Here is a 53,960-nt window from a genome sequence, read left to right on the forward strand (position 1 = left end):
AGCGCACGTTCGGCTTGTCCGGACAGAGTGAGAAGGGCAAGCCTTTCACCGTCGCAAGGCGGCGTCGGGCGGCCTGATTTGTAGGCCGATGCGGAATTACCAAGACATTTCCGCAAGAACCGCACCGCCAGCGTAAATAGATAAACGGAATGAGTAACTTACCCGCGATTTCAGGGTCGCGGCGAACCGCTCGCGCCCGGGGCAGAATAAAAACCCAAGAGGCCGCGAAGGCGGTTCTGGCCACCCGGGCGGTGGCCTACCTCCGGGTCTCCACCGACGAGCAGGCCGCGCACGGTTTCGGGCTGGAGACGCAGGAGCGCGCCCTTCGCGCCTTCGCCGAGAGCCAGGCCTACGAGCTGGTGGCGGTCATCACTGATGCGGGCGTGTCCGGGGCGACTCGGCCCGCCGATCGCGCCGGCTTCGGGGAGGTCCTGCAGCTCGCGGCCGACGGGCGGTTCTCGGTGCTCCTGGTCTACCGGTTCGATCGGCTCGCCCGCGAGATCCGGTACGCCGTGACTACGGTCGCTGATCTGGCCGAGACACACGGGGTCGGCATCCGGTCCGTCACCGAGCCGATCGACACGGCGACGCCGATGGGGCGCACCGTGTTCGCGATCCTCGCCGGCATGGCGGAATCGGAGCGCTTCACGATCCGGGACCGGACTGCTGGTGGCAAGCTCGCCAAGGCCGGCCGCGGCGGCTTTGCCGGGGGGCGGGTTCCCTACGGCTACGCAACCGACCGGGCCGGCGGCCTCGTCATCGTGCCGGAGCAGGCGGCGGTCGTCCGGCGCATATTTCGGGAGCGGGGCCGCGGCAAGCGCCCGCGGGCGACCCTCCAGGCGATCGCCGAGGGGCTGAACCGCGACGGCATCCTGTCTCCGACCGGCCGCCAGTGGAGGCACGACACGATCGGCTACGTCCTCGACAACCCGAAGTACCGCGGGGCGGTCGAGTACCTGTTCACCTGGACCGGCGCCGAGCAGCACGTGCTCCAGCCGGGCGCCCACAAGGCGATCATCTTTTGACCGCACGCCCCGACTTCACCCCGGCCGACGCGGACCGAGCGCTTCGCCATGCGCAGCGCCTCCAGCGCGACCCGGCGGCCCAGGCCTACGGCGACCACCTCCGCCGGCAGGGCTGCATCGGGAAGCCGGCCGCCACACCGCTTCCGGTCGAGACCCCGTTCGACGAGGCCCGGGCCGGCGAGTTCGAGGTCCGGCGCTCCATGGCGATGAGGAACGCGCGGCCATGTTGAAGCGCCTCGTCCTCCGCTGGCTGCTCCGCGGCGAGCCGGCTGCGCCCGCACCGGTCGTCCACCGCGGCGAGCGCGAGCTGTGCGCCGGCCCCGACCTCGGCGCGCCGGCCGGCCCGATCCCGAAGCTGTCCTACGACGAGGCGCTGCGGTGCTTCGGCGTCCACCAGGGGAGATGACGATGCCGGCTGTGGATCAGGAGACCCTGCTGCGGATCGTGGTCATCGTCTGCGTGACGGTCATATTCGTCGCGAACGCTTTCGCGCGAGGGCGGCGCTGATGCCCCGCCTCTGCGCCGCCATCCTGCTCGCCGGCATCGCCGCGGCGGCCCTGCGCCCGCGTCGCCCGGCCGCCTTCGTGACGGTCCGGCCCGCGCTGCCCGACGACGTGCGCGTAGCGGCCGAGCGCCTGACGCTCCTGTTCGGCGACATGCCGTCCCGGGCCAAGCACTGACGGCGGGCTGAAGTGTGATGGCCGCCACAGAGATACGTCTCAGCGTCTGCGCTGATGTGCTGGTCATGGAGATCGCGACCGATGCTTGAGATCGCCCGCAGCATTCTCGGTGTCCGGCAGCTGGCCGGCATTTTCCTGATCCTGATGTTCGGCTGGGCCTGGGTCTGGGTGTTTGACCAGCCGGCACACGCGGAGTCTCCGGGCTACATGGCCGGCGCACTCGCCTGCCCGCCCGGGGTCGAAGGGCCTGACTGCACGAGCGATACAGCCCTCGACGTGCTCACGCAGCCGGTGGCGCTCGTCACCGAATGCCCGATGGTCGGCACGCTGCTGACCACGCATCTGAGCCTGCCGGCCGGTGGCACACACAAGACGTTCTGCCAGCGGCGGCGCTCCTGAGATCAGACACGAAACAGGCTCATGAGCCAGTTCCAGCCCGGCCAGTCCGGCAACCCTGGCGGCCGCCCGAAAGCCTCGGCCAAGGTCCGTGACCTCGCCCGCGAGCACACCGAGACAGCCCTCGCCGTGCTGGTGGAGATCGCCATGGCCGGCGAGTGTGAGGCGGCCCGCGTCGCGGCGGCCAACGCCATCCTGGATCGCGGCTACGGCAAGCCGACCCAGTCCATCGACGGCGATGGTGAGGGCGGCGCGATCCCGACAGGCATGACGGTCACATTCATCCGGCCCGGGCGCCCGCCCGATGCAGGTTGAGTTCCCGGAGAAGCTCGACTTCCTCTTCGAGCCGGCCCGCTACAAGGTCGCCTATGGCGGCCGGGGCGGCGCGAAGTCGTGGGGGTTCGGCAGGGTGCTCCTCATCATGGGGGCGCAGCGGCCGCTCCGGGTGCTCTGCGCCCGCGAGTTCCAGAACAGCATCGCGGAATCGGCGCACGCGCTGTTTGCGCAGCAGATCGACCTCCTCGGGCTCGATGGCCTGTACGAGGTCCAGGAGAAGCGGATCCTCGGCCGGAACGGGACCGAGTTCATCTTCAAGGGGCTCCGGCACAACGTCGCCTCGGTGAAGTCGACCGAGGGCGTGGACGTGTGCTGGGTCGAGGAGGCCCGCACGGTCTCGAAGACGTCCTGGGACGTGCTGATCCCGACCATCCGCAAGGAAGGCTCGGAGATCTGGATCAGCTTCAACACCGAGCTGGCGGAGGACGAGACCTATAATCGTTTCGTGGCGAAGCCGCCGACCGGCGCGCGAGTCGTGAAGATCGGCTGGGAGGACAATCCCTGGTTCCCCGACGTGCTCCGGCAGGAGGCGTTGGATCTGAAGGCGCGCGACCCCGTCGCCTATGAGACGGTCTGGGGCGGCAACTGCAAGGCCGTGCTCGACGGCGCGATCTACGCGAACGAGATCCTGGCCGCGACGTCCGCCAAGCGGTTCACGAAGGTCCCATACGACCCGACGAAGACGGTTCACACCTTCTGGGACCTGGGCCGGGCCGACAAGACGAGCATCTGGTTCGCCCAGATCGTCGGGTTCGAGTTCCGGCTGATCGACTTCTACGAGAACCGTGGGCACGCGCTCGGCCACTACCTCGACCTGTTGAAGGAGCGGGCGCTCCCGGTCGAGCAGGGCGGGAAGGGCTACGTCTACGGCGAGAACTGGCTCCCGCACGACGCCCGGAATGAGCTGCTCGCCTCCGAGCGGACGATCGAGCAGCAGATGTGGGCGGCCGGGCATCGCGTCCGGATCACGCCGCGCCTGACCGTGGCCGCCGGCATTGACGCGGCCCGGAAAATCTTCGCGCGGTGCTGGTTCGACGATGAGGCCTGCGCCGACGGGCTCCATGCGCTCCGAAACTACCGGTACGACGTCGACGAGAAGACGCAGGCCTTCTCGAAGAACCCGCTGCACGACTGGGCGAGCCACGCGGCCGACGCCTTCCGGTACTTCGCCATCGGCATCGCCGAGCCCCGTGAGGACGATCCGCCGGTGGATGGTCGGAACAACGTCTACGCGCGTCGACGCCGCCGCGAGGCGGACGACAGCACATCAGGATCAGGTTGGGCGGCATGACGGACACGGACGCGCCCGCCCTCGACGGCGAGGCAGTGGATCAGGCTGGGCTCGACCGCGAGGCGCTGCTGCGCCGCCTGCGCGGCTGGTACCGCACCGATCGGCAGGCCTCCGCGAAGTGGCGCGAGGACGCCCGCGAGGACTACGACTTCGTTGCCGGGCGCCAGTGGAGCACCGAAGACGAGGCTGTGCTGCGCCAGCAGGGCCGGCCGCCGGTGACGTTCAACCGGATCCTGCCCGTTATCAAGGCGGTCGCCGGCTCCGAGGTGAACAGCCGGCAGGACATCCAGTACCTGCCCCGCGAGATCGGCGACGCGGCCAAGAACGAGTTGCTCACAGAGGCCTCGCGGTACCTCGCGGACGAGGCGCAGGCAGAGGATGAGGAATCCGACGCCTTCGTGGACTGCGCGATCTGCGGCATGGGCTGGGTCGAGATGCGTCTCGACTACGAGACCAACCCGGACGGCGCCTATGTCGAGGACCGGGTCAACTCCCTGAAGATGATCTGGGACGCGTCCGCGCGGAAGCGGAACCTCATGGACGCGCGTCGCCTTTTTCGCGCGAAGACGATGGACCGGGCCGAGGCGGAGGCGCTCTTCCCCGACATCGACCCCGCGCTCCTCGATGCCGCCTGGGCCGAGGACCGCGACGGCGAGGGCGAGCATCACGAGATCCAGCCTGGAGAGCGCCGCATTGACCGGCTGGGCCAGGATGACGACGCCTCGTCCTCGCGCGTGACGATCGTCGAGTGCCAGTGGTGGGAGCGCGCCCGCGTCGCGGTGGTGATCGATCCCACGACCGGCGAGCCGCAGGAGATGGATCCGAAGCAGGCGGCCGTCCTCGCCCGCCGCGCCGAGATGCTCGGCATGCCAGTGAAGTTGTTCCACCGGATGAAGCGGGTCTACCGCCGCGCCTTCCTCGGCGCCGTCGTGCTGGAGGAAGGGCCGGCCCCGGCCGGCGACCTGTTCTCCTACGCCTGCCTGACCGGCGACCGCGACCACAACAAGGGCACGTGGTTTGGGATCGTGCGCCCGATGCGCGACCCGCAGCGCTTCGCCAACAAGTGGCTGTCGCAGACCCTCGACATGCTCAACCGCCAGTCCAAGGGCGGCTGGATCATGGAGAAGGGCGCGGTTCCGGACCAGCGCGCCTTCGAGGCGAGCATCGCCAAGCCCGGCGCCGTGTCGTGGGTCTCGGACGGCGCCCTCATGTCGGCCCGCATGAAGGAGAAGCCGCTCCCGGTCCTGCCGTCGGGGCATTGGCAGCTCATGGAGTTCGCGATCGGCTCCATCCGCGACACGTCGGGCGTGAACCTGGAGCTTCTCGGCCAGAAACAGAACGACCAGGCCGGCGTGCTGGAGTACCAGCGCAAGCAGGCCGCCATGACGATCCTGGCGACGCTGTTCGACTCGCTGCGCCGGGCTCGGAAGCACATCGGCCGGGTGCGCCTGTTCTTCATCCAGACGTACCTCTCCGACAGGCGCCTGATCCGGATCGTGGGCGACGAGGGCGCCAAGGTCGTTCCGCTGATGCGGGACCGGACGATGGGCGATTTCGACGTGGTGATCGACGACGCCCCGGCCTCGCCGAACCAGCAGCAGATCGTCTGGCAGACCTTCACCAGCGTCCTGCCGATCATCAAGGACATGATCACCCCGCAGGTCCTGCTCGAGATCCTGCCCTACTCGCCGTTCCCGGCCTCGTTCGTGGCCAAGATGCGCGACCTGCTCGCTCAGAGCGCCGACACGCCGGAGCAAGAGCAGCAGAAACAGATCGCCGTACAGACGGCGGTCGCCCGGATCCAGGACATGACGGCTGGCGCGAACCTTAAGAACGCCAAGGCCGGGCGCGAGCAGGCGCTGACCCACCACGACCACGCTTCGGCCGCCGTGCAGCTCGCCCAGTTGCTGACCGCCCCCGAGGCCGCAGCCCAGGCCGCGGAAGCGGCGGCCTGACCCCCTACGCCCGCCGGCGGCGCACGCCGGCTTTCGTCCCCTTCACGTCACGAGGACCACATGACCGATACCGACCTCGCCATCGGCGACAGCGAAGACGCCTTCACGCCCGAGGAGCAGGCTGCCTTCGAGGCCTACGAGCGCGGCGAGGAGACGCCCGCCTCCGATGGTCTGACGCCGCCCGCCGCCGAGCCCGCCCCGGCCGCCGCCGAGCCTCCTGTGGCCGAGCCCGAGGCCGGAGAGGAAGGCGCAAAGCTCGAGGGCGCGCCCGAGAACCAGCCGCGCGACGAGAAGGGCAAGTTCGTCCCGCACGGCGCCCTGCACGAGGAGCGCGAGCGCCGGAAGGCGGTCGAGAAGGAGCGCGACGAACTGCGCGAGCGGTTCGCTCGCGGCGACGAGCGCCTGCGCATCCTGTCAGAGGCGATGCAGCGTCCGGCCGCCCCAATAACGCCTACGGCCGCGCCCGAGCCCGTCAAGGTCCCGGACCCGGCCGAGGACATCTTCGGCTATGCGAAGCACCTCGAGCAGCAGATCGAGGCGCTGCGGACCGGCCAGACCCAGCTCACCGAGAGCCAGAAGAAGGCCGAGGAGGATCGCCGCGTCGAGGCCGAGCGCGGCGAGATCATCGGGTTCTACCAGCAGGACCTCCGCGCCGCGATCGCATCCGATGCGACGGTCTCGGACGCCTACGAGCACCTGTTCTCGGGGCGGGTGGCCGAGTTGACGCTGTTCGGCATGGACCAGAAGGCCGCGATCGAAGCGGTGCGCGAGGAGGAGTTCAACCTCGCTCAGACGGCCCGTCAGCGCGGCCAGTCGCCGGCCGCCATGATCGCGCAGCTCGCCAAGAGCCGTGGGTTCGCGCCGAAGGCTCCGGAGCCCGCGCCCGCCGCCGCCCCGGCCGAGAACGCCGCCGATAAGGCTGCGCGCGTCGCCGCCGGACAGGCAGGCCCAGGCCGCTCGCTCTCGGCCGCCGGTGGCCAGCCCGCGAGTGAAATCACGATCGAGACGCTGTCCAGCATGTCCGAGGCGGACTTCGAGAAGCTTCTCGCCTCGAACCCGGCCCGCGTCCGCGCACTGATGGGAGGCTGACACAGGAGGGCTGTGTCAGTCAGCTCAATCTGACGGTTGGCAGCTCTGCCCCGGGGCAGCTCATGACCTGTCGCGCGCGCGACAGGTCCGGAATGGGTGGTCTCGCGACCGTCCGCTTCCATATGGCAGCTGCAACAAAGCGGACGTCGCCGCCCAGCCAGATACCGGCCCTTCTCAGGCGTTTGAAAAGTACGCGTGCCTGCAGCCTAAACCTCACAGAGCAGCGGGGTTCAGAACCGAGCTATGATCTGCGCCCTTATAGTCCGTGGAGCGCCCGGCGTGATGTTGTTGTTGTTGTCCGCCGTGGAGATGTATTGCCGGTCGAACAGGTTCTCGATGTTGATCTGAGCGCGGACCGACTCGCTGATCTGGTAAAACAGTCCCAGGTCGATCCGGGTATATCCCGGCAGGCGGACCGTATCGTCCGAGGCTGCGAACGTGTGCGAGTAGTTCAGGATGCCGACCCCAACGGAGAACTCGCGCGTCACGTCGAACTTGTTCCAAAGCGTGAAGGCGTTGAACGGCACCAGCCCGACCGTGTTGCCAGCCACAATTACGGCTGAGGTGGCGCTGGCGATGCGCGCATCGGTGAAGGCGTAGCCGCCAGCGATCTGCCACCAATCGGTGACGTAACCGTTGGCACCGATCTCAAAGCCCTGCGTGTTGGTTTTACCCGACAGGATAAAAAAGCCGGGGTTGTTGGGATCGGCAAGACGCTGGTTGTACCTGTCCAGGTTGTAGGCCGCGGCCGTGAGCTGGAAGCGCGGATTGACGTCGTACTTGATGCCGACTTCTGTGTTCTCGAACTGCTCCGGCTTAGCGATGACCAAGCCGGGGGTGAAGGCACCGATCTGGTCACCCGAGGAAGGTAGATAGGAGACGCTGTAGCTCGTGTAGAGGGCGAGGTTCGGCAGCGGCTTCAGCACGAGACCGGCGCGGGGGGAGATCGGATCGTCTATGCGGTTGTTGGTCAGCATCGTGCGGCGGTCGGTGGACGCGAAGTCGAAATGATCGTAACGCAGGCCGCCGACGAGCTGCAGCCAGTCGGTGATATCGATTTGGTCTTGGGCGTAGACTGCTGCAACACCGAGGTTGTAGCGTGAATTGGCATCCGTCGTGCCGTTGTTGCGCAGGGTCGTGGGCGCGAAAGTCAGCGGGCGAAGCGGATTGACCACGACGCTGCTCGCAAGGCTGTTCCCGAAAAACAGGGACTGCCTGTAGGCCAGCCCCTCTTGATAGCCGAGTTCGAACCCACCCAGCAGCGTGTGCTTAATATCGCCGGTCAGGAATTTGTAGGTGAAGTCGTTCTGGCTGAAGTAGTTCGTCCGCGGCGTGTCGTTGCGGTACCCGGTGATTGTCACGGCGTTTCCGGCCGCGTTCACGGCGCTACCGGGAAGCGTGTTGACGTAGTACCGGTCATAATCCGCAAAACGTAGCTGGCTGTGCATCTCGACGCCCGAGTTGAACTGGTGATCGAGCTGCACGGTGGCGATGTTGGCATCGACATTTGTGAAGTTGACGTTCGGATTGCCGAAGAAGGTCCGGATGTTATCACGGTACCGGTAAGGGCGGCCGAACTGCGAGGGGATACCCCGGTCGGGGAAGCGTTGATCGTGGAAGTATTCGTAAGAGAGCTTCAGCGTCGTCTGCGGGTCGATGAGGAAGGTGGCGGTCGGATTGACGCCGTAGCGGGTCAGGTCGCCGAACTGGCGGTAGGTCCCCGAGTCCTCGAACACGCCGTTCAGGCGGAAGAAGACGCTGTCGCTGATCCGATCGCCGACATCGACGGCGACGCGCTTGTCCCCAAACTGCCCGCCGCCGGCCACGATCTCCCGCACGCGGTAGCCGTCCGCCTCCTTGAGAACGCGGTTGATTACGCCACCGCCACCACCGCGGCCGAAGATGAGGGAGTCCGGTCCCTTTAGAACTTCGATGCGTTGGATGTTGTATAAGTCACGAAAGTACTGAACGTCGTCGCGGATACCGTTGATGTAGAAGTCCGCGCTGGTGTTCTGGCCGCGGATGAGCACTTGGTCGCGGTTGCTCTCACCCTGCGCGGGGATCAAGCCCGGCACGAAGCGCAGCTGCTCGGTCAGGTTCTGATAATTCTGATCCAAAAATTGCTCCCGCGGGATGATAGTGATCGATTGCGGGATGTCGATGACCGGCGTGTTCGTCTTAGTCGCACTGCGCGTTTGCTTGGTCAGATACCCGACAGTGACGCCACCCTGCGGCTCCGGGCGCTCGCCTGAACTCTCGACTGTGAGTTGGTCCAGCGTTACGGCCTCGGCTAGTTCGACTGGAGCTACATCTCTTTGTGCATGCGCGGCCGTTGCAGATAAAGTGCTAGTCAGCACAAGCCCGAGAAAATGAAACCTGAAAGTCCTGCCCATCATTCACTCCGCGGCTTCGCACGAAAGCCGGCACGCCCCGAAATCTGCTCGAATTCGGACGAGGAGTTACGAGAGAGACACAACGCGGATCAAGACTTAATCCCACGCCAAAGGAGCGATGTTTCTGTGACTAATTTTAGAATTATTCTGATATTTAAGGCATCTCACTGAAAGGCATCACTATCGCGTTTTGATATTAAGTTAGATCAGTTAAGATCTGGAAATATCCGGTGCCGGACGTTGCGGATCGGCAACATGCCGGATGTGAACGGTTGCACCCTTGGGATCCGCTACAGTTCCGCGCTTGGTCAAACTGCCCTGGTAATACCGAGCTTCCCCATCCATTACCGGAACGCGAGTACCGCCCTGGCGCACCTGAACGGGCGCGTGGATACGATACGAGTAAATTGCGAGGGTCCAGTTCCGGAAGGCCAGAGTTGAATTCCACTCCCGAGCGGCAGTGGAGTGTTGGCTACCGATGGCTGCCTTCAGGAAGCGCTGACAGCCGCCTGCTCGTCTGACATAGGTCGAGAACGGGACGGACGCTTCGTTCCGGCCAATGACTGGGCATTCTAACCTGGACCGCATCGGCGTCGGTTGAGAGGTGATCCGGTCCCAAGCGTTCGAGGATCTGTTAGCAGGTCCTCTTCCTGCTCGACTCGATTTCTTGGTTGACCCGACGGGCGAACCCGCTCAAAGGACTATCCGTCGCGAGACGTGCGGGCATTGCTCCGTTTCAGCGCTTCCCCGAGTTCCGTCCGGTCCCCTGCCGCTCCCTGCCGCCAGGCTGGGCGTTCGCGCGTGTCCGGTCGTTCGACTGATCCCCGCATAGGATCCGCCCGGCCGCGTCAGTGCCTTCGTCCGCGCCACGCACGGCGCCCGTCCGACTCCGTCCCCAACGGTCATCTGGGGTCCGGCTTCCGTCCGCGCGCCGACGTACGGCCCGCACGAACCCTCCCCACGGAATCCAGCCTCCAGAGGCAACCCCCATGTCCTACACCGCATTCGGGCAGAACGACCCGATGGCCGTGAAGCTGTGGAGCAAAAAGCTCGCGGCCGAGGCCAACAAGTCCATCGACATCGATCCCCTGGTCGGCACCGGCGACGACGCCGTGATCCAGGAAAAGACGGAGACCAAGAAGGGCAACGGCGATCAGGTCACCTTCGGCCTGCGCATGCAGCTTCGCGGCCCGGGCTGCTCCTCGTCCGATGTGGCAGAGGGCAACGGCGAGCAGATCGGCATCAACTCCGACAAGGTCACCATCGACGAACTCGGCGAGGTCGTCGGCGTGAAGTCGGAGAACACAATCGACCAGCAGCGCGTGCCGTTCAACCTGCGCGAGACCGCCCGCGCCGGCATCGCCGACTGGTTCCAGACCCGCCGCACGGTCTGCTTCTTCAACCACGTCTGCGGCTTCACCCCGGCCAACCAGCTCACCGGGGCCAAGAAGTTCACCGCCAACAACGCCGTCACTCCGGCGACCGCGGGCCGCATCTTCCGCCCGAACGCCCGCGCCAACGATGCCGCGCTGACCTCGGCCGACATCTTCACCCTAGACCTGATCGACAAGGCGGTCGAGCTGGCCAAGACCGGCGGCGTGAACCGCAAGGTCATGATCCGTCCGGTCGTGGTCAACGGGCGCAAGCTCTACGTGATGAACCTGGCCAGCGAGCAGATCACGTCGATCCGCACCAATACCAGCGTCGGCCAGTGGCTCGACATCCAGAAGGCCGCGATGGCCGGCATGCAGTCGAGCAAGAGCCCGATCTACACGGGTGCCCTGGGCGAATATAACGGCGTCGTGCTCCGTGAGGCGCAGGACGTTACGCAGGGCGTCTCGGCCGACGGAACGACCGCTGTGCCGCTCACCCGCCGCGCGGTGCTGCTCGGCGCCCAGGCGGCGACCATCGCCTACGGCAAGGCCGGTGGCGACACCCGGTACCGCTGGAACGAGGAGTTGCTCGACCACAAGCGGAACCTCGAGGTCTCGGCCTGGGCGATCTGGGGCCTGAAGAAGACGACCTTCAACGGCGACGACTTCGGCACGATCGTCATCCCGACCTACGCCAAGCCCGCCGACGCCTGATCGGCTGCCGCTTCAGCCTGATGGCTGACCCGGGCCGGGGCCTCGCGCTCCGGCCCGCCGCTCCTCCCTGCCTGTCCCGAACCCGGAGGCCACCGTGCCCACCAACGTCATCCCGGTGCAGCCGCCCGCGCGCGAGCTGCGCGAGCAGGTCTCGCACACCATCCGAAAGACCGTGAACTTCGCCAACGGCGCCTTCGTCATGCCGGCGTCCCTCCCGGCCGGGCCTGGATGATCCCAACGGCGTTCGGGCTGTGCATGCTGCACTTCGGCGCGATCGTCCTCGACAGCACCTTCCGGTTCAACTGGCAGGTCGCGAAGCTGCCGGCGCCGTACGACGCGATGGAGAACGCCATCGTGCTCTCGGTGATCGGCGTCGCTGGTATCGCGCCAACGGTACGGCGGTTCTTCGGCCGATAGCCCCTCATCCACTGAACGCAACTCTGCTTGTCTCTCACCAGAGGCCGGTTCGCTTAAAACAACGCCCTCTCTCGTTCGGAAGAGGGTGCCTGGGGCCAGCCGCCATGTCCGACGAGAAGCCCCGCCGCCGCCGTCGGCCGGCCTTGCCGCGCAAGAGCCTCGACCTGATCGCGGAGGGTGTCGCTGTGCGCGTGCCTCCTCCAACCCCTCCTAGCCTGGGCGAAGGCCTCCTCGTTCGCGCTCGCACCCCAAGGACAGCCTTTGCCATGCCTCCCGGTCACGACGGCGCAGACAACAACCCCGAAATGCGCATCCTGATCGCCCTCGCGCGCATCGAGGAGCGGCAGACCTCACTCGTCGAGGCCAACAAGTCGGCCCAGACCGCAGCGGAGGCCCGGCACACCAGCATCATGCAGGCGATCGCGACCTTCGTCCCCCGCTCGGAGATCGAGAAGGACAACCGGGCGATTCATGAGCGCATCGACGCCGTCGAGGAGCGGTTCGAAAAGCGGTTCGACACGATGGACAAGCGGGTCTGGAGCGCTCTCGCTGGGGCCGTCGGTGCGTTCGGGACCGTGATCCTCACCAAGGTCGGCCTGATGCACTGATCGATTGCGGTTGACCTAAGAGTCCACGGCCCGGGCGCCCAGGCTTCAGCTGGGGCGCCATTCGTCGTGTCAGGCGGCCGGAACCCCGCGTCCTCCCGCGCGTAGACCAATCCCCCAGGCACGACCCTCTTAAACCGCCCGGATCCGGCCGCGGCGGTTTTTTCGTGCTTGGCTAGTCTTCGGCCTCGGCCAGATCGTTGTCGGTGATCACGCCACCGGCCCCGCCAGCCTCTTCGTTCTTGCGGTTCTGGAGGGCTTGGAGAGTTTCCGAGGGCAGGTAAGCCGCCTGCCGAGCCCCGCGCTCAGTTGCATAGAACCCTGGCAGCCAGCCGCGTTGATCGGCCACGACGAAGCCGCCGTCACGCTGATGGACCTTGATCATCTGCCGTTCTCCAGCCCCGCCGCGCGGAGCTATTCGTTAATAGTCGCCCGTTATGCGAGCTGCGGGTTCGGCCTGTCCCCTCAAAGCGCCGAGCCCGAGAAGCCCGTCCGGCCCAGCGCCGCGGTGGGCTTTCTTCTGCGCTCAACGGCAGCCCCTGCCAGCCTGACGACCTCGAAGGTATCCGCGCGCATCCGCCAATCGGCGATACTAGCGGCCTCGCAGAACAGCAATTTGGCAGTATCGGCCGCGGCTTCTCCCGAGCAGGCGGACACGACGGCCTGCTGCTGCACGGCGCGGTGATCATGGCCGCGACAATCGAGAACGAGCTTGTGGAAGGTCACGAGGAAGGTGCGCATGTCTCAGCTCCTCTCTCGAGTTGCCGCCGACCTTAGGCCGTAGCGGCGGTGGAGCGACGGCGGGGGCGGAAGGCCGCGCGTTGAGCACTCAAACGGGCCGCCCACCGCAGCAGGACAGCCTGTAGTGACGCAAGGAATGTGCCGAACTCCTCTGTTCCGGCCAGATAAGCAGTTAACCTGGTTGAATACACCCTTTTCCGTCCGTATTCGTAAAAAAACATGGCGAAATGATATTCTGTGCTGCTGTCGAATACAGCTTTGCCGTTAGCTAAGCTGCGATCAGCTCTGCCGTATCGAGTTTATTCATAACCCAAGTCAAATGGATGATGCATAACAGACGAAATGATTATAGTTTTCCGCCCTTGATTCGCATGGGAGGTGCATATGTGTGATCTTTCTCGCGTCGATATATATTGCAATGAAGCTAGGAATATTGTTACGCATGCCGAGGAAATCGTTCAAAATCTGAGCAGTACCGGTGCCTGCGAAGGCCACAATTTAATGGCGGCTCAATATATCGCTGCGCTTGAGCGCCTAGCCCGAATTCTTGAAAGGCATCGCAGGCACGCTGCTTTCGATCCGCCTCCCTACAGCGTGGATCGGCCTGCTTCCGTCAAACGCAACCGGTGGTTCGCTATCTCGCTGCGCCCAGGAGGCAGAGCTCGCGCCCTTGAGGCGTCTGCCTGACCGTTTGAGAACTGTCTCTGAGTCTGGATGATGCCCCACTGCCTGATAGGATGTGCTTGTGTGACGCCGAGCACATTCTGTCGTGCGGCACTGGGATAAGAATACTCCATGCCGTAAAATACGTTGCAGTCCTGAAGGACATTCGCCATGCCCCGGATGAGGCACATAGCTGAGGCTGCGACCTTCGCAGTAGGCGCCGCTGCGGCAGCTGCGGCCGGCCAAATTCTGCTGCTGCCTCAGGTTCACGCGTGGGAGGCCGAGCTCATCGTGGTGATAATGCGCGAGCTGCCGCGGTTGTGAGTTGTCCTACAAAGCACCCGCCCGGTCCGCCGGCGCGGGCTTTTTCGCTCACGCCGGCGCCTCAGCCGGCTCCTACCGTTGCGGTAGAAGGTGTGACTTGAGGGCGAAGCGGACCGCCTGGCGATAATTGAGCCCCGCAATCAACTCCTGCTCGCCGAAATAGATAGCAAACGTGCCATCATGGACTTCCAGCAGTCGCAGCATTTGGGTCTCCTGTAAGTTCAATACAGGATAAATGAGGGCGCCGAAAACTGGTTCCAGGGCGATCGACGCGCACCCGAATGGACCGCCGCCACCGCCCTGTAATCGCGCTGACCATCTTGCCAGCGAGCCAAGTTGCGTATCGCCTCGGCTCGGCTCACACGCTGGTGAGATCGGACGATCCCCCGCCCCGTGAGCAGATCGGGGCGGGGGCGAGGGTGTAGAACCACGGGCCGCCGATGGGGAAGGCGGATTGGATCGCGTCTCCTCTACGGTGGAGGCAAACCATGGGCGGGCGCAAAATTGCGCATCTGGCCATCCACTACGCTGCGATGCGCTGAGATCCGGGCCATCTCAGCCTCCAGTTCCGCGAGCGACACCTCTACACCGTTGGCAGCCAGATCGGCTTGGACGCGCTCCAGCAGCGCAGCTGGCTTCAATCCTTCAATCCTTGCGGCAATCAGTGCCTGGGCATAGGCCTCTGATGTCAATCCATCCAGGCCAAGCATGCGTATGGCCAAGTCAGCGACGGCTCGGATGGCGGCGATGTGGTTCGTAAACCTCATCTCTTCGCCATGCATATAGATAAGCTCGGCCGCGCGCTCGCGTTCCTCGAATGACCTCAGCATGGCTAGGCCCTCATTGAGCTACAACCAACACTCATACGCTCATTTTTCCGCTCCGCAATATTGGCAAATATTCTCAATTGCGGTCAAAACAGGGCAGGAGTGAGCGGATCTTCGGAGGCTGCCGGCCGGTTTAATACGCAAGACAGGCTCAATCAGAGGAGGGGTACCATGAATATACGCCAGCCGCCGATACTGAAGGCTATCTCTGAAGGGGCTCGCGCTCGCGCAATCGGCCGCCCGAAGGATGCATGCCCGTACCCGGCCAATTCACCTGAGCGGAAGGCGTGGCTGGAAGGCTATGACGGCAAACCGAACGAAGACGGGCCTGACCTACCGATGGCTGACGCCTGACCAACGCGCGACACTCGGCGCTGTACCTACCTCGCCAACATTCAAGACCTCCCGCCCGCCTTCACCTCCCAGATCGAGCTCCTGTCCGAGCACGCCTCGCCGTGCCGGGGTCTTGCGGCAGATCAAGGACGAGCAGCACGAAATCCGTCACGGCAAAAGGCTAGCTGGAACGGGGTAGGCGCCGCTCAACCTCCTCACGATGCGCCTTGGGCCAATCCACGTAAGCTGCCGCCCCCGCGAAAACCGGCGGCGGGCTGGCTGACAGGACGTTCAGACGCTTGGCGCTGCCGCGCTACGCCAGCGGCGGCCGGGTCCGCGCGCTCCAGTCCTTGGCCCGCGCCCATTCTCGACCAACACCTCAATCACCGCGTCGGGATCGGGCGCCTCAACCATGGGCCGGGTGCGATCCCGCCCGGCACGCCGTCGGCCCAACCGCCGCCCGGATTGCGCGCGTCCTCAGCGTTGCGCACCATCCGCACGACGTGCCGCTTGCCCGAGCGCATCTCGATCACGACCTCGGCCGCGCTCAGGATCATGCTGACGCCGTGATCGTAGGCCCAGAGCCAATAGGGGGTCTGCCGCTTCTTGTCCCGGCCGGCCAAGTCGACGGCCTCGCGCAGGACGAGCCGGAGGCGGTGCTTCCCGTCGAGCTGATCCTGGAGCAGCTTGTGCACCACGCGGCCGGCGGTGATGTAGGCCGAGCCGCCCAGGCTGTCCTCGTGGATTCGCGGGTGGTAGTCGTCCGGCGTTACCTCTCGCCAGGGCGGCGGGGCGGCCGTCACTTCCTGGTCGTGCTCGACCAGTCCGCGGCTCGCGGCGAGGCGCCACAGGTCGTCATCCGAGAAGATCAGGTTGCCGATCTGCCAGTGCTCCCACTCGTCGCCGATCGGAACGACGGGGATCTTGGCAGCCACCAGCGCGTCGACGGCCTCCATGATCGGATCGGCTTCCTGCCAACGAATCGGGTGATGGCCATCCCTCATGGGGCGAGGCTACTGCGACCGGTTGTAGAGCGTCTACGCCGACGCTGCCGCCAGCAGGCAGTTGCGCGCCGTTTCCAGTCTTTCGTCATCCGACCGCTCTGGCATGTCGGCAGCAATCCTCGCGACGATCTCCCGCGTGGCGGCCTCGTCCAGGCCGAGCCCGCGTGCGAATCCGTCCATGCGCCGCATCATGTGCTGGATCGCGGCCCGCGCGTGCTGGGTCTCAGGCGAGTCGCTCATGGCTCTTCCTGCCACCGCCGTGCCGCTTCGGCCGCTTCCTCATCAACTTGTGCAGCCATGGTCTCGATCACAGCGGCCAAAGCCTTGGCCGCTTCGCCATGCTGCTGCGCGCCAGTCCCGACAGTTCGGCAGAAGCGGGCGGCGTGCCTGAGCCCTTCAGCGTGCGCGGTGTCGAGTGCCATCAGCACGGCGTTGACCACGCTGTCCCGCTCGGCTTTGTCACCCTTCAGGTGGGGCAAGAGCAACGCCACGAGCTGGACCTTCCACTCCGCCCGCGCCTCTGGAGTGTTGGTGCTCATCCCTTGACCGGGTGCGCCAGCAGGATCGCGGTCCGGACCATGTTCCGCTTCCAGGCCGACTTGTTGGTAGTCAGCGCCTCGGCCGCGCGTTCGTTCGTCCGTAGCGTCTCGACGAGGTCGAGGGTCCAGCCTTTCGCGAGCGGGCACGATTCGGTGGCGAGATCCGTGAGCACCGCGTCGACCTCCTGGTCGCTGACCTCGGCGGCCTTGCGCAGCTCGGAGACGGTCGGGTTTGACGCCATGATGCACCGCAGCGAAACCGCGTTAGCATCCCGATAAACGTCCCGGCGCGGTGTACCGGTCGTTCAGGGGCGGTGCTAAGTCTCGGGAAAGATTGGTCGGAGTGGCAGGATTTGAACCTGCGACCCCCACGTCCCGAACGTGGTGCGCTACCAGACTGCGCTACACTCCGAAGGCTGGGCGGCATGTCTGCCAAGCCCGGCGAGCGGGTGTATAGCCGCGCCTTTCCCCCACCGCAAGCGCGGTGTTGAGCCTTTCAGCGGAGTTGATCGGGCCAGTCATCGGGAAGCCTCCGCAGAGCGATCGCCGCCTCGGCGGATCGGACCGCCACCGTGGCGGCATGGTCGGCGCCGCAGTCGACATCCGCCAAGCTCCAGGAACCGTCCAGCGTCTGGGGATCGCCTCCCGGCATCCGCAGCAGGCGCGGGCGTGCCGGTGGAACGCTGACGCTAAAGCGATCGAGGGGGAGCGACAGCCCGCTGCCGAGCGCCTTCACCACGGCTTCCTTGCGAGTCCACAAACCGAAGAAGACCCGTTCGACGGCGCTCCGCGGCGTGTCAGCCAGCGCGGAGACCTCATCGGCGGAAAAATGCGCCCGTGCGATCCGCAGTGCGTCCGGCATCGTTCGCACGGCCTCGACGTCGACGCCGATGGGCCTCCCTTGCGCGAGCCCGATCAGCGCCCGCGCTCCCGAATGCGACAGGTTGAAGGTGACACCGCCCCGCGCCGCCCCCGCGAGATCCGGCTTACCGGCGGGTCCCGTGTCGAATTGCAATCCCGCCGGCGCAAGACCGAGGGCTTCACCGAGAATGAGACGGAGCGCCGCGTGGCTGGCGACGAACCGCGCCCGATCCGCCGATCTCACAAAGCGGTCGGCACGCCTGCATTCGGCACTGTCGAGGAGGGTCGAACACCGGTCGAGCCTACCGGGTGAGAGGTCGAGGTCGACGATCCAGACCTGAGCCGCGCTCATGCGACACCTCGCGAGGACGAGAAGCCGGGTCTAACCTCGGGCAGGTGGTGCGGCACGCGAGCGGATCCGATCGGAACGGCATGGGTAGCATCGAGGTTCGGCGCACTGGCGGCAAGGATTGCGCGGCTTGACGACACCGAATGCCGAGAGTCTGCGCATCGGCGTCTCCGGCAGGCTCAGTCTCGCCACGCGGCCTGCCCGTTACGCCGTCTTCTTCGCCACGTATGTCTATCAAGGTCTCATCGCAGGGTTTTCGCTGACCGCGCTGGCGAACCACCTGGCCGCACGGGGCGCCTCGTCGGCTGAGGTCGGGTTTCATTTCGCCCTGGCGGGACTGCCCTGGACTCTGCAGCCCCTGATCTGGGGGCCGTGGGTGGACCGATCCCGCGACACGCGGATGGGTCGGCGCCGACCCTTCGCGGTGGCGGCGCTCCTCGGCTGTCACCTGATGCTCGCGCTGCTCCTGGTCGTCGGACCCGGCGAGATCGGGATGCTGGGGTTGATCTTCCTGCTCCACAGCCTGTTCGCGGCGCTCCTCGACACGGTCTGCGATCGTATGATCATGGATCACGTCCCGGCCCATGAACTCGGCCGGGTCAGTGCGTGCACCCGAGCCGGCTTCGTCTCCGGCACCAGCCTCAGCGCGGCACTCTTCGGCTGGACGCTCGCGACCTACGGATTCGGCGCGAGCGTGCGCTGGCTGCTCGTCGCAGCAGCGATCGCGGGTCTGCCGATGCTGCTGATCCGCGAGGCCCCGGCGGATGCCCTCCTGTCCTTCCGCCGCCGCGGTCCGGACACGCGACGCATCCCTCTCGGGCGCTTCCTGCGACGGCTCGTCATCGCCCTGCGGCGACCGGGAGCGCTGCGGCTGCTTGTCCTGTGCTTCACGCTGGACGGGGCGCTCGGCCTGTTCGAATTGCCCTTCTCAATCGACCTCCTCCAGCGCCAGGGCTGGGAGTCCGCAGACCTGTCGCGCCTCCAAGCCATTCTGACGCTGGCAAGCGGTACGGTCGGCGCCGTCGCGGTCGGCCKCTGGTCGGACCGCGACGGCGCCGTCTCGCCCCTGCGCGCCCTTCTCCTGTGGAGCGGCGTCGCCTTCGCTCTGGCGGGAGGGCTGATCGGCGCGGACTGGGTCGGAGCCGCGGGGCCGGTGATCCTGGCGCTGACCAGCGTGCTGCCCGGCCTGCTCATCGTGGCCCTGATGCCAGCCCTGCTCCAGGCGAGCGGCGGCCGCGCCGGCGCGGCCACGCAGTTCGAGGTGTACATGGCCGCCATGAATCTCGGCTCGGTCGCAGGCACCGCGATCGCCGGCTGGCTCGCTCCGGTGCTGCCGCTTCACGGAATCGCGGTCCTTGTCGCCGCAGTGTTCGTCGCCGCCTTCAGGGTGGCCGGACGCGGCGATCTGCTCAGCGGAAGGGCTGAGGTAAGCGGGGACTGCGCGCTACCGCCTGCTCCCGCGCGGCCCCCGATGCGCTAGAACCCCCGCATGGCCGCCACGAAATCCGACCCGTTCGAACTCGACCTCAGCGCCGAGCAAGCGCGTAGCGAGCACGCGCGCGTGTCGGAGGCGATCCTGGAAGCCGACCGGCTCTACTATCAGGAGGACGCCCCCGAGATCTCGGATGCGGAATACGACCGCCTCCGTCGCCGACTGGAGGATCTCGAAACCCGCTTCCCCGACCTCGCCGGAACCGTCGCGGCCAGCACCGCGGTCGGAGCCAAGCCTTCGGAAAAATTCGCGAAGGTGCGGCACGCCGTGCCGATGCTCTCGCTCGGCAACGCCTTCGACGACGCCGAGGTGGCCGAGTTCGTCGCCCGCGTGCGCCGCTTCCTCGGCTGGCCGGAGGATGCGGCACTGGCCTTCACGGCCGAACCGAAGATCGACGGCCTGTCCCTGTCGCTGCGCTACGTCAACGGACGGCTCGACACCGCCGCCACCCGCGGCGACGGCGAGGTCGGCGAGAACGTCACCGCCAACGCCCGTACCGTGCAGGACATCCCCGCGAGGCTCGCGGGCTCAGGATGGCCGGAGATCTGCGAGGTGCGCGGCGAGGTCTACCTGTCGCACGCCGATTTCGCCGCCATCAACGCCCGGCAGGACGCGGCCGGCAAGCCGGTCTTCGCGAACCCGCGCAACGCGGCCGCGGGCAGCCTGCGCCAGCTCGATCCCGCGATCACGGCGTCCCGGCCGCTGAAGTTCTTCGCCTATGCCTGGGGTGAGCTGTCGGCGTCGATCGCGGAGACCCAGACCGGCGTCCTCCAGCGCTTCGCCTCCTGGGGCCTTCCGGTGAACCCGCGCACCGAGACCTTCACCGACACGGAGGCGATGCTCTCCCATTACCGCCGGATCGAGGCCGACCGGGCCGGGCTCGGCTACGACATCGACGGTGTCGTCTACAAGGTCGATGATCTCGGGTTGCAGAAGCGGCTCGGCTTCGTCTCGCGCTCGCCCCGCTGGGCGCTCGCCCACAAGTTCGCCGCCCAGGAGGCGACGACGATCTTGGAGGACATCGTCATCAATGTCGGCCGCACCGGCTCGCTGAACCCGCTCGCCAAGCTGCGGCCGGTGACGGTCGGCGGCGTGGTGGTGTCCAACGCGACCCTGCACAACGAGGGCTACGTGAAGGGCGTCAGTGCCGATGGCGAGTTCATTCGTGAGCCCATATCCGAGAGGATCAGCGCCGATGGTGAGCCGGTCCGCAAACCCCGCGACATCCGCGTCGGCGATACGGTCACGGTGGTCCGAGCCGGCGACGTCATCCCCAAGGTCATGGATGTCGACCTGTCGAAGCGGCCGGTCAACTCGAAGCCCTACGCGTTCCCCGAGACATGCCCGGCCTGCGGTAGCCGCGCCGTGCGCGCCGTCAACCCGCGCACCGGACGCCCCGACGCGGTGCGCCGCTGTACCGGCGGCCTGATCTGTCCGGCACAGGGCGTGGAGCGGCTCAAGCACTTCGTGTCGCGCAACGGCTTCGACATCGAGGGTTTCGGCGAGACCTACATCGAAGTCCTGTTCGAGGCCGGTCTCGTGCACCAGCCCGCCGATCTGTTCCGCCTCGACTTCGACCGTCTGAAAACCGCCGTCGTGGCGCGACGCGAGGCACTGTCGGCCGAGCGGCGTGCGGAATCCGGAGCGTCGGAGCCTTCCAGGAAGACGGCCAAGAAGAAGGGCGAGGAGGACGACAAGGCGATCAAGAATTTGCTCGCCGGCGTCGAGGCGCGCCGCACCGTGCCGATGAATCGGCTGCTCTTCGCCCTCGGTATCCCGCAGATCGGCGAGGCCACCGCCAAGGCGCTGGCGAAGCGCTTTCCCGACATGCCGGCGCTCGTCGCGGCCGTCCGGGAGGCTTCCGCCGTGCAGCCGGGTTCCGACTGGATCGAGCTGACCGCCGTTCCGCGGGTTGGCGGCACCACCCGGGATCGCCTGCTCGATCTCGGCTTCCCGGCAGACGAGGCGACGCCGCCCAAGGAACGCGCGCGGCTCAGCGGGATCCAGCGCGAGAACCTGCTCGCCCATTATGGCGATGCCGATGCCGTGCGCGCCGCGATCGCGCGGGCCGCCGGACAACGGCCCGGAGATGCCTACCGGATCTTCTCCGACGACGGGGAGATCGGCCCAGTGGCGACCGACGCCCTGATCCTGTTCTTTTCCGAACCGCATAACGCCGACGCCGTCGCCGCGCTGCTCGACGAGGTCACGGTCGAGCCGATGGAGCAGGCTGCGGCCTCTTCGGCCTTCGCGGGCAAGACGGTCGTCTTCACTGGGTCCCTCGAGAAGATGACGCGCAACGAGGCGAAGGCGGTGGCCGAGCGCCTCGGCGCCAAGGTTTCGGGATCCGTCTCGGCCAAGACGGATCTCGTCGTGGCCGGTCCGGGAGCGGGCTCGAAGTTGAAGGACGCGGAGAAGCACGGCGTCCGTGTCGTGTCGGAGGACGACTGGCTCGGGATGGTGGCGCAGGGTTGAAGCCCGAGTCCCGGCGGCTTAGACCTGCGGGAGAACGCCCCGAGAACTCACACCCGGCAGGGTTGATCCGCGATGACGGTCCTGGCCCTCGACTTCGAGACGGCCAACGAGCGGCGTGACAGCGCCTGCGCGGTCGGTCTCGCCTGGATCGCGGACGGGCGTGTGGTGCGACGGGAGAGCCACCTGATCCGTCCGCCCGAGATGCGCTTCGCGCCGGGCAACATCCGGGTCCACGGCATCCTGCCGGCTGACGTCGCCGACAAGCCGGACTTTGCCGCCGTGATGACGCCCTATCTCGGCGATCTGACGCGCGGGCTCATCCTGGCGCACAACGCGAGCTTCGATATCGGCGTCCTGCGCGCCGGCTTGGCGCGGGCCGGCGTTCCGGTGCCGGATCTCGCGTATCTCTGCACGGTCCAGGTGGCGCGCCGGGTCTTCCCGGCGCCCGAGGGCTGTGGACTCGGCAAGGTCGCTCGGCGCCTCGGCATCCGCTTCGAGCATCACGATGCCGGCGAGGACGCCTATGCCTGCGCGGAGATCGCCCTCGCCGCGATGCGCGAGCGGGCCGCCGTGGACGTGCACGGGCTCGCCGCCTCGATCGGCCTGCCGATCACGCGGGCGACCGGCGGCCCGGCAAGGCCCCGCCCTGCGCCGGGGGCGATCAGCGGGCGGGCGATGGCCGCCGTCCCGGCCGCACCCACGGCCCTGCGCTTCGCCGTGCGCGGATCGACCGGGAACCGGTATCACGTCAGCCTGGAGGAACAGGCGGGCGGCCCGCAGCTGCGCTGCACCTGTACGGCCGGTCGCTTCGCGATGCGCTGCCGCCACGTGAAGGCCTTGGAGGTCGGCGACATCACCGACCTGCTGTCGGACAACGCCGGCGACGTCGTACTCCTCGCCCGCATGCTCGGCCGCACGACACGAGTCGCGGGCGCGGCCTGACACGGGTCAGGGCGTATCGAGAAGGGCGCCAAAGACCGCCACGGCCTGGACGACGTCCGCCTCCGTGATGTGCCGGTGCGTGACCAGACGCAGGCGCGACGCGCCGAGCGGCCGGGTGCGGATCCCGGCCGCTTCGAGATCGGCAACCCAGTGGGTGCTGTCGCGCCCGCTTCCTCCGAGATCGACCTGCACGATGTTCGTCTGCGGACGGTTCGCCGACAGGCGCGGCCGCAACGCGTTCAGCCCGTCACTCAGTTGCCGCGCCCGCGCGTGATCCTCCCCGAGTCGAGCCCCCATGACGGTGATCGCCTCGAGCCCGGCTGCCGCCACCACCCCGACCTGCCGTTGGGTTCCGCCGATCATCTTGCGCAGGCGTCGCGCCGCTGCAATGACCGGCCCGCTGCCGGCGAGCACCGCGCCGACCGGGGCGCTGAGGCCCTTCGACAAACAGAGCGATACCGTGTCGACATGGGCGGCGAGATCGGCAGGTGGGGCGCCGAGATGCGTCGCCGCGTTGAACAGGCGCGCGCCGTCGAGATGGACCGGAATGCCGTGTGCGCGGGCGAGGCCGGCCACCGCCTCCATATGGGCCGGCGAAAGGACCGTGCCCCCGGCGGCGTTGTGGGACGTCTCCAGCCCGATCATGGCCGTCCGGAGGGGGCTCGCCCCCGGATGAAGGGCGTCCTTGAGCCGGTCGAGGTCCATGGCGCCGTCGGTGCCGGCGATGCCGAGAAGGAACGTCCCGGTCAGGGTGCCGGCTCCGCGCTCGGTGTTGACCATGTGGGCCTGGGCTTCGAGTAGGATCTGCTCGCTGCGCTGGACCTGGGCCAGGATCGCCAGAAGGTTGCCCATCGTGCAGCTCGGCACGAACAGGCCGGACTCCTTGCCGAGGATCGCCGCGGCGGTCTCTTCCAGCTCTCGCGCGGTCGGGTCGGCATCGAGTCCGTCATCGCCGAGCGGCGCGGAGCGCATGCGCGCGTACATGGCCTCGGTCGGGCGCGTGACCGTGTCGCTGCGCAGGTCGACGGCAGCCGGTGCTCCGCTGTTTCCAGTCAGATCGTTTCGCATCGCGATCCCAACAGCTCACCCCCTTGCTCAGACGCCGTCACCGCGTTCCTGCGCCTGCGCCCGAGGTCCTTGTCGACGCACCGCTCCAACCTTCGCTGAGGCTTTCGTTCGAAGCGCGGCGCTAGCGGTAGGCGGCCTCGTCGCCGGAATCAGTGGGATTGGCCAGGGCGCGCTTCAGGACGGCGCTCATCGGCAATTCGAGATTGATGCCCTTGGGCGGGATCGGCTGCTCGAAGTAGCGGCTGTACAGCCGCGCGACGGTCCCGTCCTGGATCAGCTCGACCACCGCCTTGTCGACAGCGGCCTTGAAGTCCCCATCGTCCTTCGGCTCGAGGATGCCGTAGGGGGCGAACTCCAGTCCCCTGGTGCCGATCTTGTAGTCCCCAGGCCGCTTGGCTCCCGCGACCGTGGCATGTGCCAGGGCATCGTCGTTGATCGCCCCGGCGGCGCGACCCGTCTCGACGAGCAGGAACACCTCGGCGGTGTCCTTGGCGGGCATCACCTGAATGTCGAGCTTGTCGCGCACGTTGATCCGCGTGGCGACGCGCTGGGTCTCCCCGCCCGCCTGGGCCGAGATGGCCCTGCCGCGGAACGTGGCGATGTCCTCCACGTCGACCGGGGTGTCCTTCTTGGCGACCAGCACCACCTGGGCCACGAAGGTGGTGGGCGCGAACGACACCAGCTTGTGGCGCTCGGGCAGGTTGCTGGCGGTGCCGCATTCCAGATCGATGGTGCCGTTGTTGATCAGCGGGATCCGCGTCGCTGACATCACAGGCACATGCCGCACGTCGAGCTTGGACAGGCCGAGGGCGGATTTGAGCTTCTGAGCGACGTGCTCGCATATCTCCAGGGAATAACCCACCGGCTTGGCGTTTTGATCGAGAAACCCGAAGGGGGGTGACGCGTCCGGAAAGCCGAGGCTGATCTGGCCGCTCGTGCGGATCTTGTCGAGGCGCCCCTCCGCGGACGACGGCGCGGCGAGCGCGATCCAGCAGAGCGAAGCCATCAGAAGCGGTAGCGTCCTCGACACGATCCGTACCCCCTCGTAATGCCGGTATCGGCAATGTTCCGAGTCGCCGCGGCGTCGACTGGTCGGCTTGAAGCATCGCCGACCGATCCTAGGAGCGGCCGCGCGCTGGCGTCCAATGCCGATTCACTGGCCGAATATACGGATCTGATATGGCCGAGCGGCGCATGACCTTCCGGCACATCGAGGCGTTCCGGGCTGTGGTGGCCACGGGGTCGATGACCGAGGCGAGCCGGCGGCTCCACACCTCCCAGCCGCAGGTGAGTCGGCTGATCGCCCAGTTGGAGGCGATCACCGGCCTTCCGTTGTTCGACCGCAGCGGCGGCCGCGTCGTGCCGTCCCTCGACGGCACGCGCTTCCACGCAGAGGTCGAGCGGGCCTTCGTTGGGCTGGCGAGCCTCGAGGCGGCGGCTGCGCGGATCCGCGCCTTCGGTGCCGAACGGCTGCGGGTCGCCGCGATGCCCCGGCTGGCGGGCGGCCTTCTCGCGCGGGCGGTCGTTCGGTTCCGCGCCGAACATCCGGACGTGATCGTGGCGATCCATTCCGGCGACGACGAAACCGTGAACGCGTGGATCGACACGGGTTTCTGCGATGCCGCGCTGACGATGCTCTACGGCCAGGACCCTGACGCGCGTCTCGATCACGTCGAGACGCGGTCCTGCGTCGCCGTCTTGCCGCTGAACCATCCGCTCGCCGCGCAGGACACGCTGAGGCCGGAGAACTTTTCCGACGTGCCGTTCGTCGCCGCTTCGCTCGGGAGCGCCCTGCGGGAACGGACCGACGCGGTTTTCGAATCGGCCGGAATCGCATTGACGATCACGGCCGAAGCGGGGCTCGGCGCGTCGATCTGCACCCTCGTCTCGGCGGGGCTGGGAGTCAGCGTGATGAATCCGCTCGCCGCCCACGAGGAGGCGAAGGTGTCGCCAATCGCGATCCGGCCTTTCGCGCCCGCCCTACCGGTTCACTTCGCACTGCTGTTTCCGCCCGACCACGCCCGTGGACGCCTGATGCGGGCCTTCGGTGCCTGCGCGCGGGCGGTGCTGCTGGAGGAACTCGCAAACCTGCCGGACGCCGCCGATCGGCGCCCGGCGAGCCGACCTCAGGCGGCGCGCTTCCCGGCCTCACCGTAGAAGGTGCCGCCGCGCTCGGCCATGGCAGCCAAGTTGTCGGGCACCCGGAACCGGGGGCCGTGCCGGGACTCCAGGCCCCGCGCGAGGTCGACGAAGGCCGCCGCGCCCATGAAGTCGATGTAGGACAGCGCACCCCCGGTGAACGGCGCGAAGCCGAAGCCGAGGATCGAGCCGACATCCGCCTCGCGCGGATCTGTCACAACGCCCTCGCCGACGGTGCGGGCCGCCTCCAGCGCCTGCACCACCAGAAGCCGCTGCTTCAGCTCGCTGAAGTCGACGGAGTCGGGATCCAGGCGATGGGGCTGCAGAGCCGTCAGACCGGGCCAGAGCCGCTTGGGCGCGCCCTCCGGGTAGTCGTAGAAGCCCTTGCGGTTCTTCCGCCCGAGCCGGCCCTGCGTCTCGACCATCTCGGAGAGGATCGCCTTCTGCGCCGGATCGACGGCCCCCTGCCCCACCTGCGCCTCTGTGGCCTTGGCGATCTTGAGCACGAGGTCGAGGGCGACCTCGTCGTTGAGCGAGAGTGGGCCGACCGGCATGCCGGCCTGACGGCCGGCGCTCTCGATCATGGCCGGCGGGACACCCTCGGCCAGCATCTTGTGGCCTTCAAGGATGTAGGCGCCGACGCAGCGGTTGGCGAAGAAGCCGCGGGCGTCGTTCACGACGATCGGCGTCTTCTTGATCAGCCGCACGTAGTCGAGGGCGGTGGCCAGCGCCGCGTCGCCCGTCGCCTCGCCCTTGATGATCTCGACCAGCATCATCTTCTCCACCGGGGAGAAGAAGTGGATGCCGACGAACTGGGCCGGGCGCTGCGAACTCTTCGCCAGCCCGGTGATCGGCAGGGTCGAGGTGTTGGAGGCGAAGATCGCGTCGGGGCGGATCACCGCCTCGACCTTCCCGATCACCTCGGCCTTCACCTTCGGATCCTCGAACACCGCCTCGATCACGAGGTCGCATTCGGCGAGCGCGCCGTAATCGGACGTCGCCTGGATGCGCCCGAGCAGGGCATCGCGGTCGGCGGTCTTGGCGCGACCCTTGTTGATCTGGCCCGTGATCAGCGTGTGCGCGTAGGCCTTGCCCTTCTCGGCGGCCTCCACCGACTGATCGACCAGCACCACCTCGATGCCGGCCTGCGCGGTGACGTAGGCGACGCCTGCGCCCATGAAGCCGGCGCCGATCACGCCGACCTTGCTCAGGCGGGTGGCCGGCACGTCCTTCGGGCGGCGCGCGCCCTTGTTCAGCTCGCCCATGGAGATGAACAGCGTGCGGATCATCGCCGCCGCCTCGGTCGAGCGCAGGATATGGGCGAAGTATCGGCTCTCGACCCGCAGGGCGAGGTCCATCGGCAGTTGCAGGCCCTCATACACGGAGGCCAGGATCGCCTTGGCGGCCGGGTAATTGTCGTGGGTTTCGCGCCGGTAGATGGCGTTGGCCGGGGGCCAGATCATCATGCCGGCCGGCGAGTAGACCTTGCCCGAAGGCGCCTTGAACTTCGGCACGTCCCACGGCGCCACCGCGGACCCGCCCTCGCGGATCCAGGCCTTGGCGCGCTCGACGATCTCGGCCTGCGGCACCACGGCGTGGATCAGCCCCATGCCCTTGGCCATCGGCGCGCGGATCTGCTCGCCCTTGAACAGCATCTGGAGGGCGTCCCCGGTCTGCATCAACCGGGCGACCCGCTGGGTGCCGCCGCCGCCCGGGAACAACCCGACCTTGATCTCCGGAAGCCCGACACGGGTCTTCCCGTCGTCGGAGGCGACCCGGTAATGGCACGCGAGCGCCAACTCGAACGCGCCGCCCAGGCACAGCCCCTGGATCGCCGCCGCGAAGGGCTTGCCGCAGGTCTCGAGCCGCCGGAACAGCAGCGACAGGCGCCGGGATGCCTCGAAGAAGTGGCGCATGGCCACCGCCTCGCCCTGCTCGGCCTTGAGCTGCTCGTAGGCCAGGCCGAGCCCCTGGAGCATGGTGAGGTCGGCGCCGCCGGAGAAGTTGTCCTTGCCGGTGGCGATCACGCAGCCCTTGATGGCGGCATCGGAGGCGACCTGCTCGATGATCGCCTCGAGCTGATCCATTACGCCCTCGGTAATCACGTTCATCGAGCGGCCCGGCATGTCCCAGGTCGCCACGGCAATGCCGTCAGGATCGGTCTCGAAGCGGAAATCGGTCAGCGTCATGGTGCCGTCCTCCCAAAATCGCGCCGACGTTTCACCGGCGTGCTTGCGTTAAGGTTGCGTTGAGCGTGAGAGCGCATGGTCCGCCGGTCGGGGGGCACCGGCGGAAGGCGCATATGACGAAGACCACCGCTTGCAGCGCCTGCCGCGACGGCACCGCGCTCGACTTCGACTTCACGATGGCCTTCCAGCCGATCCTCGATATCGGCACAGGGAGCGTCTGGGCCTATGAGGCCCTCGTGCGCGGGCTGAACGGCGAGCCGGCCTACACGATCCTGAATCAGGTCACCGACGAGACCCGCTATCAGTTCGACCAAGCCGCCCGCGTGAAGGCCATCGAACTTGCCGGGCGCCTTTTCCCCCGCGACAGCCTCACGCGGCTGTCCATCAATTTCATGCCCAACGCGGTCTACGAGCCGAACGCCTGCATCCGGGCGTCCCTGGAAGCCGCCCGTCGCGTGGACTTCGCGCATCGGCGCATCATGTTCGAATTCACAGAGCAGGAGCGGTTCCGGGACACGGAGCACGTCAAGGGCATCGTCGCGGCCTATCGGAAGCAGGGTTTCCTGACGGCGCTCGACGATTTCGGGGCCGGCTTCGCGGGACTGAGCCTGCTGGCCAATTTCCGTCCCGACCTGATCAAGATCGACATGGATCTCGTGCGCGGTATCGAAACCGATTCCGGGCGCTACGCCATCGTCTCGGGCGTCGTCGCCATTGCGCGGGCGCTCGATGTCACCGTGCTGGCCGAGGGCGTCGAGACCGCCGCGGAACTCGGTGCCCTGCGCGGGCTCGGGATCTCGCTCATGCAGGGCTACCACTTCGCGAAGCCCCTGCTGGAGGCGCTGCCCCCTGTGGCCGGCTTCGCCCCCATGGCGGCCGCGCGCGCCGCCTGAGGCCGGCCAGACGCGCGCGACGCACATCGCCTACTTCGGAGCCGTAGCGGGGGCCGCGGCGGGCGGCATCGGCGGCGCGCCCGCCTTCGACGTGTTGTCGGTCGCCGAGGCGACGGCCAGCATGTTCAGCAGCTTGGTGACCGAATTCTGCGAGATCGCCGTCACCGACGAGTTCGGATCGGCATTCATCGTCTGGAACTTCAGGTAAGTCGGATCCGAGTAGATCTCGTCGAGGTGCTTCAACTCGGCGAGGCTGAACTTCTCGGCGTAGTCCTTCGAGAGCCCCTCGACCATGATGCCGCGCTGCTTGTCGAACTCGTCCAGCAGCTCCTTCCGTACGGCCTCGGCGCGGGCCTCCGGCATCGGCGCTACCGTCTTCTCGAGGGCGACGTTGAATCCGGTCTGAAGGTTCTTGATCAGGGTCTTGTTGACGAGCGTCGTGGCCACGGCCACGCGGTCCGCAGCCTCGTCGGCGCGGGCGGCGACAGGCAGGCTCAGGGTGACGCCTAGACAGAGCGTCGCAAACAGGCGGTTCAAGGGCTTGTCTCCCGTTGTTTTATCGTCCGGCCCCGCATCGGGCCGGGCGTCGCCCGCGCCTCTAGCAGCGTTCCCGGACTTTGGGGAGCGGCGGTGCGCCGCCCCCATGCGGTCACCCATGCGGCCTTCAGACCCGCTCGATGATCGTGGCCGTGCCCATGCCGGCGCCGATGCACAGGGTGATCAGTGCCCGTTCCTTGCCGGTCCGCTCCAGCTCGTCGAGGGCAGTGCCGAGGATCATCGCGCCGGTCGCACCCAGCGGATGACCGAGGGCGATGGCGCCGCCGTTGACATTGACCGCCTCCGGGTCGAGGTCGAACGCCTGGCAGAAGCGCAGGACCACCGCCGCGAAGGCCTCGTTGACCTCGAACAGATCGATATCCGACAGGCTGAGTCCGGACGTAGCCAGGACCTTGCGGGTCACGTCCACCGGCCCGGTGAGCATCAGGGCCGGGTCGGACCCGATGTTGGCGAAGGCGCGGATCCGCGCGCGCGGACGCAGGCCCGCGGCCTCGCCGGCCGCCCTGGAGCCGATCAGCACGGCCGCGGCACCATCGACGATGCCGGAAGAGTTGCCGGCGTGGTGGACGTGCTCGACGGCTTCCACGTCGGGGTGCGCGTCCGTGGCCACGGCGTCGAAGCCACCCATCTGGCCCATCTGCACGAAGGACGCCTTCAGCGAAGCGAGCGACTGCATGTCGGTGCCGGGCCGCATGTGTTCGTCGCGATCGAGAAGCGTGATGCCGTTCACGTCGCGGACCGGAACCACGGACCCCTCGAACAGGCCATCGGCCCAGGACTTCGCCGCGCGCTCCTGCGAACGGACCGCGTAGGCGTCGCAATCGTCTCGGGTGAAGCCGTACTTGGTGGCGATCAGGTCGGCCGAGACGCCCTGCGGCATGAAGTAGGACTTGATGGCGATCGCCGGATCGACCGGCCACGCGCCGCCAGAGGCGCCGATTCCGATGCGGCTCATCGATTCGACGCCGCCGCCCACCGCCATCGCGTGCTGCCCGCTCATGACCTGTGCGGCCGCGAAGTTCACCGCGTCGAGGCCCGAGGCGCAGAACCGGTTGATCTGCACGCCCGGAACTTGCGCGCCGTAATCCGCCACCAGGGCCGCGGCCCGGGCGATGTCGCCGCCCGCCTCACCGACGGGGTCGACGCAGCCCAGGATCACGTCGTCGATCAGGCCGGTATCGAGGCCGTTGCGATCCTTGAGGGCGCGCAGCGCCGTCTCGGCGAGACGCAGGGCCGTCACCTCGTGGAGGGAGCCGTCCGCCTTGCCGCGCCCGCGCGGCGTGCGAACGTGGTCGTAGATGAAGGCGTCCGTCATCAGCACTCCCCCGGGGCGTCGATCTTCGCCGGTCGGCGACGCGGCCTTACAAGGCCGTCTCGGTTCGCGCCAGTCTGCCACGGCACGCGCGCCCTCGGCCAGCCCCGAATGTGCGGAGCGGGCGAAGGGCGCGTGACAGCGGCACCGTTTTGGAAGTGCTCGGCTCAGTCGGACAGCGATGAGGCGAGGTCCGCCTGCACCGCCGCCGTCATTCAGGGACGAAGCGGCGCGATGACGAGCAGCTTCGTCCGGATGATCATCCCCGGTTCGACTAGTCCTGAAGCATCCGCTTCAGCAGCTCGACTTCATCTCCGAGCACCGTATCTTCGCCGATCTGCTTCTCGATCTTGCGGACGGCATGCAGCACGGTGGTGTGATCGCGGCCACCGAATCGGCGGCCGATCTCGGGCAGCGAACGCAGGGTCAGCACCTTCGACAGGTACATGGCGATCTGGCGCGGCTTCACCACCGCGGCGGTGCGCCGTTCCGACAGGATGTCCGACCGTGAGACGTTGTAGCGCGAGGCGACCAGCTTCTGGATGTCCTCGATCTTGATCCGCTTCGGCTCGCGATTCTTCACGAGGTCGCGGATCGCGCTTTCGGCGGTCTCCATGGTCACCGCGGTGCCGGTGAGTGTGGCATGCGCCAGGAGGCGGTTCACCGCGCCCTCGAGGTCGCGGCCGTTGGCGGTGATCGCCCGGGCCACGTAGGCCGCCACCTGCGGCGACACGTCGAACCCGGGGTGCGACGCCCGCACGGCGGCGAGGCGAGCCGACAGGATCGAGACGCGCAGGGCCTCGTCGAGGGCGGTGATCTCGACCACGAGGCCGCCTCCGAGCCGCGAGCGGACCCGCTCGTCGAGGGCCTCCAGTTCGGTCGGAGGCCGGTCCGAGGCGACCACGACCTGACGGCCGGCGTCGATGAGCGCATTGATCGTGTGGCCGAACTCGGCCTGGATCGACTTGCCCTGGATGAACTGGACGTCGTCCAGGATCAGGAGGTCGATGCCGCGCAGCCGCTCCTTGTAGGCGAGCGCCGACTGCGTCTTCAGGGCATTGACGAAGCCGTACATGAACCGGTCGGCGGTCAGATAGATGACCCGGCGCCCCGCCTCGCGGGCGGCGTGGCCGATGCCGTGCAGCAGGTGAGTCTTTCCCAGGCCGACCCCGGCATGGAGATAGAGCGGGTTGTAGAGGGCGCCCTCCCCCTGGTGGTTGGCGACCCGCTCGGCGGCGGCGTGGGCCAGGGCGTTGGAGCGCCCGATCACGAAGCTCGCAAAGGTCAGACGCGCGTCGAGCGGCGTCCCGCTGAGATCGCCCCCGGCGTCGGCGTTGCGCGATTCAGAGGCCGGCGCGGCCGCAGCGACGGGCATCGGCGCGCTGGCGGCGTGGATGCGRGCGAGAGGCCCGCTCACCGGACCGGGCTTGGACGCCCCCGCGGCGACCGGCCGGACCGGCGCGCCGGTCCCGCGTACGCCGACCTCGATCCGCGCGATCTCCTCGACCTCGGCCTTGAAGGTGTTCAGCACGCGGTCTAGGTAGTGCGACTCGATCCAGCTCTTGAGGAATCGGGTCGGAACCGTGAGCCGGGCCGTGCTGCCGGCCACGGTCTCCAGCTCGAGGCGGGCGAACCAGCTCGCGAACACATCCTCGCCGAGCTCGGCCCGCAGCCGACGCTTCACCCGAGCCCAGGCAGATCCATAATCCACGTTGCCGCCGCTGCTGCGGCCCCCGTCGTCGTCGCTCGCCACCGTTCCGTCGACACGCATCACTGGCTCTCCCGACGCTGCCCACAGGAACCTGCAGGCCGCGCGTACGCACGATTTACGCCCTCAGCGTCCCGCAAGAACCGGCGGGACCAAGTCCTCTGCGTGGAGTCAACCCCAACGCGAGGAACTTTTGCCGATTGGGAGAGCCTATCAACAATTACCTACGGTTCCTTTAACACTGGGACTTGTGGGGATGGCTTGGATTCCCATTCCCAAGTGTTCCCGGCGGCGCTGAACACGGACGCTAGAGTCTTGTCGAATCAGATTGATTCGTTCGAGTCCCAAAATCGCTGTGTTTTGCTTGGTCGTCGTCAGTTTCTGTTAAGCTACACGTCGACCCACGACTCTGCAATCGCACCGATTCTTGAACAGGGTTAACGGTTCGGTGCGGGCGCAAACGCATCGCCGACTCGCTGGACAGCGCGCACGAAAAAGCCCGGCGCGATGGCCGGGCTTGGAGCCGTCTCGAGTGTGAGGACGGTTTAGGCGGCGAGCGCCTTCACGCGGGCGGCGAGGCGCGAGACCTTCCGCGAGGCATTGTTCTTGTGAACGATGCCGTGCTGAGCAGCGCGCATCATTTCGGGCTCGGCGGCGCGGAGGGCGGCGAGCGCGTCCTGCTGGTTGCCGGTGGCGATGGCCTCCTCGACCTTGCGGACGAAGGTACGCATGCGCGAGCGGCGCGAGCGGTTGATCGCCGTGCGCTTGGCGATCTTGCGGGTCATCTTCTTGGCCGAAGCGGTGTTGGCCATGTACGTCCTCGTGTTTCTCGTCGGGCGATGCCGACGGGCCGGCTCTGCCGGAAATCGGTCGTCGCGTCAGGTTGTCGGGCGATAGCCGAGACGCAGCGCGCGCGAAAACGCGGCCCCTCGGCGAAGTGCGCTCTATAGACACGGGCCGGTGTCGCGTCAACGCATCGACGGCCAACCGGGCGCCAGAAGGAAACGCAGAGGCGACCATGACATAATCATGGTATTTGGATATGGCCGCCTTCGGCACAGTAACCGAGGTGCCGATCGCATAGTCGTCGAGCGTTACTCCGGCCAGCGAAGCGCCGCCGCCGCCGCGAACGTCCCGACCACGGCGGCGATCAACGTCAGCGCCGTCAGCACCGCCAGGGGCACGAGGAACGGCACCGTCCCGCCGCTCGCCGCCTGAGCGGCCGAGACACCGAAGATCAGCGTCGGGATCATCAGCGGCAGCACCAGCACGGCGAGGATCAGGCCGCCCCGGCGAATCGAGGCCGTCAGCGCCGCGCCCACCGCGCCGATGAAGCTGAGCGCCGGCGTCCCCGCCAGCAGGGTCAGGGACGTGGCACCCATGGCGGTCCCGTCGAGGGCCACCAGCAGGCCGAAAAGCGGCGCGGCGAGCGCCAGGGGCAGCCCCGTGGTCAGCCACTGTGCCGCCACCTTGGCGAGGACCACGAGTTCGAGGGGCACCGGCGCGGCGGTCATCAGGTCGAGGGAGCCGTCCTCCTCGTCGGCCTGGAACAAGCGGTCGAGGCCGATCAGGGTCGACAGTACCGCGGCGAGCCAGAGGATCGCCGGGCCGATCCGCGACAGCAGGTTCAGGTCCGGCCCGAGGGCGAAGGGCACCAGAGCGACGATCATCAGGAAGAAGACCAGCGACAGGGCGCCGGAGCCGCCGACGCGTCCGGCGAGCCGCAGGTCGCGGGCGATGAGGGCGAGGAACGCGCCGGTCACGCCCAATCCTCCAGCGGCTCCGCGGCCGCCAGTCCGGCGGCCTCGATGCGCAACTCGGTCGCGCCGGGCATGTCCAGCGGCTGATGCGTCGCGGCGATCACCAGGCCACCGCCGGCCCGGTGGTCGGTCATGAGCCCGGCCAGGACCGCCTGGGAGGCCGCGTCGAGCGCGGCGGTGGGCTCGTCGAGCAGCCAGAGCGGGCGCGCGCAGACCAGGAGCCGTGCCAGCGCGACCCGCCGCCGCTGACCCGCCGACAGGTAGGCCACCGGCAGGTCGTGGGCATGGCCGAGGTCGAGCCGCGCCAGGGCGTCGCGCGGACTCAGGCGCGGCGCGCCAAGGAGCCGCTGGGCGAACAGCAGGTTCTCTCCGGCCGTCAGCGAACTCTTCAGGCCATCCCGGTGCCCCACGGCATGCAGGCATTCGGGCAGGCCCGCCTCTCCCATATCGGCGACGGCGAGGCGCCCGGCATCGGGCCGCAGCCGACCGGAGAGGATGGCGAGCAGGCTGGATTTTCCGGCGCCGTTCCGGCCGGTGACCGCCAGGGCGTCCCCGGGTCCGAGGGCGAAGGCGAGGTTCGAGAAGATGCGGCGCCCGGAGCGGCGGCAGGCCAGATGGTCAACGCTGAGCCGCACGCGGTCCTCCGGCCTCTTCCCCGCCGACGGGCGGCACCTCCGGGTTGCGCGGCCTCCATGCCCGATTGCGAGGCGCAACGGAACCGCCCCGTCCAGCTCGGCTTTGGTTCCGCGACGGAGAATTGCCCATGGCCCAGGCCGGACACCCGAGCGAATCCGAGGTTGCCGCGACACCCGACGCGGTGGCGGGCCGCGCCAAGGTCGAGGCGCGGATGGCGCAGTGCACCCCCGAGGAGCAGACTGCGTTCTGGGAGGCGGTCGGCCGCTGCTTCGGCGGCGGCAAGCCGCCCGAGATGAAATCGGCGGGCGCGTGATCAGGCGTTCCGGCGCGTCAGAGCCCGCAGCGCGCCGCGAAACGTCCGCACATCCTGCTCGGTGAGGCTCATCCTGTGCAGCATGTCGCGCATGTTGCGGGCGATGATCTCTCTCTTCTCCGGCGGATAGAAGCCGGCCTCGTCGAGGGCGGATTCCAGGCTTCCGAACAGGCCGATCAGCGCCTCACGCGTGGCCGGAGGCGACAGCAACTCTCCGGAAAACGGCAATCGCGCCCGGCCGCTGGCCTGACGCCACGCATAGCCGACGAGCAGCACCGCCTGGGCAAGGTTCAGCGACGGGAAGTCCGGTGAAACCGGAAAGGTGACGATCGCGTCCGCCAGGGACACCTCGTCGTTGGTGAGCCCGACCCGCTCGCGGCCGAACATGACCGCCGTGCGCTGTCCGTCCCGGGCCACGAGTTCGCCCATGGCCTCCTCGGGCGAGAAGACCCGCTTCATTTGCCCGCGCTCGCGGGCCGTGGTCGCCAGCACGTAGCGGCAATCGGCGATCGCCTCGGCGACGCTGCCGAAAATCGTCGCCCGATCGAGGACGTGGGTGGCGCCGGAGGCCGCCTCGCGGACGCCCTTCTTGGGCCAGCCGTTCTTCGGGTTGACGAGGCGTAGGTCCGACAGGCCGAAATTCGCCATGGCGCGGGCCGTCATGCCAATGTTCTCGGCGAGCTGCGGCTCCACCAGGATCACCGCCGGGGTGAGGCCGGGGGGCAGTTCCAGGGTCTTCCTCGGGCTTTCGCCTGGCGCGTCAGGGCTGGTCATTCCGGCCCTCTGGCACGACCGGACCTCGCCCGTCGAGACCCGGGTGACGAAGCCGCCCGGATGACAGCAGCCGCCTTCCGTCGCCGGGAGGGTCGCGCTATGTCGCGGGGCGATTTCGACCCGGGGCACTTGAGCGACGACCTCGGGACACCAACCGCACGGTCCTTGCATGCCGTGCGCCGGAACAAAGCGGGAAGGCATCGGTCCATGGCGAAGATCAAGGTAGCGAACCCCGTCGTCGAACTCGACGGCGACGAGATGACCCGGATCATCTGGGCCGAGATCAAGAACAAGCTGATCCATCCCTATCTCGATCTCGACCTCGAATACTACGATCTCGGCGTTCAGCACCGCGACGCCACCAACGACAAGGTGACCGTCGATGCCGCCGAGGCGATCAAGCGCCACGGCGTCGGCGTGAAGTGCGCCACCATCACCCCCGACGAGCAGCGGGTGCAGGAATTCGGCCTCAAGGAGATGTGGCGCTCGCCCAACGGCACGATCCGCAACATCCTGGGCGGCGTGATCTTCCGCGAGCCGATCATCTGCAAGAACGTGCCGCGCCTCGTGCCCGGCTGGACCCAGCCCTTCGTGATCGGCCGCCACGCCTACGGCGACCAGTATCGCGCCACCGACTTCAAGGTGCCTGGCAAGGGCCGCCTGACGATCAAGTTCGAGGGCGACGACGGCACGGTCATCGAGAAGGAGGTGTTCAAGTTCCCCGATGCCGGCGTCGCCATGTCGATGTACAACCTCGACCAGTCGATCATCGACTTCGCCCGCGCTTCATTGAACTATGGCCTGGCGCGCAAGTACCCGGTCTACCTGTCGACCAAGAATACCATCCTCAAGGTCTATGACGGCCGGTTCAAGGACCTGTTCCAGAAGGTCTACGAGGAGGAATTCGAGGCGAAGTTCAAGGCGCTCGGCCTCACCTACGAGCATCGCCTGATCGACGACATGGTCGCTTCGTGCCTGAAGTGGTCCGGCGGCTACGTCTGGGCCTGCAAGAACTACGATGGCGACGTGCAGTCCGATACGGCCGCGCAGGGCTTCGGCTCGCTCGGCCTGATGACCTCGGTGCTGATGACACCGGACGGCCAGACCGTGGAGGCCGAGGCCGCCCACGGTACGGTCACCCGCCACTATCGTGAGCACCAGAAGGGCCGCGAGACCTCGACCAACTCGATCGCGTCGATCTTCGCCTGGACCCGCGGCCTGTCGCACCGCGCCAAGCTCGACGGCAACGACGATCTGGCGAAGTTCTCCGCGACCCTGGAGAAGGTCTGCGTCGATACCGTCGAGGCCGGGCACATGACCAAGGACCTCGCCCTGCTGGTTGGTCCCGATCAGAAGTGGCTCTCGACCACCGGCTTCCTCGACAAGGTCGACCAGAACCTGAAGACCGCGATGGGCGCCTGACGCCCAAGCCTCGGTTCGAAGACCGGCGGGCGCCTTGCGGAGGCGCCCGCCGGTCCTGTTTCCGCGCAAGCGGCGGCGGTCGTCTCAGGTGCTTCGCCCGTGTTCCGGCGGGCATGTTTCGGCCAGCGCCCGGGCGACCTCGATGAGCAGGAGGTCGATGGCCGCGCGCATCAGCGGATTGCCGATGGTGTCGACCAGTTCGCGAACCTGAAGGCACTGCGTGGCGAGGGCATCCAGCGCCCTGTCGTTGCTGTCGAAGGTCATGCTCAAGCCACCAGGTAACCGGGTTCGGAAACCAGGACCGAGCGGGCGTCGCCGCGGACCGCGCGCAGCTTGGCCAGCGTGCGGGCATCGAACCGGGCTGTGGCCGCCATGATCTCCTCGCCCGCGATCTGCACCGGCAGGCCGAGGGGCTGCGGGCGGAAATGCAGCTGGATGACTTGGATCATGTACAGGGTCGGCATCTGCAGGAGCAGGGTGCTCACCCCATGGGCGAGGCCCCACTCAACGATACCGGTTAGCAGCGCGATCGAGACCGGGTTGATTATCCGGCCCCGGGCACGGTGCGAGCGCGCCACGGCCTGGCGGGTCCATTCCCAGATATGCGGGCCGACCGGCCGCTCGCCCTCGCAGAGCTGCGGCAGGACGTCCGAGAGGAGATGCGGGCGGGTGGTCGGCAGGAGTCGGCTGTAGCCGATGACCGCATCGCCTTCCATGGCGAGGAAATGGACGGCGTGCGGCGTATCGAACTGGTCGATCTCCCGGCCATCCGGACGAGCCAGCTCGGTCCACCCTTTCTCTGCGACGAAGATCTCGTGGCGCAGGCGCCAGGCCTGTTCCATCGCGTCGGCGTATCGATGCGCGTTGGCGGGAGTGACGATGTGGATCACGACGGAACCTCACGTTGGACCGACGTGGGTTGTCCCCGTTTGGCGATGGGCTGTGTAATACGAGAACTCGTAGGGTCGGCGTCCCAGGCCGCCTGTCCGGCCAACGACTTGCGGCCAAGCAGGGTCGGCGGCTCGGAAAGGCCAGCGCAGACCGTGTCGTGTCTAGGTTATCAGCCCGGACCGAAGCGCCTGCGCGACGGTGTGGGCGCGGTTGACCGTATCGAGCTTCGACCGGGCCGAGCGCAGATGGTAATCGACGCCCGAGGCGGTGATGCCCATGACCATACCGATCTCGATGTCGGTCTTCCCTTCCGCCGCCAATTGCAGGGCCTCGCGCTCCCGAGGCGAGAGGCGCGCAGGCTCACGCGCAGCCGGACGGCTGTTCATCAGCAGCAACTGGCCGACCGCGTAGGTCGCCACCAGGTTGACCGCCACGCGCTCGGCCGGATCGATCTCGATCCGGTCACCCGACACGCTGATCCCGCCCGGTTCCCCGTCGAGGGTCACGAACGGCGCCGTGATGCCCGCACGGATGCCGAACTCGCAGGCCTCGTCCATGACCCGGCCCGCGGCGGGCGTGTCCGGCAGCACGGCGCTCCAGTCGAAGGGTGTCGCGCTGGTGCACAGCCGGCGGACCGTGGGGTCGTGGCGGGCATAGCCCTGCGAGACGTATCGACGCGTCCACCCGTCCGGCATCGTGCTCGCTAGGACGAACCCGCCGTGACGGCGCGCCGGAAGGCCGGGCTCGGGCACGATCCCGGCCATGATGTAGGAGACCCCCTTAGCGGGCGAACGCGTCGACGAGCAATCGCGCGACCTCATCCGGGGTGGCGGCCCGTTCCAGGTCGCGCAAGACGTTGAAGGTCCGATCGAGATGCTTCGAATGCGGCATTCCCTATCCCAGACTTGATGCACGCCTTGCGACAAAACTCACGTTGAATGCAACCTGAGGATGGCATCTTCGCGACCGAAAGGCTAGTCTGGCTCCGAGAAGCTCCGCCGTTCGATTGGGCTCAGCGGGGGAGTGCGAGTCTCAACGGCATGACACACGATGCGACACCGCCGACGACACGCTGGCTCCTCGACCGGATCGCCGCCACGCTGAACATCTGCCCGACTTACTTCCGGCAGACCGAGCCGCCCACGAAGGCGGATGCGGATCCGACCGACCGGCAATGTGAGGAAATCGCCGCCCTGTTCCGCGCGATCAGGTCGCCGGCACGACGCAACGCGGTCCTGAACCTCCTGCGCGAGATGGCGCGCGAAACCTGAGGTTTTGCACACTCCATCTCGGGGTCGCGGCGTCCAGCCTCAGGCAGCCACCAGCAGGGCGGCTCCGGCGACGCCCGAAAGCACCAGGCGCAGGCGACCGAGCCAGAGGGGCGTCAGGCCGCGGCGGGACAGATCCTGGTCGACGAAGCCCCAGGCGAGCACGAGTCCACCGAGGATGCGCAGGTCCCAGGGAGCGGGCGCCGCCATCGCGGCCCAGGCCACGAGGGACGGGATGATGGCCACGAGGTAGTCGCCATTGCCGGCATTGCGCGCGGCCGCGGCCCCCCAACGGATCCCGCCCAGAAAGGAGGCGATCACCGCCCCGTAGGCGGACAGGATGGTCCGCGGCGACAGGCCGAGGCTGCTCAGGCCACCGTCGCTGCCCGACACCGCCAGGGCGGCGAATCCCAGGAACGGAACGAGACCGGCCACCCCCAGGACGATCGCGCCGAACGGGACAGGGTTCCGGTGCGCCATCCATCCTCCGAGCAGGGCAAGGGTCGGCGATCCGTGCGATCCGACCCTCGATCCGCCGTCGCCCGGCGGGAGCGTTCCCGCATCGCGGCACGGCGGTCAAGGTCGGGACATCGGACGGGCCATGTCCCGGGTCTTGATCAGCTCCGGCGCGGCGGAGCCGTGAACGGCACCGCGTTCGGCATCGGCGCGCCGAGCAGCGACATCGGTGCGTTGTTGGGCGCCTTGGGTGCCGGAGGCTCGTTGACGGCCGCGTCAATCTTTCGCGGCTTGAAGTTGGCCGCGAGGCTCTTCGCGCTCGCCAGATCGGCAGGGCTCAGCTTGTTGGCCACGTCGTCGCGCTTCTTGCCGGCATCGTCGTCGCCCTGGCCAGCAGCGGCCGAGAACCAGGCGTAGGATTGTACGAGATCCTGCGTCAGGCCGAGCCCGCGCGCGTAGAGCACGGCGAGATTGTACTGGCTGTCGCGGACGCCGAACTCGGCGCCCTGGCGGAACCACGAGGCCGCCGAGGCGAAGTCGGGCTTGCCGTTGGCCGCGGGGTTTTCAGCGTAGAGCACCGCCAGATTGTGCATCGAGCGGGCATGGCCCTGCTCGGCGGCACGACCATACCACAGCTTCGCCTTGTCGAGATCGCGGACGAGGCCGGAGCCCTTCTCGTAATGGCCCGCAAGCTTGTACTGGGCGGGCGCGTAACCGGCCGAGGCCAGCTTCTCATAGAGCTTGGCCGCCACAGACAGGTCGCGGGGCATGCCGCGGCCATCGGCCTCCCGCGTGGCGAGATCCCAGATCGCCGTGCCGTCCCCGTCGAGGGCGGCGAGCCTAACCTTGGTGAGGGCCGGCGGCAGGTTGCCGAGATCGGCCTGAAGGGCGTTCATACCGGCGACCTGCGGCACAGCCGACTTGGCGGAGGCGCGCGCCTCGGCCGGCACGGGATTCGGGAGGGCCTGGGTCGTCGTCGGATCGGTCACGGGGGGCTTGGCGTCCGAAGCGGCCTTCGGGGCCTCCGTCGAGGTCTCGTTCGGCATATCCTTCTGAACGGCGGCGGCATCCTCACGGGCGGGAGCGACCTGGCTCGTCGGGACGACGGGCCGCGGCTCCTCCGGGCTGCGCATGGTGATCGCCTGAAGCGCCCCCAACGCCAGCACGATAGCGGCCAGGCCAAGCAGGAGCGGCCGGCGGCGGCGGTCGATCTCGGCGCGCAGCCGGCCAAGGCGGCCCGTCGCAGCCTCCGAAAGGGCGGCGCCCCGGTCGCTTCGAGCCTCCCGGCGCTCGGCCGGCGCCTCGGAGGCCAGCTCTGCCTGGGCGGCCTGCGCGGCCCGCCTTGCGGCAGCGATGAAGCTGGTCTTGATGTCGGTTTCGGAGCCGGCCTCGACGGGCGCGCGTGCGGCGGCAAGGTCGGCGCGGCGCTCTTGGACCGTCCGGCGACCGGAGGGGTCCCGGGGGGTACGCGGCTCGCGCGTCGGCCGGCCGCTGCCGGGCTCGAGCAGATCGTCGGCCAGACGCGAAGCCTCGCCGAGGTCGCGCCGCGGCTTCGCACGCGCCTCGACCGGGGCGAGCGCCACCTCTGGACTCGTGGATGACATCAGGCGCTCGTCGAGGGACGGAGCCCGAGCCGGTACGGCCTCCGCCGGGCCGAGACGGACGAGAAGGCGTTCGAGGGCCGACTGTACGCCCTCGAGGGTCGTCCCGAGCCGCTGATCGGAGGCGACCTGACGGGCCTGCATATCAGCGAGGCTGGCGCGCAGGAGACCGATCTCGCCGGTCTCGGCGGCGGCGATGCCGGAAGTCTGAAGGGTCTGGGCCACCGCGTTGCGCGCGGCGCGCTCCACCGCGGCCTCGCTCGGCGCCGCCTCCCGCAGGGCCGTCACCTGGCGCAGGAGATCGCCCATGGTCCGCTCGAGGCCCGCCAGGGCCGGATCGGCGCTGGCCGGCGCGTCGAGGCGTCCCGCCAGCGACACGACCTGCCGTTCCAGGGCGTCGAGGCCCTCGTGTTCCGATCGGGCACCGACCTGATCGACCTTGTCGGCCAGGCTGCGCAGCATCGCGTGGATCGACGCCATCTCGCCGGAGCGGGAGACCGTGTCGTCACCGGCGCGCTCGGACCAGTCGTCCCGGGCGCAGAGCACGTCGACCTTTTCAGCAAGCGCCTGGATCTGCTCGGCCAGCGCGGCGGGCGCGGCGAACTTCACGTCGCTGCGGATCTCCTCCAGGATCGGCCGAAGGTCCGGGCCGGTGCCCCGCTGCTGCAGTTCGGCGATCTGGGCGCTCACCGCCTGAAGGCTCTGCGCGAGACCCTGGATCCGCTCCGGACCGGCCAAGGCGCCGATCAAGCGGCGGATCTCGTCGAGTTCGCCGAACAGGCCAGCGAGGGTATGACCATCCGGATCGGCGGCACCGGTGGCCGCAACGGTGTCGAGGCGTTCGGCCAAGCGGCGGACGTCCTCCGCGACACGGCTGTGGACGTTCTCCGCCACCTCCTCCGCCAGACGCTCGACCTGCGCCCGAACCTGCTCGATCGGCACCGCGATGGCGGTGAGATCGGTCCCGGCCTGGGCGCGCTCGATACCGCTCGCCAGAGAGACCACCGCCTGCTCGAGGGCACCGATGTCCCGGCTCGTGGCCAGCTGGTTGATCGCCTCGCGCAGGCGCACGGTCTCCTGCTGAAGCTCGATCAGAGCTTCCGACGGCGCGATGCCCTCCTCGATCCGCGCCTCCAGACGGCGCGCGAGGTCCATCCGCATGCTGGCGACGACACCGCCGTCGGATGCGGAGGCCGCAAGGCCCGGCTCGGCGGCCTGCGCCAGCTCGCGCTGCCGCTGACGGATGTCCTGGACTGCATTGCGGATGTCGGCGGCGGCGGGGCGCCCCCGTCGGCCGGGCTGGCGCGTGGCGGCGACCTGCTCGCCGAGCTGGGACATACGGCGCTCGATATCGCCGAGCCGCTCGGTCACCCGCTGGACGGGTGCCGCCTTCAGCGCGCGCTCGATGCGGGACTCGATCTCAGCGAGGCGCCGCGCCTCGGCTTCCTGGGTGGCTCGCCGCTCGTGGTCGAGCGCCCGGTCGAGACCGTCCAGGCGGTTCATCAGCGCGGCGATGCCCTGGCCGTAACCGTCGGCACGCGCCCCGGAGACGTGCGCCGCCTGCTCAAGGTCGGGGCTCGAGGAGAAAGATCTGTCGGGCGCCGATTCGGTCCGGGCCGGCGCCCCGGCGGCCTGCTCGGCGCGGTGGCGACGCCGATGCCGACGGTTCCCCTGCGCACCGGACTGCTGCTGCGGCATCACCGACGCGATCCAGGTCTCGAGGGGCACGCCGGCCCGCGCCGCGACGTCGCGGGCCGCATCGAGCACCTCGGGATCGAAACTGTCGAGCTGCGGCATCGCGTTGCGGGTCATCGGTGGCCTGTCGTCGGCAGCGTTCGGCGTCCGATTCCTCTGCGCAGGGCGGGACCGCAATTCGGTATCCACGAACGCACGCGTCGGATCGTTCGAAAGTGACCATTAACTTTCTTGGTAAACACAAGGTTAAGGTCCGGCTGACGGGGGTAATCGCCGTGCGCGAGCCGGGGCGTGGAACGCCCGCGCCTGTCGCGGGATCGCGAGGCCGGGCCGTTGCTACAGAGCCGGCGTGGCGTTTACATGCGGCCAACGCGGCGGGCCGTTCCGAGAGGCCTGCACCAGACGGGGGAACCAGAGATGCCGCAGTATCGCGCTCCGGTCGAGGACACGCTGTTCTTGCTCAACGATGTCCTCGGCTTCCATGCGCGGGACAACCTCGCCGGATTCGCCGACGCGTCCCCGGACGTGGTCGAGGCGGTCCTGCGCGAGGGCGCGAAGCTCGCCGAGGAGGTGCTGGCGCCGATCAACCGCACCGGCGACATGGAGGGCTGCCGCCGGGAGGCGGACGGCACGGTCCGCACGCCCGCGGGATTCAAGGCGGCCTACGACACCTACGCGAGCGGCGGCTGGATGGGCCTGTCGGTGCCCGAGGCCTATGGCGGCCAGGGCCTGCCGCACACGCTGAACACGGCGATCCAGGAATTCGCCTCGGGCGCAAATCTCGCCTTCGGGATGTATCCCGGCCTGACGCAGGGCGCGATGGCGGCGCTCCTGGTCCACGGCTCGGAAGAGCAGAAGGCCCTCTATCTCCCCAGGATGGTCGAAGGCGCCTGGACCGGTACCATGAACCTCACCGAGCCGCATTGCGGCACGGATCTCGGGCTGCTCAAGACCAAGGCCGCGCCGAACGGCGACGGCTCCTACAGCATCACCGGCACGAAGATCTTCATCTCGGCCGGCGAGCATGACCTCTCCGAGAACATCATCCATCTGGTCATCGCCCGGATAGAGGGCGCACCCGCCGGAACGAAGGGCATCTCGCTGTTCGTGGTGCCGAAGGTCTTGGTGAATGCGGACGGCTCGCTGGGCGCCCGCAACGGCGTGTCCTGTGGCTCCCTCGAGCACAAGATGGGCATTCACGGCAACGCCACCTGCGTGATGAACTACGACGGGGCGACCGGCTGGCTGGTGGGCCAGGAGAATCGCGGCCTCAACGCCATGTTCGTGATGATGAACGAGGCGCGGCTCGCCGTGGGCGTCCAGGGACTCGGGCAGTCTGAGGTCGCCTATCAGAACGCCGCAGCCTACGCGAAGGATCGTCTCCAGGGTCGGGCCTTGACCGGCGCGAAGGCGCCCGAGCGCGCCGCCGACCCGATCATCGTCCATCCGGACGTGCGCCGGACGCTGATGCAGATCCGCGCCTTCAACGAGGCGGCCCGCGCCCTCATGCTGTGGACCGCGCTTCAGGCCGACATTCTCCATCGTTCCGAGGACGCCAAGGAGCGGCAGACCGCGGACGACCATCTCGGACTGCTTACCCCGGTGGTGAAGGGCGTCTTCACCGACCGGGGGTTCGCCAACGCGGTGGAAGCGCAGCAGCTGCTGGGCGGCCACGGCTACATCGAGGAATGGGGCATGTCGCAGTTCGTGCGCGATGCCCGCATCGCCATGATCTACGAGGGCGCCAACGGCATCCAGGCCATGGACCTGATCGGCCGCAAGCTGCCGAAGGACGGCGGCCGGGCGATGATGACCTTCCTGGGCGAGGTCCAGACCTTCCTGAAGGACCATGGCGAGGACCCCGCCATGGCGCCGTTCACGAAGCCGCTCCAGGCCGGGCTGAACGATCTCCAGGGCGCGGTCATGTGGCTGATGCAGAACGCGTTCGCCAAGCCCGACAATGCCGGGGCCGGAGCCACCGACTTCATGCACCTCTTCGGCCTCGTGGCCTTGGGCTACATGTGGGCGAGGATCGCCAAGGCTGCCCTGGCCAAGCACGCCGAGGCCCCCTCCCCGCGCTGGGAGTCGAAGCTGACGAGCGGCCGGTTCTTCATGGAGCGGATGCTGCCGGAGACCGCCCTGCGCCTGACCCGGATCAAGGCGGGAGCGGAGAGCACCATGGCACTGGAGACGGAGGCCTTCTGAGCCACTCGCAGGCGGTCGCCCTCCGTGTCGACGGCCGGCGGCGTCCGATCGACGTCGCCGCGACACGCCGCCGTTTCGGACGCCCCGGCGTCATCCAGGTGGCGCCCGATGCGACCGAAGTCGCGCTGCCTTCGATTCGTCGCCGTGGTCGCGACCACCGCGCCGGATCGAAGGGCGAAAACCCGTCAGTCGCCGAGGGCCGAGTCCAGATCCTCGATCAGGTCCGCCGGGTCCTCCAGGCCGATCGACAGACGCACCACTTCAGGTCCGGCTCCCGCCGCGGTCTTCTGCGCATCCGTGAGCTGGCGGTGCGTCGTCGAGGCCGGGTGGATGATCAGCGAGCGGGTGTCGCCGATATTGGCGAGGTGCGAGAACAGCTGCAGGTTCGATACGAGCTTCACGCCCGCCTCGTAGCCGCCCTTGAGACCGAAGGTGAAGACCGCCCCGGCGCCGTTCGGCGTGTAGCGCTTGGCCAGCGCGTGGTACCGGTCGGTCTCGAGCCCCGGATAGCTCACCCAAGAGACCGCCGGATGCGCCGACAAATGCTTGGCCACCGTCAGCGCGTTGTCGGAATGGCGCTGCATGCGCAGTGGCAGGGTCTCGATCCCGTTGAGGATCAGGAAGGCGTTGAACGGCGAGAGCGCCGGGCCGAGATCGCGTAGGCCGAGCACCCGGCACGCGATGGCGAATCCGAAATTGCCGAAGGTCTCGGCCAACACCATGCCGGAATATTCCGGCCGCGGCTGGCTCATCATCGGGTAGCGGGCGTCGCCGGCCCACTGGAACGAGCCGCCGTCGACGATCAGGCCACCGATGGAGTTGCCGTGCCCGCCGAGGAACTTCGTCGCCGAGTGCACGACGATGTCGGCGCCGTACTCGAAGGGCCGGATCAGGTACGGCGTCGCCATCGTGTTGTCGACGACGAGCGGTATGTTGTGCTTCTTGGCGACCTGCGCCAGCGCCGCGATGTCGGTGATGACGCCGCCGGGATTGGCGATCGATTCGCAGAAGATGGCCTTGGTACGCGGCGTAATCGCCGCCTCGAAGGACGCCGGATCGTCGTTGTCGGCCCAGGCCACCGACCAGCCGAAATTCTTGTACGAGTGATTGAACTGGTTGATCGAGCCGCCGTAGAGCTTGTTCGAGGCCACGAACTCGTCGCCCGGCTGCATCAGGGCGTGCATGGTCAGGAATTCGGCCGCATGGCCGGAGGCGACCGCCAGGGCAGCCGTTCCGCCCTCGAGCGCCGCGATGCGCTCCTCCAGCACGGCGTTCGTCGGGTTGGTGATCCGCGTGTAGATGTTGCCGAAGGCCTGCAGCCCGAACAGCGATGCGGCATGATCAACATCGTCGAACACGAAGCTGGTGGTCTGATAGATCGGCGTGGCCCGCGCGCCCGTGGCTGCATCGGGTGCGGCGCCCGCGTGGATCGCCAGCGTGTTGAAGCCGGGCAGGCGGTCTGTCATCGTGCGGTCTCCTGAGAGCACCCGAGCCTGTACGCCCGCCCGGGACTACGGCGCAAGGTTGCGCGCAGGCCGCAGCGAGGTCGTTCCCGATCATGTCACAATGGTCTGGAACACGGGCGTCTCCGCGCGAGACAGCCGCGCCATGCCCCCTCCCCTGTGCGGACCAGCGGATTCACAGCTCTGCTTTGGCAACGCGGCTTCAGGATCGGCCGCGGGTCCCCTCTCCACCAAAGTCGGGCTTGCCCGACTTGGGCTTCTCATTGGGGATCTCGGGCAGGCTTGAGATCCGTCGGGAGAGGGACAGGGTGAGGGATAGGTGGCATCCGCAGAAAGCCCGACAAGACCGCATATCGACCGCGTGCCTGATCCTGAGGCGTCTCGCCCCTCACCCCAACCCTCTCCCGCTCGGGAGAGGGGGCGCGTCGCGTTCTGCCGCCAGCGCCCGTGGCCGACCCGGATCTGTGACCATCGTAGCGCGTGCGGGAGAGGGTTGGGTTGAGGGACAAGACGATTTCGAGTCGACGGCGCCATGACCGCGCTTTCAGGTCACGTCTCGTCTGAAAGCCGCAAAACCCTCACCCGATCCCTATCCCGAACAGGAGAGAGGACCCGCGCCACGTTCGGCACGGGCTCGGCGATCAACCTCCTCCCGACCCGATCGGAAATGGTTCTAGGCCCCGGACATCTGATGGACGTCGACGTGAGGCTGCCCGGCATCGACCAGGGCGCGATCCACCGCTTCGATGGCGAGCAGGGTCCGGGTCAGGTCTTCCGCCATGGAAATCGGCGCCACGTCGAGGCCACCCAGCCGTCGGGCGATGGCGTTCCGCTGGCGCGCCAGGGCGGCGCGGGCTCGATTCAGTTCCTCGATCTCGTCGGCGGTCATCCGTGCTTCCTCTCCTCGGTAACCGGCGCTGCCGTCAGCTCCCCGGCGCCCAATCGATGTTCGGCCGCTGGGCCAAGATGCGCTCGAAGTAGTTGGCCACCGCCTGCGCCCCGTCCGTGTGCATCATCGCAACGGGATGCGCGAGATAGGCGCGCGCCAGATCGACGGGAATTCGGCCGCTCTGCAGCGCGCTCAGCACCTCGTCGATGAACGCATCGTTCGCCTCATTGAAGTCGTTCGACAGCTTCTTCCGGTCGTTGAGTGCCTTGATCGGCATGCGGCTTCCCTTTCGCTCGGCGCAGCAGTCACACCCGGTCGGGGGTTTGGCAGGAGGGTGAAGCGCGAAACGTGCCCGTGCCCATACGCCTCGGTAACCGTCCGCGCACGGCCCGTGGAGCGGTTTTCGGTTTTCAGACGTTGATACCTCATGTCGATCGCTACAGTTCGCTCCCATACGGTCGAGATCGTTCCGTGCGTGGACGATCCCCGATGTTTCCGATGGATCATTCGTGCCCGTGGAGGCACGGTGGTGGAGCACTCCCCTTATGCCTTCGTGACCCAGAACGGCGCGCGCATTTCCGGCGAGTGCTGGATCCGTGAACATTTCGATGAGGTGCGACCGGCCTAGGTCGACGCGGAAGACGGTTGCGCGCGGTTCCGGCAGCCGGCCGCTCAGACGGATGCGGTGTCCACCGGCGGCACGCCTTCCTGTGCGGCGGCCCCGACCGCTCGCGCGCGAGATTCAGGGGGTCCGGTTCACGATAGCGGCTGCCTAAGGTCGTTCAATAAAACCTTGATTGCGCCTCTTTTCGATAAGCCATTGGTTAAGCATCGTGCCGGCTGTCCGAAATTCTTTGTCGGAACTTTAAGCACCGCCCTCCAGTCTCGGTCCGCTTCTGTTTCGGACCAGGGTGCGGATGATGTTGGGCGGCGATGGAACGGTCCTGAACCACGATACCGCTGCGCAGATGGGCTCAGTGACGTCCATCGACGGGTCGAAGGTCCATCTTGAACTCTACGCCCAAGACGGGCGGCCCAAGGTGCGGGTCACGGTCGGGAATCTGGTTCGGATCCACGCTGGAACCGCCGTCCTCATCGGGATCATCACGACGTTGTCGTCGGACAGCGAACGCGGCCGGCTCCCGGGGGCCTATGCGAGCCTCGACCTGCTGGGCGAGTTCGTCGCGGTGAACGGCACGCATCGCTTCAATCGCGGTGTGACCTGCTATCCCGCAATCGGCGACACCGTCGATCTGCTGTCGCCTGAGGACCTGCGCGTGGTGCACCACGTGTCGGCAGCCAATACGGCAGCCGTCGGCGCACTCTATCAGGATCCCGACACACCGGCCTGCATCAAGATCGATGACCTGCTTTCCAAGCACTTCGCGGTGCTCGGAGCCACCGGGGTGGGTAAATCGAGCGGCGTCGCCGTCATCCTGGACGAGGTCATGCGCGCCAAGCCTGCGGTGCGGATCTTCCTGCTGGACGTGCACAACGAATATGCCGCCAGCTTCAGTGACCGCGCCAGCGTGATCAGTCCGCGCACGCTCAAGCTCCCGTTCTGGTTGTTCAACCTCGAGGAGATCGCCGACGTGATCTACGGTGGCCGCCCGGCCATCGATGAGGAGATCGAGATTCTGGCGGAACTGATCCCCCTCGCGAAGAGCAAGTACGCCCAATACAAGGAAACGAGCGACCGGCAGATCGTCAAGCGCAGCATCGGCAAAGTTTCCGGCTACACCGTCGACACGCCGGTTCCCTACATGTTGCAGGACCTGATCGGGCTCATCGACGAGCGGATGGGGCGCTTGGAGAACCGCGTCTCGCGGATGCACTATCACCGGTTGATTACCCGGATCGAGGCCATCCGGAACGATCCCCGCCACGGCTTCATGTTCGAGAACGCCAATGTCGGCGGCGACATGATGGGGGAGATTCTCGCGCATCTGTTCCGCCTCGACCCCGACGGGCGGCCGATGACGATCATGCAGCTCGCCGGCCTGCCCATGGAGGTCGTCGATGCCGTGGTGTGCGTTCTCTGCCGGCTCGCCTTCGAGTTCGGAATCTGGAGCGAGGGTGCGATCCCACTACTGTTCGTGTGCGAGGAGGCACACCGGTTCGCCTCGGCCGATCGCTCCGTGGGCTTCACGCCGACGCGCCGCGCCCTGTCGCGGATCGCCCGTGAAGGCCGGAAGCATGGCGTCCACCTCGGCCTGGTCACCCAACGGCCCGCCGAACTCGACGCGACGATCATGTCGCAATGCAGCACCCTGTTCGCCATGCGGATGACGAATGCCCGTGATCAGGCTTTCCTGGCCGCGGCGGTGTCGGACGCAGCCAATCTTCTGACTTTCGTACCGTCGCTGGGCACCGGCGAGGTCATTGCCTTCGGCGAAGGCGTTCCAATGCCGGCGCGGATGACGTTCCGGCCGCTTCCCGCGGGGCGGCAGCCGCGCAACGATGTGAGCGGCCGCTCATCCGAGGACGCGGCGACGGTCCCGGGGGCGGCCTTCGTCGGTGCCGTCGTGGAACGGTGGCGCGGCGCCACGATGAACAAGGTGGCCGGCCACGAAGCGGATCCGGGCGGCAGCGCACGTTTCGGCCGCGACACGGGCTTCGACAGTCCCCATGGCGCCGCACTCGACCAGGTGCATCGCCGCCTGCTGAAGAGGCCTCTCGACGCCGGGGATACGCCGGCGGACACGGGTGCCTACGCCGCCAAGCCACTCTGGCAGCAGGGCGGAGTATGAGCGAGGCCGCCCCTGCGGAGCGTCAGACGCTGCTCGAAGCCACCCTCCAGGCGCTTCCGGTCGGCGTTGTCGTCCATGACCGGGATGGCCTGTGTATCCTGGCCAACGCCGCCGCCCGCACCCTCGGGGAACAGGCCGTCGCCGCGTGTCACGCCGCGACGGCCGGCAGCCAGGATGCCGCGAGCGTCGAGATCATCGGCGATCGGGTGCTGGAGGTGCAGGCCCGGCCGGTCGTCGAGGGCCGGGCTTCCTACACGCTCACGACCCTCACCGACGTCACCTATCATCATACCCTTCAGCGGGAGCTGATCACCAAGGCCTTCATCGATGCCCTGACCGGTCTCCCCAACCGGACGATGTTCGAGCAGAGCATCGAGGATCTTCTGGCCGGATCCGGGCCGCTGGATCGCTTCGCCCTGGCGTTCATTGACCTCGATAATTTCAAGCACATCAACGACTATTACAGCCACGCCGCGGGCGACGCCCTGCTGCGCAAGGTGGCAGACCGCATCCGCAGCGCCCTGCGCCCAACCGACCTGTTGGCGCGCATCGGTGGCGACGAGTTCGTGCTCCTGCTGAATCCGGTGACCGATCGGGACGCCATGCTGGCGGCAGTACGCGGCATCGCGGAGCGCCTGAAACAACCTTTCTTCATCGATGACCACGAAATCTTCGCCTCCGCCTCCATCGGCCTGAGCCTGTTTCCGGATCACGGGAACACCTACGAGATCCTCGCGCGGCAGGCAGACAACGCCATGTACCGCGTGAAAGGCGGTGTGAAGGGCGGCGTCAGCCTCTTCGAGGATGCAATGAGCCACGCTGCCACGGCCCGGATGGCCGTGGAGCAGCGTCTTCGGCTGGCGATCCGGGACCGATGCTTCTGCTGCGCGTTCCAGCCGAAGGTCGACATGCGCTCCCATGCCGTGATGGGCGTCGAGGTGCTCCTGCGCTGGCGGGACGAACTGGGCGTGATCCAGGCGCCCGGAGACTTCATCGCCCTCGCCATCGAACTCGGGCTGATCAACGAGATCACCCTCCAAGTCCTGGCCGAGACCGTGCGGGCGATGCCCGACATCGACGAGGTGTTCGGCCCGGCCGTCACCGTCAGCATCAACATCGCCGCCAAGCAGGCAGGCGATGTTCCGTTCATGACGGCATTCTGCGAGGCGCTCGGCGAGACCGGCCTTGCCGGACGCTTCGTGCTCGAACTCACCGAGGAAGCCTTCTTCACCACAGGCCGTTTCCAGCGCGAGGTCCTGCCGCGCATCCGGGCCATCGGCGCGCGCGTCTCCATCGACGATTTCGGCGTGGGCTATTCCTCGCTGTCGGCGTTGGCGGAGATCACCGCGGACGAGCTGAAGATCGACCGCTCCTTCATCACCGACATCGACAAGCGGCCGCGCAGCCAGATCGTCCTGAGGGCGATCGAGTCCCTCGGTGCCGCGCTCGGGATGTCGGTGGTGGCCGAAGGGGTCGAGACCCACGAGGAAGTCGCCTATCTCCTCGGCGCGACACAGATCCGCTGCGCCCAGGGCTACTACTTCGCCCGCCCGCTCCTGATCGATCAGATCCGGCAGGCCGAGCCGCGTGCGGCCGGGTCACGCGGTCCCGTCGCCCGAAGCCGCGCCTCGGAACTCAGGGGCGCCAGCCGGCTGCGGCGGGCCTGACCGGCGCACCGGGTCGCGGACTGTCCAGAGTACTGATCCGATCCATCTTCGTCGCAATCAACATATCGAAGCGCCATCATGCCGCTGAAACCTGCAATCAGGCTTCAGCCAGCTCATCAATAAGGACTTAACTATTATTCATGACTCTTGATATTGACGACCATCGAATTAACCTGTTGCGACACGCTCAGGAGCCGCCGATGGTTTCGGCGGACAACGATACAGCGCATCGCGCGCGATTCATCCGACACTTCGCACATCGCGGCTCATCCCTGCGATTTCCGCTCGCGCATTCGTAATTATCAGGCAAGCCGAACGGAACACACGAACATATCACGTTCGATGCGTGGGGCTTCCGAAACGTCAAGAAGGGTGATTATCAGAGACGCGATGGCGGTCCTCGCATCTTTGTGCTTGCGGGCAGCACGATGGTCGAGGGAATCACGGAAGCCGACACGGTCCCGGGCCGCCTGGAGGCGACGCTCCGTCGGCGGGGTCTCAATGCGGACCAGTCCCCCGTCTACGACCCGAAGCATCGCGTCAGAGGATTTTCTCACCTACCTCGACCGCCAATACTCGCGCCTCCAGGATGCCCTGCGCGCGTCCTCGGCCGACGCGCACCCGCACTATCGCGGCCTGGATTTCAGTGGGCTCTTCGCGGACGAAGCCGGATCCGTCTTCTACGACCCGGCGCATTACACGGAATCCGGTCGCCAGATCATGGCTGAAGCCCTGGCGGGCGAAATCGTCGAGGCATTCGTGGCCAAGTCCCTGGCGGCGGCAGGGCTCAGGCCGCTCTTACGTATGCGCAAGATCCTCAGACCGCGACGGACATGACGCAGGGAGGCGAGGACACGCCATCAGTGCTTGCGACGGCACAAGGTCGCCGCCGCGTTCACAAGGAGACTGGTTGGGAAAACTGGAGCGGGCGAAGGGATTCGAACCCTCGACCCCAACCTTGGCAAGGTTGTGCTCTACCCCTGAGCTACACCCGCTCACTGTACCGCGCCGCCAGGACTTGCGTGCCGGCGGCCCCGGCGGCGCTCTCTAAACACCATTCCGCCGGGCGACGCAAGCGTCTCTTTCGCGGCTTTCGACGATTCACCAATTCGGGGCCGGGGGAAGGCCTTCGCAGATCTCGCGCAGGCGCGCCCGGGTCGCCCGGGTGGTGCCCTCGGGCAGCCCGTCCAGGGGAAAGAAACCGCAGGCGGCGATCTCACGATCGGGCGCCTTGGGGCCGAGCACCCGGAAGGATGGAACCACGAACAGTGCCACGTGGTCGCGCGGTGCCACGGCAGCGTTGCGGTACAGGCCGTGAAGACGGGGCGGCCCATCCGGAACGATCTCGGCTTCCTCACGAAATTCGCGCACCATCGCGTCAAGCGCAGTCTCTCCGCGCTCGACGCCGCCGCCGGGCAGATGCCAACCGCTGACATAGGTATGGCGCACCAGCGCCACGCGGCCCTGCCCATCGCGGGC

56 protein-coding genes and 2 tRNA genes (2 of these 58 running past the window's edge) are annotated in these 53,960 nt (G+C 67.6%); 27 read left to right on the forward strand and 31 right to left on the reverse strand.

Annotated elements, in window-relative coordinates:
* The 10 genes from AC1DXK_RS00285 to AC1DXK_RS00330 all read left to right on the forward strand — a co-directional run.
* On the forward strand, nucleotides 1-77 hold the final stretch of the coding sequence (locus AC1DXK_RS00285; protein WP_457104334.1) for a hypothetical protein. Its footprint begins 166 nt before the window's first position; 77 of the gene's 243 nt are visible here — the last part of the coding sequence; its start codon lies off the left edge, out of view; the stop codon is at nucleotides 75-77.
* Nucleotides 78-149: 72 nt separating this feature from the next.
* Nucleotides 150-1,025 (forward strand): recombinase family protein, encoded by an 876-nt coding sequence (locus tag AC1DXK_RS00290; protein WP_477296351.1) that lies wholly within the window; start codon nucleotides 150-152, stop codon nucleotides 1,023-1,025.
* Complete coding sequence (locus AC1DXK_RS00295; RefSeq protein ID WP_457104336.1) at nucleotides 1,022-1,255, forward strand: hypothetical protein; 234 nt, start codon at nucleotides 1,022-1,024, stop codon at nucleotides 1,253-1,255. Before AC1DXK_RS00290 ends, AC1DXK_RS00295 begins: the two co-directional genes overlap by 4 nt.
* Entirely contained in the window at nucleotides 1,249-1,431 is a 183-nt protein-coding gene (locus AC1DXK_RS00300) for a hypothetical protein (protein WP_457104337.1), read from the forward strand. Before AC1DXK_RS00295 ends, AC1DXK_RS00300 begins: the two co-directional genes overlap by 7 nt.
* 100 nt (nucleotides 1,432-1,531) lie before the next feature.
* Nucleotides 1,532-1,705, forward strand: a complete 174-nt coding sequence (locus AC1DXK_RS00305) for a hypothetical protein (RefSeq protein WP_457104338.1) — start codon at nucleotides 1,532-1,534, stop codon at nucleotides 1,703-1,705.
* Nucleotides 1,706-1,786: 81 nt separating this feature from the next.
* Nucleotides 1,787-2,104 (forward strand): hypothetical protein, encoded by a 318-nt coding sequence (locus AC1DXK_RS00310; RefSeq protein WP_457104339.1) that lies wholly within the window; start codon nucleotides 1,787-1,789, stop codon nucleotides 2,102-2,104.
* 21 nt (nucleotides 2,105-2,125) lie between these two features.
* Complete coding sequence (locus AC1DXK_RS00315) at nucleotides 2,126-2,416, forward strand: DUF5681 domain-containing protein (protein ID WP_457104340.1); 291 nt, start codon at nucleotides 2,126-2,128, stop codon at nucleotides 2,414-2,416.
* Nucleotides 2,406-3,728, forward strand: a complete 1,323-nt coding sequence (locus tag AC1DXK_RS00320) for a PBSX family phage terminase large subunit (RefSeq protein ID WP_457104341.1) — start codon at nucleotides 2,406-2,408, stop codon at nucleotides 3,726-3,728. Before AC1DXK_RS00315 ends, AC1DXK_RS00320 begins: the two co-directional genes overlap by 11 nt.
* Nucleotides 3,725-5,683, forward strand: coding sequence for a portal protein (locus AC1DXK_RS00325; protein WP_457104342.1), 1,959 nt, complete (start codon nucleotides 3,725-3,727; stop codon nucleotides 5,681-5,683). Before AC1DXK_RS00320 ends, AC1DXK_RS00325 begins: the two co-directional genes overlap by 4 nt.
* Before the next feature lie 60 nt (nucleotides 5,684-5,743).
* Nucleotides 5,744-6,772 (forward strand): hypothetical protein, encoded by a 1,029-nt coding sequence (locus tag AC1DXK_RS00330; protein ID WP_457104343.1) that lies wholly within the window; start codon nucleotides 5,744-5,746, stop codon nucleotides 6,770-6,772.
* A 230-nt stretch (nucleotides 6,773-7,002) separates the two neighbouring features.
* Here AC1DXK_RS00330 and AC1DXK_RS00335 read toward each other — a convergent pair whose 3' ends face one another.
* On the reverse strand, nucleotides 7,003-9,165 hold the full coding sequence (locus tag AC1DXK_RS00335; protein WP_457104418.1) for a TonB-dependent receptor: 2,163 nt from the start codon (nucleotides 9,163-9,165) through the stop codon (nucleotides 7,003-7,005).
* 989 nt (nucleotides 9,166-10,154) lie between these two features.
* Here AC1DXK_RS00335 and AC1DXK_RS00340 point away from each other — a divergent pair.
* From AC1DXK_RS00340 to AC1DXK_RS00355, 4 genes are all read left to right on the forward strand, one after another.
* Nucleotides 10,155-11,252: a N4-gp56 family major capsid protein gene (locus tag AC1DXK_RS00340; protein WP_457104344.1), complete on the forward strand. Its 1,098-nt coding sequence runs from the start codon at nucleotides 10,155-10,157 to the stop codon at nucleotides 11,250-11,252.
* Between the two features lie 94 nt (nucleotides 11,253-11,346).
* The gene (locus AC1DXK_RS00345) at nucleotides 11,347-11,484 is read left to right on the forward strand and encodes a hypothetical protein (protein ID WP_457104345.1); all 138 of its coding nucleotides are present in this window, start codon (nucleotides 11,347-11,349) and stop codon (nucleotides 11,482-11,484) included.
* 23 nt (nucleotides 11,485-11,507) lie between these two features.
* Nucleotides 11,508-11,669, forward strand: a complete 162-nt coding sequence (locus tag AC1DXK_RS00350) for a hypothetical protein (protein WP_477296357.1) — start codon at nucleotides 11,508-11,510, stop codon at nucleotides 11,667-11,669.
* Nucleotides 11,670-11,935: 266 nt separating this feature from the next.
* Nucleotides 11,936-12,277: a hypothetical protein gene (locus AC1DXK_RS00355; protein WP_457104347.1), complete on the forward strand. Its 342-nt coding sequence runs from the start codon at nucleotides 11,936-11,938 to the stop codon at nucleotides 12,275-12,277.
* A gap of 172 nt (nucleotides 12,278-12,449) precedes the next feature.
* Here AC1DXK_RS00355 and AC1DXK_RS00360 read toward each other — a convergent pair whose 3' ends face one another.
* The 4 genes from AC1DXK_RS00360 to AC1DXK_RS00375 all read right to left on the reverse strand — a co-directional run bounded on the left by AC1DXK_RS00360 (nucleotide 12,450) and on the right by AC1DXK_RS00375 (nucleotide 14,832).
* Nucleotides 12,450-12,659 carry a hypothetical protein gene (locus AC1DXK_RS00360; protein WP_457104348.1) on the reverse strand — a complete coding sequence of 70 codons (210 nt, stop codon included), beginning with the start codon at nucleotides 12,657-12,659 and terminating at the stop codon, nucleotides 12,450-12,452.
* A gap of 80 nt (nucleotides 12,660-12,739) precedes the next feature.
* Nucleotides 12,740-13,015: a hypothetical protein gene (locus tag AC1DXK_RS00365; RefSeq protein WP_457104349.1), complete on the reverse strand. Its 276-nt coding sequence runs from the start codon at nucleotides 13,013-13,015 to the stop codon at nucleotides 12,740-12,742.
* 1,059 nt (nucleotides 13,016-14,074) lie between these two features.
* Entirely contained in the window at nucleotides 14,075-14,206 is a 132-nt protein-coding gene (locus tag AC1DXK_RS00370) for a hypothetical protein (RefSeq protein WP_457104350.1), read from the reverse strand.
* Between the two features lie 266 nt (nucleotides 14,207-14,472).
* Complete coding sequence (locus AC1DXK_RS00375) at nucleotides 14,473-14,832, reverse strand: ATPase inhibitor subunit zeta (protein WP_457104351.1); 360 nt, start codon at nucleotides 14,830-14,832, stop codon at nucleotides 14,473-14,475.
* A gap of 168 nt (nucleotides 14,833-15,000) precedes the next feature.
* Between AC1DXK_RS00375 and AC1DXK_RS00380 the strand changes: the two genes are divergently transcribed.
* On the forward strand, nucleotides 15,001-15,183 hold the full coding sequence (locus tag AC1DXK_RS00380; protein ID WP_457104352.1) for an Rmf/CrpP fold protein: 183 nt from the start codon (nucleotides 15,001-15,003) through the stop codon (nucleotides 15,181-15,183).
* A gap of 362 nt (nucleotides 15,184-15,545) precedes the next feature.
* On the opposite strand, the gene AC1DXK_RS00385 is transcribed toward AC1DXK_RS00380, so the two are convergent.
* The 6 genes from AC1DXK_RS00385 to AC1DXK_RS00410 all read right to left on the reverse strand — a co-directional run bounded on the left by AC1DXK_RS00385 (nucleotide 15,546) and on the right by AC1DXK_RS00410 (nucleotide 17,918).
* Nucleotides 15,546-16,118: a hypothetical protein gene (locus AC1DXK_RS00385; protein ID WP_457104353.1), complete on the reverse strand. Its 573-nt coding sequence runs from the start codon at nucleotides 16,116-16,118 to the stop codon at nucleotides 15,546-15,548.
* Between the two features lie 81 nt (nucleotides 16,119-16,199).
* Nucleotides 16,200-16,406 (reverse strand): hypothetical protein, encoded by a 207-nt coding sequence (locus AC1DXK_RS00390; RefSeq protein ID WP_457104354.1) that lies wholly within the window; start codon nucleotides 16,404-16,406, stop codon nucleotides 16,200-16,202.
* A complete protein-coding gene (locus AC1DXK_RS00395) occupies nucleotides 16,403-16,705 on the reverse strand; it encodes a hypothetical protein (protein WP_457104355.1) in 303 nt (100 codons plus the stop codon). The genes AC1DXK_RS00390 and AC1DXK_RS00395 overlap by 4 nt, the downstream gene beginning before the upstream one ends.
* A complete protein-coding gene (locus AC1DXK_RS00400) occupies nucleotides 16,702-16,947 on the reverse strand; it encodes a hypothetical protein (RefSeq protein WP_457104356.1) in 246 nt (81 codons plus the stop codon). The genes AC1DXK_RS00395 and AC1DXK_RS00400 overlap by 4 nt, the downstream gene beginning before the upstream one ends.
* A gap of 93 nt (nucleotides 16,948-17,040) precedes the next feature.
* A tRNA-Pro gene (locus tag AC1DXK_RS00405) sits at nucleotides 17,041-17,117 on the reverse strand.
* 84 nt (nucleotides 17,118-17,201) lie between these two features.
* Nucleotides 17,202-17,918 carry a 4'-phosphopantetheinyl transferase family protein gene (locus AC1DXK_RS00410; protein ID WP_457104357.1) on the reverse strand — a complete coding sequence of 239 codons (717 nt, stop codon included), beginning with the start codon at nucleotides 17,916-17,918 and terminating at the stop codon, nucleotides 17,202-17,204.
* 127 nt (nucleotides 17,919-18,045) lie between these two features.
* Between AC1DXK_RS00410 and AC1DXK_RS00415 the strand changes: the two genes are divergently transcribed.
* From AC1DXK_RS00415 to AC1DXK_RS00425, 3 genes are all read left to right on the forward strand, one after another.
* On the forward strand, nucleotides 18,046-19,395 hold the full coding sequence (locus AC1DXK_RS00415; protein ID WP_477296362.1) for an MFS transporter: 1,350 nt from the start codon (nucleotides 18,046-18,048) through the stop codon (nucleotides 19,393-19,395).
* 9 nt (nucleotides 19,396-19,404) lie between these two features.
* The gene (gene ligA, locus AC1DXK_RS00420; protein WP_457104359.1) at nucleotides 19,405-21,882 is read left to right on the forward strand and encodes an NAD-dependent DNA ligase LigA; all 2,478 of its coding nucleotides are present in this window, start codon (nucleotides 19,405-19,407) and stop codon (nucleotides 21,880-21,882) included.
* 72 nt (nucleotides 21,883-21,954) lie between these two features.
* Complete coding sequence (locus AC1DXK_RS00425) at nucleotides 21,955-22,824, forward strand: 3'-5' exonuclease (RefSeq protein ID WP_457104360.1); 870 nt, start codon at nucleotides 21,955-21,957, stop codon at nucleotides 22,822-22,824.
* Between the two features lie 6 nt (nucleotides 22,825-22,830).
* Here the strand turns inward: AC1DXK_RS00425 and AC1DXK_RS00430 are convergent, their stop codons facing one another.
* Both AC1DXK_RS00430 and AC1DXK_RS00435 read right to left on the reverse strand, forming a co-directional pair.
* Nucleotides 22,831-23,892 carry a threonine aldolase family protein gene (locus tag AC1DXK_RS00430; protein ID WP_457104361.1) on the reverse strand — a complete coding sequence of 354 codons (1,062 nt, stop codon included), beginning with the start codon at nucleotides 23,890-23,892 and terminating at the stop codon, nucleotides 22,831-22,833.
* A gap of 121 nt (nucleotides 23,893-24,013) precedes the next feature.
* Entirely contained in the window at nucleotides 24,014-24,898 is an 885-nt protein-coding gene (locus AC1DXK_RS00435) for an amino acid ABC transporter substrate-binding protein (RefSeq protein WP_457104362.1), read from the reverse strand.
* Nucleotides 24,899-25,086: 188 nt separating this feature from the next.
* Between AC1DXK_RS00435 and AC1DXK_RS00440 the strand changes: the two genes are divergently transcribed.
* Nucleotides 25,087-26,049: a LysR substrate-binding domain-containing protein gene (locus AC1DXK_RS00440; protein WP_457104363.1), complete on the forward strand. Its 963-nt coding sequence runs from the start codon at nucleotides 25,087-25,089 to the stop codon at nucleotides 26,047-26,049.
* Here AC1DXK_RS00440 and AC1DXK_RS00445 read toward each other — a convergent pair.
* The gene (locus AC1DXK_RS00445) at nucleotides 26,019-28,220 is read right to left on the reverse strand and encodes a 3-hydroxyacyl-CoA dehydrogenase NAD-binding domain-containing protein (RefSeq protein ID WP_457104364.1); all 2,202 of its coding nucleotides are present in this window, start codon (nucleotides 28,218-28,220) and stop codon (nucleotides 26,019-26,021) included. The genes AC1DXK_RS00440 and AC1DXK_RS00445 overlap by 31 nt on opposite strands.
* A gap of 113 nt (nucleotides 28,221-28,333) precedes the next feature.
* Here AC1DXK_RS00445 and AC1DXK_RS00450 point away from each other — a divergent pair, with 113 nt between their 5' ends.
* Nucleotides 28,334-29,113: an EAL domain-containing protein gene (locus AC1DXK_RS00450; protein ID WP_457104365.1), complete on the forward strand. Its 780-nt coding sequence runs from the start codon at nucleotides 28,334-28,336 to the stop codon at nucleotides 29,111-29,113.
* A 30-nt stretch (nucleotides 29,114-29,143) separates the two neighbouring features.
* Here the strand turns inward: AC1DXK_RS00450 and AC1DXK_RS00455 are convergent, their stop codons facing one another.
* From AC1DXK_RS00455 to ccmA, 6 genes are all read right to left on the reverse strand, one after another.
* Entirely contained in the window at nucleotides 29,144-29,650 is a 507-nt protein-coding gene (locus AC1DXK_RS00455) for a DUF2059 domain-containing protein (protein WP_457104366.1), read from the reverse strand.
* Between the two features lie 127 nt (nucleotides 29,651-29,777).
* Nucleotides 29,778-30,986, reverse strand: coding sequence for an acetyl-CoA C-acetyltransferase (locus AC1DXK_RS00460; RefSeq protein ID WP_457104367.1), 1,209 nt, complete (start codon nucleotides 30,984-30,986; stop codon nucleotides 29,778-29,780).
* 271 nt (nucleotides 30,987-31,257) lie between these two features.
* Nucleotides 31,258-32,754 (reverse strand): chromosomal replication initiator protein DnaA, encoded by a 1,497-nt coding sequence (gene dnaA, locus AC1DXK_RS00465; protein WP_457104368.1) that lies wholly within the window; start codon nucleotides 32,752-32,754, stop codon nucleotides 31,258-31,260.
* A 482-nt stretch (nucleotides 32,755-33,236) separates the two neighbouring features.
* Nucleotides 33,237-33,503: a 30S ribosomal protein S20 gene (gene rpsT / locus AC1DXK_RS00470; RefSeq protein WP_007561677.1), complete on the reverse strand. Its 267-nt coding sequence runs from the start codon at nucleotides 33,501-33,503 to the stop codon at nucleotides 33,237-33,239.
* 282 nt (nucleotides 33,504-33,785) lie between these two features.
* Nucleotides 33,786-34,454 carry a heme exporter protein CcmB gene (gene ccmB / locus AC1DXK_RS00475; RefSeq protein ID WP_457104369.1) on the reverse strand — a complete coding sequence of 223 codons (669 nt, stop codon included), beginning with the start codon at nucleotides 34,452-34,454 and terminating at the stop codon, nucleotides 33,786-33,788.
* Nucleotides 34,451-35,086: a heme ABC exporter ATP-binding protein CcmA gene (gene ccmA, locus AC1DXK_RS00480; protein ID WP_457104370.1), complete on the reverse strand. Its 636-nt coding sequence runs from the start codon at nucleotides 35,084-35,086 to the stop codon at nucleotides 34,451-34,453. Before ccmA ends, ccmB begins: the two co-directional genes overlap by 4 nt.
* Nucleotides 35,087-35,214: 128 nt before the next feature.
* Between ccmA and AC1DXK_RS00485 the strand changes: the two genes are divergently transcribed.
* Complete coding sequence (locus AC1DXK_RS00485) at nucleotides 35,215-35,400, forward strand: hypothetical protein (protein ID WP_457104371.1); 186 nt, start codon at nucleotides 35,215-35,217, stop codon at nucleotides 35,398-35,400.
* Here AC1DXK_RS00485 and AC1DXK_RS00490 read toward each other — a convergent pair whose 3' ends face one another.
* Nucleotides 35,401-36,174, reverse strand: coding sequence for an RNA methyltransferase (locus AC1DXK_RS00490; protein ID WP_477296369.1), 774 nt, complete (start codon nucleotides 36,172-36,174; stop codon nucleotides 35,401-35,403).
* A gap of 207 nt (nucleotides 36,175-36,381) precedes the next feature.
* Here AC1DXK_RS00490 and AC1DXK_RS00495 point away from each other — a divergent pair, with 207 nt between their 5' ends.
* Nucleotides 36,382-37,596: an NADP-dependent isocitrate dehydrogenase gene (locus tag AC1DXK_RS00495; RefSeq protein ID WP_457104373.1), complete on the forward strand. Its 1,215-nt coding sequence runs from the start codon at nucleotides 36,382-36,384 to the stop codon at nucleotides 37,594-37,596.
* A gap of 84 nt (nucleotides 37,597-37,680) precedes the next feature.
* Here the strand turns inward: AC1DXK_RS00495 and AC1DXK_RS00500 are convergent, their stop codons facing one another.
* The 3 genes from AC1DXK_RS00500 to AC1DXK_RS00510 all read right to left on the reverse strand — a co-directional run bounded on the left by AC1DXK_RS00500 (nucleotide 37,681) and on the right by AC1DXK_RS00510 (nucleotide 39,251).
* Nucleotides 37,681-37,860: a hypothetical protein gene (locus tag AC1DXK_RS00500; RefSeq protein ID WP_457104374.1), complete on the reverse strand. Its 180-nt coding sequence runs from the start codon at nucleotides 37,858-37,860 to the stop codon at nucleotides 37,681-37,683.
* Between the two features lie 2 nt (nucleotides 37,861-37,862).
* Nucleotides 37,863-38,486 (reverse strand): acyl-homoserine-lactone synthase, encoded by a 624-nt coding sequence (locus AC1DXK_RS00505; RefSeq protein WP_457104375.1) that lies wholly within the window; start codon nucleotides 38,484-38,486, stop codon nucleotides 37,863-37,865.
* A gap of 162 nt (nucleotides 38,487-38,648) precedes the next feature.
* Nucleotides 38,649-39,251: an autoinducer binding domain-containing protein gene (locus tag AC1DXK_RS00510; protein WP_457104376.1), complete on the reverse strand. Its 603-nt coding sequence runs from the start codon at nucleotides 39,249-39,251 to the stop codon at nucleotides 38,649-38,651.
* A 276-nt stretch (nucleotides 39,252-39,527) separates the two neighbouring features.
* Here AC1DXK_RS00510 and AC1DXK_RS00515 point away from each other — a divergent pair, with 276 nt between their 5' ends.
* Complete coding sequence (locus AC1DXK_RS00515) at nucleotides 39,528-39,758, forward strand: hypothetical protein (RefSeq protein ID WP_457104377.1); 231 nt, start codon at nucleotides 39,528-39,530, stop codon at nucleotides 39,756-39,758.
* Between the two features lie 39 nt (nucleotides 39,759-39,797).
* Here the strand turns inward: AC1DXK_RS00515 and AC1DXK_RS00520 are convergent, their stop codons facing one another.
* Together AC1DXK_RS00520 and AC1DXK_RS00525 are read right to left on the reverse strand one after the other, a co-directional pair.
* Nucleotides 39,798-40,235 (reverse strand): DUF3429 domain-containing protein, encoded by a 438-nt coding sequence (locus tag AC1DXK_RS00520; protein WP_457104378.1) that lies wholly within the window; start codon nucleotides 40,233-40,235, stop codon nucleotides 39,798-39,800.
* Nucleotides 40,236-40,372: 137 nt separating this feature from the next.
* The gene (locus tag AC1DXK_RS00525) at nucleotides 40,373-43,624 is read right to left on the reverse strand and encodes an SEL1-like repeat protein (RefSeq protein WP_477296373.1); all 3,252 of its coding nucleotides are present in this window, start codon (nucleotides 43,622-43,624) and stop codon (nucleotides 40,373-40,375) included.
* Between the two features lie 300 nt (nucleotides 43,625-43,924).
* Between AC1DXK_RS00525 and AC1DXK_RS00530 the strand changes: the two genes are divergently transcribed.
* Nucleotides 43,925-45,712, forward strand: coding sequence for an acyl-CoA dehydrogenase C-terminal domain-containing protein (locus AC1DXK_RS00530; RefSeq protein ID WP_457104380.1), 1,788 nt, complete (start codon nucleotides 43,925-43,927; stop codon nucleotides 45,710-45,712).
* A gap of 185 nt (nucleotides 45,713-45,897) precedes the next feature.
* Here AC1DXK_RS00530 and AC1DXK_RS00535 read toward each other — a convergent pair whose 3' ends face one another.
* From AC1DXK_RS00535 to AC1DXK_RS00545, 3 genes are all read right to left on the reverse strand, one after another.
* Nucleotides 45,898-47,178, reverse strand: a complete 1,281-nt coding sequence (locus AC1DXK_RS00535) for an O-acetylhomoserine aminocarboxypropyltransferase (RefSeq protein WP_457104381.1) — start codon at nucleotides 47,176-47,178, stop codon at nucleotides 45,898-45,900.
* Between the two features lie 670 nt (nucleotides 47,179-47,848).
* Nucleotides 47,849-48,064: a hypothetical protein gene (locus AC1DXK_RS00540; RefSeq protein ID WP_457104382.1), complete on the reverse strand. Its 216-nt coding sequence runs from the start codon at nucleotides 48,062-48,064 to the stop codon at nucleotides 47,849-47,851.
* 34 nt (nucleotides 48,065-48,098) lie between these two features.
* Nucleotides 48,099-48,341, reverse strand: a complete 243-nt coding sequence (locus AC1DXK_RS00545) for a hypothetical protein (protein ID WP_457104383.1) — start codon at nucleotides 48,339-48,341, stop codon at nucleotides 48,099-48,101.
* Nucleotides 48,342-48,984: 643 nt separating this feature from the next.
* On the opposite strand from AC1DXK_RS00545, the gene AC1DXK_RS00550 reads away from it, so the two are divergent.
* The 3 genes from AC1DXK_RS00550 to AC1DXK_RS00560 all read left to right on the forward strand — a co-directional run bounded on the left by AC1DXK_RS00550 (nucleotide 48,985) and on the right by AC1DXK_RS00560 (nucleotide 53,318).
* Nucleotides 48,985-50,814, forward strand: a complete 1,830-nt coding sequence (locus tag AC1DXK_RS00550) for an ATP-binding protein (RefSeq protein ID WP_457104419.1) — start codon at nucleotides 48,985-48,987, stop codon at nucleotides 50,812-50,814.
* Entirely contained in the window at nucleotides 50,811-52,481 is a 1,671-nt protein-coding gene (locus tag AC1DXK_RS00555; protein WP_457104384.1) for a putative bifunctional diguanylate cyclase/phosphodiesterase, read from the forward strand. The genes AC1DXK_RS00550 and AC1DXK_RS00555 overlap by 4 nt, the downstream gene beginning before the upstream one ends.
* A gap of 501 nt (nucleotides 52,482-52,982) precedes the next feature.
* On the forward strand, nucleotides 52,983-53,318 hold the full coding sequence (locus tag AC1DXK_RS00560; protein WP_457104385.1) for a hypothetical protein: 336 nt from the start codon (nucleotides 52,983-52,985) through the stop codon (nucleotides 53,316-53,318).
* Nucleotides 53,319-53,401: 83 nt separating this feature from the next.
* On the opposite strand, the gene AC1DXK_RS00565 is transcribed toward AC1DXK_RS00560, so the two are convergent.
* Together AC1DXK_RS00565 and AC1DXK_RS00570 are read right to left on the reverse strand one after the other, a co-directional pair.
* Nucleotides 53,402-53,476, reverse strand: a tRNA-Gly gene (locus tag AC1DXK_RS00565).
* A gap of 106 nt (nucleotides 53,477-53,582) precedes the next feature.
* Nucleotides 53,583-53,960 carry the 3' portion of an NUDIX domain-containing protein gene (locus tag AC1DXK_RS00570; protein WP_457104386.1) on the reverse strand. 87 nt of this gene lie beyond the right edge of the window, so 378 of the gene's 465 nt are visible here — the last part of the coding sequence; the start codon falls outside the window, past its right edge — the gene reads right to left on this strand; its stop codon occupies nucleotides 53,583-53,585.

Source organism: Methylobacterium sp. P3_A11, assembly GCF_056403155.1.

What these genes read in the sequence shown, in the direction of transcription:
- AC1DXK_RS00290 (WP_477296351.1), top strand. Translation starts at nt 150, where the DNA reads ATGAGTAACTTACCCGCGATTTCAGGGTCGCGGCGAACCGCTCGCGCC.
- AC1DXK_RS00300 (WP_457104337.1), top strand. Translation starts at nt 1,249, where the DNA reads ATGTTGAAGCGCCTCGTCCTCCGCTGGCTGCTCCGCGGCGAGCCGGCT.
- AC1DXK_RS00305 (WP_457104338.1), top strand. Translation starts at nt 1,532, where the DNA reads ATGCCCCGCCTCTGCGCCGCCATCCTGCTCGCCGGCATCGCCGCGGCG.
- AC1DXK_RS00310 (WP_457104339.1), top strand. Translation starts at nt 1,787, where the DNA reads ATGCTTGAGATCGCCCGCAGCATTCTCGGTGTCCGGCAGCTGGCCGGC.
- AC1DXK_RS00315 (WP_457104340.1), top strand. Translation starts at nt 2,126, where the DNA reads ATGAGCCAGTTCCAGCCCGGCCAGTCCGGCAACCCTGGCGGCCGCCCG.
- AC1DXK_RS00320 (WP_457104341.1), top strand. Translation starts at nt 2,406, where the DNA reads ATGCAGGTTGAGTTCCCGGAGAAGCTCGACTTCCTCTTCGAGCCGGCC.
- AC1DXK_RS00325 (WP_457104342.1), top strand. Translation starts at nt 3,725, where the DNA reads ATGACGGACACGGACGCGCCCGCCCTCGACGGCGAGGCAGTGGATCAG.
- AC1DXK_RS00330 (WP_457104343.1), top strand. Translation starts at nt 5,744, where the DNA reads ATGACCGATACCGACCTCGCCATCGGCGACAGCGAAGACGCCTTCACG.
- AC1DXK_RS00335 (WP_457104418.1), bottom strand. Translation starts at nt 9,165, where the DNA reads ATGGGCAGGACTTTCAGGTTTCATTTTCTCGGGCTTGTGCTGACTAGC.
- AC1DXK_RS00340 (WP_457104344.1), top strand. Translation starts at nt 10,155, where the DNA reads ATGTCCTACACCGCATTCGGGCAGAACGACCCGATGGCCGTGAAGCTG.
- AC1DXK_RS00350 (WP_477296357.1), top strand. Translation starts at nt 11,508, where the DNA reads ATGCTGCACTTCGGCGCGATCGTCCTCGACAGCACCTTCCGGTTCAAC.
- AC1DXK_RS00355 (WP_457104347.1), top strand. Translation starts at nt 11,936, where the DNA reads ATGCCTCCCGGTCACGACGGCGCAGACAACAACCCCGAAATGCGCATC.
- AC1DXK_RS00360 (WP_457104348.1), bottom strand. Translation starts at nt 12,659, where the DNA reads ATGATCAAGGTCCATCAGCGTGACGGCGGCTTCGTCGTGGCCGATCAA.
- AC1DXK_RS00365 (WP_457104349.1), bottom strand. Translation starts at nt 13,015, where the DNA reads ATGCGCACCTTCCTCGTGACCTTCCACAAGCTCGTTCTCGATTGTCGC.
- AC1DXK_RS00370 (WP_457104350.1), bottom strand. Translation starts at nt 14,206, where the DNA reads ATGCTGCGACTGCTGGAAGTCCATGATGGCACGTTTGCTATCTATTTC.
- AC1DXK_RS00375 (WP_457104351.1), bottom strand. Translation starts at nt 14,832, where the DNA reads ATGCTGAGGTCATTCGAGGAACGCGAGCGCGCGGCCGAGCTTATCTAT.
- AC1DXK_RS00380 (WP_457104352.1), top strand. Translation starts at nt 15,001, where the DNA reads ATGAATATACGCCAGCCGCCGATACTGAAGGCTATCTCTGAAGGGGCT.
- AC1DXK_RS00385 (WP_457104353.1), bottom strand. Translation starts at nt 16,118, where the DNA reads ATGGAGGCCGTCGACGCGCTGGTGGCTGCCAAGATCCCCGTCGTTCCG.
- AC1DXK_RS00390 (WP_457104354.1), bottom strand. Translation starts at nt 16,406, where the DNA reads ATGAGCGACTCGCCTGAGACCCAGCACGCGCGGGCCGCGATCCAGCAC.
- AC1DXK_RS00395 (WP_457104355.1), bottom strand. Translation starts at nt 16,705, where the DNA reads ATGAGCACCAACACTCCAGAGGCGCGGGCGGAGTGGAAGGTCCAGCTC.
- AC1DXK_RS00400 (WP_457104356.1), bottom strand. Translation starts at nt 16,947, where the DNA reads ATGGCGTCAAACCCGACCGTCTCCGAGCTGCGCAAGGCCGCCGAGGTC.
- AC1DXK_RS00410 (WP_457104357.1), bottom strand. Translation starts at nt 17,918, where the DNA reads ATGAGCGCGGCTCAGGTCTGGATCGTCGACCTCGACCTCTCACCCGGT.
- ligA (WP_457104359.1), top strand. Translation starts at nt 19,405, where the DNA reads ATGGCCGCCACGAAATCCGACCCGTTCGAACTCGACCTCAGCGCCGAG.
- AC1DXK_RS00425 (WP_457104360.1), top strand. Translation starts at nt 21,955, where the DNA reads ATGACGGTCCTGGCCCTCGACTTCGAGACGGCCAACGAGCGGCGTGAC.
- AC1DXK_RS00430 (WP_457104361.1), bottom strand. Translation starts at nt 23,892, where the DNA reads ATGCGAAACGATCTGACTGGAAACAGCGGAGCACCGGCTGCCGTCGAC.
- AC1DXK_RS00435 (WP_457104362.1), bottom strand. Translation starts at nt 24,898, where the DNA reads ATGGCTTCGCTCTGCTGGATCGCGCTCGCCGCGCCGTCGTCCGCGGAG.
- AC1DXK_RS00440 (WP_457104363.1), top strand. Translation starts at nt 25,087, where the DNA reads ATGACCTTCCGGCACATCGAGGCGTTCCGGGCTGTGGTGGCCACGGGG.
- AC1DXK_RS00445 (WP_457104364.1), bottom strand. Translation starts at nt 28,220, where the DNA reads ATGACGCTGACCGATTTCCGCTTCGAGACCGATCCTGACGGCATTGCC.
- AC1DXK_RS00450 (WP_457104365.1), top strand. Translation starts at nt 28,334, where the DNA reads ATGACGAAGACCACCGCTTGCAGCGCCTGCCGCGACGGCACCGCGCTC.
- AC1DXK_RS00460 (WP_457104367.1), bottom strand. Translation starts at nt 30,986, where the DNA reads ATGACGGACGCCTTCATCTACGACCACGTTCGCACGCCGCGCGGGCGC.
- rpsT (WP_007561677.1), bottom strand. Translation starts at nt 33,503, where the DNA reads ATGGCCAACACCGCTTCGGCCAAGAAGATGACCCGCAAGATCGCCAAG.
- AC1DXK_RS00485 (WP_457104371.1), top strand. Translation starts at nt 35,215, where the DNA reads ATGGCCCAGGCCGGACACCCGAGCGAATCCGAGGTTGCCGCGACACCC.
- AC1DXK_RS00490 (WP_477296369.1), bottom strand. Translation starts at nt 36,174, where the DNA reads ATGACCAGCCCTGACGCGCCAGGCGAAAGCCCGAGGAAGACCCTGGAA.
- AC1DXK_RS00495 (WP_457104373.1), top strand. Translation starts at nt 36,382, where the DNA reads ATGGCGAAGATCAAGGTAGCGAACCCCGTCGTCGAACTCGACGGCGAC.
- AC1DXK_RS00500 (WP_457104374.1), bottom strand. Translation starts at nt 37,860, where the DNA reads ATGACCTTCGACAGCAACGACAGGGCGCTGGATGCCCTCGCCACGCAG.
- AC1DXK_RS00510 (WP_457104376.1), bottom strand. Translation starts at nt 39,251, where the DNA reads ATGGCCGGGATCGTGCCCGAGCCCGGCCTTCCGGCGCGCCGTCACGGC.
- AC1DXK_RS00515 (WP_457104377.1), top strand. Translation starts at nt 39,528, where the DNA reads ATGACACACGATGCGACACCGCCGACGACACGCTGGCTCCTCGACCGG.
- AC1DXK_RS00520 (WP_457104378.1), bottom strand. Translation starts at nt 40,235, where the DNA reads ATGGCGCACCGGAACCCTGTCCCGTTCGGCGCGATCGTCCTGGGGGTG.
- AC1DXK_RS00525 (WP_477296373.1), bottom strand. Translation starts at nt 43,624, where the DNA reads ATGACCCGCAACGCGATGCCGCAGCTCGACAGTTTCGATCCCGAGGTG.
- AC1DXK_RS00530 (WP_457104380.1), top strand. Translation starts at nt 43,925, where the DNA reads ATGCCGCAGTATCGCGCTCCGGTCGAGGACACGCTGTTCTTGCTCAAC.
- AC1DXK_RS00535 (WP_457104381.1), bottom strand. Translation starts at nt 47,178, where the DNA reads ATGACAGACCGCCTGCCCGGCTTCAACACGCTGGCGATCCACGCGGGC.
- AC1DXK_RS00540 (WP_457104382.1), bottom strand. Translation starts at nt 48,064, where the DNA reads ATGACCGCCGACGAGATCGAGGAACTGAATCGAGCCCGCGCCGCCCTG.
- AC1DXK_RS00545 (WP_457104383.1), bottom strand. Translation starts at nt 48,341, where the DNA reads ATGCCGATCAAGGCACTCAACGACCGGAAGAAGCTGTCGAACGACTTC.
- AC1DXK_RS00550 (WP_457104419.1), top strand. Translation starts at nt 48,985, where the DNA reads ATGTTGGGCGGCGATGGAACGGTCCTGAACCACGATACCGCTGCGCAG.
- AC1DXK_RS00555 (WP_457104384.1), top strand. Translation starts at nt 50,811, where the DNA reads ATGAGCGAGGCCGCCCCTGCGGAGCGTCAGACGCTGCTCGAAGCCACC.
- AC1DXK_RS00560 (WP_457104385.1), top strand. Translation starts at nt 52,983, where the DNA reads ATGCGGACCAGTCCCCCGTCTACGACCCGAAGCATCGCGTCAGAGGAT.